Origin of the sequence: Phocaeicola oris, assembly GCF_021295095.1 — a bacterium.
Classification (GTDB): Bacteria; Bacteroidota; Bacteroidia; order Bacteroidales; family Bacteroidaceae; genus Phocaeicola; species Phocaeicola oris.
Window position 1 is genome coordinate 1 of record NZ_JAJLQX010000023.1, and the last position, 48,648, is coordinate 48,648.

Genomic DNA, 48,648 nt, shown 5'->3' on the forward strand with positions numbered 1-48,648 from the left:
CATACATATAGAACTGGCACTGGGTATGGAAGTCCATTTTAGATGCTCATTATGAGCATCTAAGGCTACATGTGAATTATTTTTCTTCATTTTTTCATTATTTTATTTGCATATTAACTTAGGATGCTGTATAGTTTATCAATTTCTGATTTAGGTGCATACACATAATTGCCTATCTGGCGAGTAGGGATAGAGTACTTGCGGATATGTGCCCACACCGTACTGTCATCTATATCGAATTTCTTGGAAATTTCTCCGATGGTATAGCAATGGTCGGGATTCATGTTATAGATTCCATCTCCTAAATCAACTTTTGGCGGAGTGAAGTTTCTGGAAGAGAAAAGTGCAATACAAGTGGATTTACTGATTCTTGTCAATCTTTGTCCAACATTGATTGCAGCAATACTGCCTTCACGAATAAGTCGATAGATGGTTCCTCTGCTGACATTGAACATGGCAACAGCTTCTGGGACTGTAATGTAATCACGTGCATCAGGTACACTTTCCGCAATCTTCTGCAAACGTTCCTGTTCCGCTTTCTCGACTTTTCTCCGTTTGTAAGCAATGTTAGTGCATCGACGACTGCAATATCTTGATTCCAAGGTCGCCGCCATAAATATCTTACCACAGATTTCACATTTACGCTTGATTTCAAATTTTGCCTTTGACATTTTCTTATCTCCTTTTAAGTAATCATAAGTACATTAAGTAACAATACATAACTATAAGTGAGGTGTTGTCGTCAATTAAGTACGTGTCGCAATTACGTTGCAAATATAAGCCAAAAATCGATAAGCAATAAGTACGAAAACAAACATTAACAAAACGAATAAGGGGTGAAAATCAGCGATTTACACCCCTTTTCTTATTAAATCTTATCAGATATTTATCCGTCCTTATTTCACTTCCTCAAAATCAGCATCTTGGATATTTTCACCATTAGTATTATTAGTTGAACCAGCCTGATTTGTATTAGTCTGTTGTTGACCGGCATCCTGCTGACCACTCTGTGCACTCTGAGGACCTGCCTGAGAATACATCTGAGCACTTGCAGCTTGCCATGCAGCATTCAATTCATTTATTGCAGTATCAATAGCGGCTAAATCTTGAGACTTGTGGGCATCTTTCAATTTCTGTAAAGCTGCTTCAATGGCCGGTTTTTTATCGACTGGAATCTTATCGCCAAGATCTTTCAATTGATTTTCTGTTGTGAATATCATTGAATCTGCCTGATTCAGCTTATCAACTTTCTCACGCTCTTTCTTATCAGCATCTGCGTTAGCCTGAGCTTCTGCTTTCATTCTCTCAATTTCATCCTTGCTCAAACCTGAAGACGCTTCGATACGAATAGCCTGTTCCTTACCTGTTGCTTTATCTTTAGCAGATACTTTCAAAATACCATTTGCATCAATATCAAAGGTAACCTCAATCTGTGGAACACCACGACGAGCCGGAGCAATACCTGTTAAGTTAAACTGACCGATACTCTTATTCTGAGTTGCCATCGGACGCTCACCCTGCAATACATGAATAGTAACTTCTGTCTGATTATCTGTAGCTGTAGAGAAGACTTCACTCTTCTTACAAGGAATAGTTGTGTTGGCATCAATCAACTTGGTCATTACACCACCCATGGTTTCGATACCCATTGACAACGGAGTGACATCCAATAATACAACACCTTTAATCTCATCTGTCAGAACGGCACCTTGAATAGATGCGCCAACGGCAACAACCTCATCTGGATTAACCCCTTTTGAAGGAGCTTTTCCAAAGAAATCTTGAACCAATTGCTGAACAGCAGGTATACGGGATGAGCCACCTACAAGAATAACCTCATCAATATCACCAACAGACAAGTGGGCATCGGAAATAGCTTTCTTACATGGTTCAAGACAAGCCTGAATCAAATCGTGACACAAACTCTCGAACTTAGCACGAGTCAATGTCTTAACCAAGTGTTTGGGAGTTCCGTTAACCGGCATAATATATGGCAAATTTATCTCGGTAGATGTAGAAGAAGACAATTCTATCTTGGCTTTCTCTGCAGCTTCCTTTAAACGTTGCATTGCCATCGGATCGGTAGTCAAGTCAGCACCTTCGTCATTTCTGAACTCCTGAACCAGCCAATCGATAATCTTCTGATCGAAATCATCACCACCCAAGTGAGTATCACCGTTGGTAGAAAGAACTTCGAAAACGCCACCGCCAAAATCAAGAATAGAAATATCGAAAGTACCGCCACCAAGGTCGAATACAGCAATCTTCATATCTTTATTCTTCTTGTCCAGACCATAAGCCAAAGCAGCAGCAGTAGGCTCGTTAACAATACGTTTAACATTCAAACCCGCAATCTGACCGGCTTCCTTTGTTGCCTGACGTTGCGAATCGGAGAAGTATGCCGGTACAGTGATAACAGCATCTGTAACCTCTTGACCCAAATAATCCTCGGCAGTCTTCTTCATCTTCTGAAGAACCATGGCAGATATCTCCTGTGGAGTATAAAGACGTCCATCGATGTTTACTCGCGGCATACCGTTTTGATTCTCTACTTTATATGGAACACGTGCGATTTCCTTCTGAACCTGATCCCAATTTTCACCCATAAAACGTTTAATTGAGAATACAGTTCTCTGAGGATTCGTGATTGCCTGACGCTTTGCAGGATCGCCTACCTTACGTTCGCCACCATCTACAAACGCAACAATAGAAGGAGTTGTACGCTTTCCTTCACTATTGGCAATTACCGTAGGCTCATTACCTTCAAATACAGCTACACATGAGTTTGTAGTTCCTAAGTCAATTCCTATAATCTTTCCCATAATCGTATATTTTTATTTAATTATCTAATTATTTATTTTATGCTCCAACGGCACGCCTGTAAAAGAACAAACGTTGTGCCACATTCCCCATTATGAGAAAAAAAACTCATTCTGACAGTTTGGCAGGAATCATGTCGCAAAACAATGTATCAATAACAGCCCAACTAATCAATAGCCTGTCAAGCCATTACAAAAGAACGTTATAAGTAACAGAAGTCCTATCATAACATTAATCTTCGACGAACTCTTCTCCTTTCGACAAGCAGAAAGACAAGAAAGAGCAGACGATATTACATTCAACTTAGTTTGAGCAATACATAAAAAAATAAAAAACGGAAATTATATTTGTCATTTTTATTAACCATAAATTTTAATTTTCGTACATTTGCGAATAACTTAGTGCTTTATGAAACGTTTATTTATCTACTTCAATACCACCTGTTTATAATTATAACAATTAATGATGGCACTGAACAACATTAGTAATTAAGTTATGAGACATGAAACGATTGAGGCATTACATCAGCATCACTGCTCATTGGTAGTGAATAGAGATGGGGAATTATACTTCTTTCATAAAAAAGGAGTGCGCGACTTAGAAGACTTACTTAATAACACTCCGCAATTATTAAACGGATCGGAGCTTGCGGATAAAGTGATAGGCAAGGCTGCTGCCGGAATGATTGTTGAAGGAAAGGTTAAGGAAGTATATGCCGACATACTTTCCCGAAAGGCTGTTCCTTTATTGGAGAAGGCAGATATACCTTATTCGTATGGGAAACTGGTCGACCGGATTATTATTCCGGAAGGTGATACCCGTTGCCCTTTGGAACAGATAGTAGGTAAAGCAGATACGGCTGAGGAAGTAGTCCGATTGCTTCGTAAACATTTTGCAGAAATGAATCAATTTAAACATTAACAAATATGACAACATCAACAGTAAATTTGTACACCCTGAATTATACAGAGTCAAAAACGTATGTATGGGCAGCCGCCTTTATTCTTGGCAACATCGCATTACCACAACTCTTTCACTTAATTCCACAAGGGGGAATGATTTTCCTGCCAATTTATTTCTTCACCCTCATCGGCGCATATAAATTTGGCTGGAAAGTGGGTTTATTAACAGCTGTTCTCTCACCGCTCATCAATTCTGCCCTTTTCGGAATGCCGGCTACTGCCATGATTCCTGCTATTTTAATCAAATCGGTTGTTCTGGCTTTGATTGCTGGATTGGTAGCTCAACGTTTTCAGAAGGCTACATTGCCTTTACTTATCGCCGTTATATTGGGATATCAATTCGTTGGAGGCTTGGGCGAATGGGCTATCACCGGTAGCTTAGAGGCTGCTCTTCAAGACATCCGTCTCGGACTTCCGGGAATCCTGTTGCAAATATTCGGTTGTTACTTGCTGATTAATTATGTCATTCGCAAATGACAATTGAGAAGCACTATAAGGGAAAAAGATCAATCTTAAATCTCATGCGTATGAATGATTAAACTCATACGCATGAACCGACAAACTCATGCGGATGACTTGAGCAACTCATACGCATGAACCGTTCAACTCATACGCATCATTTAGACAGATTAAATAGATCGCTTAAGCAATTCAAACGTTTGACCCTATCTATTCAAACATATTGATTTGAGTATTAAAGGTTACTGACGATAAAAAGCTGTAGGAGAGCTTCTCTTACAGCTTTTATTTATTCAGGATCCAATCTCGGAGAATAAGCGCATGATTACAAGTCTCACTCTTCGCGCCATATAATAAAGTCACATTACCCTGTTTCAAAAGTTGCCGGCAATGCGCAATAAATTGCAATGCATCCTGATTACCATCCAACTCAGCACGATATTTTTGAGCAAATTCCGCATAGTTTTCCTCCTTATGCCCGAACCATTTACGAAGGCTTGTTGTTGGTGTCACTTCCTTACGCCATTCATCAATTAAAGCTTTCTCTTTCGAAATTCCTCGAGGCCAAAGACGGTCTATCAGAATTCTATATCCGTCGCTTGCGTCAGCAGAAAGATAGACTCTTTTTATTCTTAATTCTCCCATAGTATTCTAACACCTTATCATAATAAACTATCCATTCTAATTTCTTTTCTCACCCAATCAACGTAATTCGACGACTAAATTAATAAGAAATAAATAAAAAAGAGCGAACCTCTTAAAATTTAACCAAATATTCTTCTCGTGAAATGGCACCTACAAATAAAGCAAAATAAAAATAGAATTGTTCTTGGCAGAGCATTCCACTAAGAACAATTCTAATATCACAATTTCAATTTTACATCCAAGCTGTTTTCTTTACTACTTCTTCCCTATTTCAGAATCCACATAACTCCCATATAATCATCAGAGCCATTATATTGCTCTTTTATCGCCTTTGTCACATTTTCCATATTATAGTTCAGCTCATCTATGGGATACATCCATCTCAACGGCATTTTGTCGGAAGGAATATTTCGATTCGATTGAGGATTTATAACAAATTCAGGCACTCCGGTTCGCCGATACTCATAAAAGCCATTATAAGGAGTCTGCAAGAAAGTCAACAAATACTTCTGCCATATAATTTGTCGGATTTGGTCATCCAAATTATCGGCAAAAGAAACCTTTTCACCTTTCAGATATTCTGCAACATATTCTTTTGTCATTTTTCTGTTATGATGATAAACTGCATCATCAGGCGTATTCTCGGAGACAAACTGCATGGACGAACGAATACCTTCTTCATAGTAATCTTTGGCACTCTTTGGAATAAAACCTCTTGCTGCCGCTTCCGCCAAGATATAATTCATCTCCTGATAACTCAAGAAGAAGACCGGTTCACCTTCCGGAATTTCCTTATAGCGATCGTTCAACGGCGATACATTTCCTTTACTAACATATTTCAATATATCTGATTCAGGTAACATCGGGTCAACACCTCCATACGCATCCCATGACGATACATCAACCTTGTTCGCAATAGCATTAGGTGTCGGCTTAGCATAATAGAATAAACGATAATCACCTAACTCTTTTAGCTTATCTACGACAATACTTGTTACACGATCATAATTTGTAAAGCTGTTAATCTCTTTATAATACGGATATTTCTGACCGCTCTTATTCGAATATACAACTTGGAAGTTATCATCGATCGACTCAAATATCGGACGTTCATTAATTATCGTATTAAAACGCTCTTTAACTTTCAAATCCAAATCGTCTGTTTTCCTATACAAATTAATCAATAATTTTAATTGTAATACATTGACAGCCTTACGCCATTTACTAACATCACCATTATAAATATAATCGCCTGCGAATGTCACTCCTTGAGCAAATAATCTATCCGCCTCATCCAACTCATTTAGTAATCCGAGAAAAATATCTTTCTGAGTATCATATTTAGGGAAATAATTTCCTTCTTCCCCTTCGATAGCTTCACTATAAGGCATGTCTCCCACTTTTATCGTAAGATTAAAGAAAACATACGCTCTGATAAAATGGGACAAAGCCGTATAAGAATTCTTCAATTGATCAGTAGTAGCCATATCTATCATCTTAACTGCATTCCTTAAATTGGCTAAGGTGCTATAGCTCGGTCTGCTTAATAAATTGAATGCCTTATCTATATCTTGAGCTTCTGTCCATGAGATATATTTAGATAGCAAATCTTCAAAAATAAAGCCTTTACCATTCTCATTATCCGTAGTTACAAGCTCGTTTATCAATTTCGTCGCCAACATAGCAGAGGTAACCTCCGGTGTGGTATTAGGATTTGTATTAACTTCCTCAAAATCGTCACACCCTATCAATAGGAAAGAGGAAAAACAAATCAGTAATAAACAATATATCTTTTTCATGTGTCATATCATATTAAAATTCAACCTTCAGATTAAGTCCTACATATCTTATTGATGGAGAAGACAAGTTTTCATCCTCTACCCCTTCAAAGCCATCAGGATCAGAGAACCTGAACTCTTTCGTAAGCACAAACAAATTCTGCCCAATCAAACCGGCATAACAACTCGACATTCCTAATTTCTTCACTAACTTTGTCGGAATATTATAACCTATAGACATTTCTCGAAGTTTTAAGAATGTTTTATCTTGTACCAATTTATCCGGATTGTTTCTACTTCCTCTTATAAAATCTTCGTACGAGACAACCATATCATTGGGCGCAAAAACACGTGTATCGGAAGTAATCCGACCATATTGGTCGTATTTCACATCTCCTGATACAACTTTTACGCCTTCTGCCACATAAGTCTTCTTTTTATTAACCACTTCGTCATAACGATATTGATTATCAGTATCCGGATGTGCTCCTGTCTCATACATATAAAATTCTGTATTAGCCCACGACTTTCCACCTATACGCCCATCAAAATTAAGCGTCAAAGTGAAATCTTTATATTTAAAAATATTCGCAACTCCATATTCTATATCAGGATCCGTATAACCGACTAAAGAATTGTATTGGCTTCTCAACATTAAACCGTTACTCCCGATAATATAATTACCCTTTGAATCTTTTTCATATCCTCTATAAGAATAATAATCCGTACGCTTACCTACTTTTGTCCATAAATCGTCAGCACTGTATTCCTCATCGATCTTCGCAAAATATTGTTTGCTGTTCGATACGTTTAACGAAACATTCCAACTAAAATTTTTCAGTTGTACTGCCAATGCGTCTATAGTAAACTCAATACCCCTCCTGACATATTCTTCTTTAATGTTCATCAATCGGGAATTAAAACCTGATGCCGACGATATGGTTTGTCTTCTGGTATTATTATACGTAAGCTTGTTGAAATAGCTAATATCTAATCTTATCCTGTTATTCTTCAAGAAATGTATATTTGTACCTATTTCCCATGTTCGATTCGTTATCGGCTTTACATTTCCTCGTAAAGTATTCGGATAAGTTGCCATATTCAACCCGTCCCAAACACTTTGCGTAATGGAGTACGACTGATTCAAATCATATATATCCAAGTCTTTTTTAGAAACAGTCCAAGAACCTCTTATTTTCCAGAAAGGCATCCATTCGGGCATACGAACTATTTCTGACCCGATGATGCTGACACCAACCGATGGATAAAAGTAAGATTTCTCATCCGGGGGCAATGTCGAAGACCAGTCGTTTCGTCCTGTAGCCTCCAAATAATATGTATCTCTATAACCTAATGTTAAAGTACCAAATAAGCTGTTCACTTTCTTTTTCTTAGCTTCACTGGAAACTGTCGGACTTTCTACAGAAGCCGCAATAGAATAAAATCCGGGAACCAATAAACCGTTCTTAGTCGCTGCCGTCAAAGAGCTTGATTTAGTGTAATATATAGACCCTCCAACCAATCCATCTATACTGAAATCTTTTATTTTCTTATTATACATAAGAAATAAATCATAATTAAGCGTAAGAGCAGTTCCTTTTGACTCCTGATAATAGCCTAAAGCTCCGTCTCGCCATCCTCCGCGATTTTTAGAGATTGTACCAACTGAAGCCCGTCTCTTAGTCTCGTTAGAATACGCGACTCCTCCCGCACGCAATTGTAATCTTAAGCCGGGAATAATCTGATACTTAAATGACAAAGAGCCATTAACAGAGAAATTATTGATTGCCCTTATCTTCTCATGTGCCTCGAAATAAGGATTATCGTACCAATCTGTATAATGCCAATTCTGTTTTTCATTTGGAATAAGCCAATAATCCTTATAGTCTTTTAGTCGGTACTCCGGACCTGTCCAAATCAATATATTATACATATATCCTGTTCCATAGCCATAACCGGCAGTATTAGGAGCAGACTCCTGCGTGTAATTAAGACTTCCTTCTATATTGGCTTTTTCTCCCAACTTTAATTCTCCTCCAATATTATACCAGAATTTATTTTTCTTTGTATTAGGATACTGGTTTTTATCATACAAATAGGATAAAGATGTCCGAATAGTTCCATTTTTCCCTGAAGTAGAAACGCTCACTGTTGTGTTGCTAATCATACTGAATTCAAGAAAATCTTTAAAATTATTCTTTCCCCGCGAAGTAAGTTCCATATCACGGTATTCTTTATTAATAGGATCCCATTGCCTGTATATGCGTCCTATATCCAACTTATCACCCCAAACATAATCGATGTTATCGAATACGCCCCCTGATCCGGCACTGTATGACGTTTGTACCTTAGGGATTTTAAGCTGTCCAGCATTAATCATGTTACTTGTATTTACCTCGATGGTAAAACCTTTATTTCCTCCTTTCTTTGTCGTAATCATTATTGCCCCGTCACCACCACGCGATCCATAAAGAGCAGAAGCAGTAGCACCTTTTAATACCGTAATCTCTTCTATCACATCTTGGTTAAAATCGCTAAAGGCCTGATTAGTCGGAATACCATCGACGACGACAAGCGGATTTGCACCACGTAATCGGATAGTTGGCGCATTATTAAACTCCGAAGAGTTATAAATACGCAAACCGGAAATACGTCCTGTTAAACTCGTTGCGATATTCGCGCCTTTTACCTTATCAAGATTCTCTCCTTTAAATTTCTGCGTGGAATATCCCAAAGCTTTCTCAGAACGAGAGATTCCCAATGCTGTTACAACCACTTCATCCAGTGCTTCCGTGTCATCATTAAGGATTACAGATATAAGCTCTCCCTCTTTTGCTTGCACTTCTTTCGTTACATACCCAATATACGAAATAACCAACGTAACTGTCGACTTCTTTATAGTAATAGAAAAGTCTCCATTCGTATCGGTTACCGTACCATTCGTAGTACCTTTCTCTAAAACATTGGCACCGATTATAGGCTCACCCAACGCATCCTTCACTGTACCGGTTACGTATCTTTGTTGCTGAGGAATATTAACCTCCGTCAACGGCAAAGAATTCAATGCATATAATGCTTGATTCTGCGGTAAACCACAAAAGAGCATTAATCCAATACATACTCTAAGTAAATTCTTTCTTCGATTTTTCATTTCATTTAATTAGATTATTTGGGTTAATAATAAAGGGACGCTAAAATTAAAACGCAAGAACATGTCCCTCTTATGTTCAAAAACTCTCTTTGCTGCTATTATAATAACATCACTTGTTATACAGGGTTCATAGTTAAATCTAAATAGAATGCAAATATTAACAGATAAACATTATGTCGCTGCCAACAAAATTAATATTTTCTCGCAAAAAGCATAACAATATCCAAAGAATTTTCTAAAATAACGTGAGTCCGACGAATTTAATCAGCATGCAACTACCGAGTTGTATGTAAGAAGATAAAAAGAGATATGTATGAGTCGGACAGTTTATACGTATCACTTTTTTGATACTTATTTATGTCACTTTAAATTCATTAAATACATATTATTTATTTGTATTGGAAAGTGGAAATATCTTGTTAGAAAGAAAACGATTAAAAATACAAATTTCATAAGGTTAGTATATGTAAAAGGCAACAGACGTAAACGCTGCCACACAGAATAGAATCGAGAGGTTAGAGCTTTAAAAAACAGATACCTCGGAGAAGACTTAACTTTCCGACGACAAAGAAGAAATCTTTCAAATATTATTACCGATATTACACCTGTTAGTCGTCTCAACGATGTAACGAAAAAGGAATATTTATTGCATATTTCTCACTTTTTTCATTGCAAATCAGAAAAAATAGTTTAATTTTGCAGCGACATAATATAAAAAATCTAAAAAGACAACACATTAAAATATAATATGGGAGATCCTTATAATGTTAAAATAAATGCTTTCGGTACATTTTATAACTTTTGTTTATGAAAATTCTAAGCCTTTGAGGAAACCATATAGCAAGTTGATTGAATTGGTAAAAGCCACAAAAAACATCATCGGAAAACCCGAAAAGGATTTGGCAAATAATGAAATTGAATTAGAAACAAAAAATGACCTATTAGTAAGTTTAAAAAAGAAAATTTTATTATATAATTAAAGAACAATGAATATGAAAAAAACGCGTAAACGTAATCATTTTGGAAGTGGATTCTTAGCTATTTTATTTTTATTTATATCCACTTCCCTCTTTGCTCAGAACAGTACCGTAAAAGGAACTGTCACAGACTCTAAAAACGAACCACTTATCGGAGTTACCGTTTTAATACAAGGTAGTACGAACGGAACAGTAACCGATATTGATGGAAATTACACCCTTGCCAATGTTCCCTCGGACGCGACTATTGAAATCAGTTATGTGGGAATGAAATCTCAAACAATACCTGTAAATGGTCAAAAAACCATTAACGTGATATTAAAAGATGATGCCGAAATGTTGGACGAAGTGGTGGTTGTAGGTTATTCTACTCTTAATCGATCACAAATGACTACCTCTGTATCCAAACTTGATACAAAAGTATTAGAAAGTGCATCCCGTTCCAATGCGGCAACCGCTTTACAGGGAACAATACCCGGATTGAAAGTTACCCAAACAACGGGTCAGCCGGGCAGTACGCCGCGGCTGCAACTTCGTGGTGGTACAAGTTGGGATGGAGCCGGATCCCCTCTTATTCTTATTGATGGCGTTCCGGGATCATTCTATGCGCTCAACTCGGACGATATCGAATCATGGAAGTTTTGAAAGATGCTGCATCAACTGCAATCTATGGAGCTCGTGCAGCTAACGGAGTAGTAATTATTACGACTAAAAAAGGTAAAGTAGGACATTCAAACATCAATTTCAAAGCAAAATATACGACTAATAAACGCAAAAAAGATCCTATGCAATATTTAGGCGCTGCCGATTATGTGAAATTTAATCGTATGGGTGTTGCCAACTCCCAAATGGTAGAAGACAACCCAAATTCATGGTTAGCTTTCCTCAATGGAGTGAATGCTGCCGCTACCGGTAACAACCCGTTGAATTCTATTTACACAACTATGTTCTTAACTAAAGAGAACGAATATTTACTAAAACATGAAGGATGGCAAACCATTAAAGATCCGGTTACAGGAAAAGACCTTATTTTCCAAGAAAACGATATGACAAATCTGTTCTATCAATCAAGCCATACACAAGACTACACGCTATCCTTTGATGGTGGGAACGACAAAGGTACTTATTATTTAAGTTTGGGATACATGGATGATAAAGGATTAGTATATGGTTCAGGATTTAAACGTGTTTCCGGAACAATGAACGCATCATACAGAATAACAGACGCTTTTAAAGTTTCTTCCAATATTATCTATGCTCATTCAAAACAAAGTGTACCATTCGATAATATTTACAATTTATTCCAACGGTCTGCAGGTATGGCTCCAACATCTCGTATCTACATCAATAACCCCGACGGATCATTATCAGACGAATTACACCCGGGTACCTATTTAGGTTTCGGTAATCCATTATATTATCGGGATAAATTTCCCGCAAGCAATTTGGAACAGCGATTAACAGCCTCTGTTCAATTCGATTATACTTTCCTCAAAGATTTTAAACTCTCTCTAAGAGGTAGCCATTTCACTATAAATAATTCAAATGAATCTTTTAATAAAGCATATCTAAGCTCGGGAAAACTGAATACAAGCAGAAAAGCAAGCGCACAGCATAAGCGTTTGATGAGAAACCAGATAACTGCGCTTTTAAACTATCAAAAGCAAATTGACAAACATAATGTCAGCGCATTATTAGGAGCTGAGTATTTTAAAGAACAAAACTTCAATATGAAAGCGAGTACGCGATACTCTCCTACCGACTTAATTCATACAATGAATGTAGGCTCTGAAGCAGAAGGTATTCCTTATTCTTATCATACGCAATACGCCATAGCTTCTCTGTTTGGTCAAGCTAACTATGATTATGATATGAAATACTTAGTAGGACTAACTTTCCGTTACGATGGAACTTCCCGCTTAGCAAACAAGAAATTTGGATTCTTCCCCGGTGTATCTTTCGGATGGAATGTTCATAACGAAAATTTCTTCAAAACATCCAAAGTCAGCCATGTTATAAGTAAATTAAAACCAAGAATCAGCTATGGTGTTAATGGTAACATTGAAGTATTAAGCAACTTTGGTGTATATGGTCTCTACAAAACATCTGCCATTTATGATTCACAAACAGGTTATCTAAATACTAATTTACCAACCATGGATTTAAGATGGGAACGTTCCACAACACTAAACTTTGGTTTGGACTTAGGATTATTCAATAACAGAGTAAACCTTATGGCAGACTACTACATTCGTGATGTAAAAGATAAATTATCGGGACTTACTCTTCCTCTATGGACAGGATTTTCTTCTATTCAGACCAATAACGGAACGTTACAAAACCGAGGTTTAGAAATAGAACTAAATGCCGACATCATCGATACAAAAGATTTCAAATGGAATTTAGGTACTACATTCTTTAGAGTTAGAAACTATGCTAAGTCGCTTCCGAAAAATGGCATAGACAAGAATCGTCAGGGAGGTACGGAAATTTATGATCCAAAAAGTGGAAAAACAATATACGTTGGAGGATTACAAGAAGGCGAACGCGTAGGTAATGATCTCATTACTGCTTATGTATCCGATGGAGTATACAAGACTCAAGCAGAAATTGACGCAGATGCTAACAGAGTAGTCGAATTTGCCTACAACAAGAATAAAAGATTCTTAGGAGATACTCGTTGGAAAGACATCAATGGCGATAACGTTATTGATTACAGAGACCGTGTTGTCATTGGAAGAACAACCCCCAGCTTTTCAGGAGGTATTATGTCAAGTTTATCGTACAAAAATTTTGATTTGTTCATAAAAGGAGATTATGCTATCGGACATTATATCATCAATGGTCGCCGTGTGAAAGGAATCGCTCAAACTCAAGGAAATCAAAACGGTCCTCTTGAAATCAGAGATTCTTGGACTAAAGAAAATCCGAATTCCGATATTCCTCGTTTTGATTTAGTAGATCGCCAAAAGAATCACTTAGCTGCCGGATGGGATCAAGGAGATGTTACAAACGGAAGTTCTCGCTATATTGAAAAAGGAAATTATTTCGCTTTACGAGAAATTACACTAAGCTACAATTTAAATGGTAAACAATTATTCAACAATCACGTTAAAAATATACGCTTATATTTTACAGCAGCTAACTTAGCTTATTTTACCAAATATACCGGAGCTCTTCCTGAAGCAGGTGGTAACGATACAGGAAGTTATCCTTTACCTACTTCTTATACAATGGGATTAAATATTACTTTTTAAACAAATAAAAGAATAAGAAATATGAAAAAATATATTCTAACAATAGTTTCGCTTGTCCTACTTTTAAGTGCCTGCGATTTTTCAGACATAAATCCGGAAAGTGATCTTACTTACAATGGATTTTGGGATACGGAAGAGGCTGCGAGAGCGGCACACATTGGTATATATGCCAAATATAGAACTTATGCCAGAACATTTTGGTCGATGGGAGAAGTCAGATCGGATATTTGGGGTGGATTAACAACAGAAACTCCTAATGACATAGAATTGATCAACAATGATATTTCAAAAACAAAAGTTTATTTCAATAACTGGGGCAATCTCTACGGATTATTGCACAATGTAAATGATTTCATTACAAATGCTTCTAAAATAACATTCAAAAATGAAAATGAAAAAAATCATTTACTTGCGCAAATATATGGAATACGCGCCCACATTTATTATACCATGCTCAGAGCTTGGGGAGACGTACCTATTACCACCGAGCCATTAATTGATACGAATGTGGAAAAACTAAAGAAGCCACGTTCACCTAAAGCTGAAGTAATGCAACAAGTTAAAGCCGATATAGCAAAATCATTAGAGTTGTTCGGCGAAGATAACTCTTTATGGCTTAATAAAAACATTTACTGGTCAAAAGCCGCGACTCTCGCTCTAAAAGGAGATGTATATCTTTGGTCAGGGAAAGTACTTGGAGGCGGACAAGCTGATTTTCAAGAAGCAAAAAACGCATTACAGAGCATAAGTGGTTTTGAATTGGTAGACTATGAAAATCTATGGGGCGAAAAAAATGAAAATAACAAAGAATTTATTTTTGCTTTTGACTATCAACAAGATCAAGCCGGAAATTTTTACAGTATGTTTACCGGACGTATTGTAGACTTTAACGGATTATTTGATGAAAACGGAATATCAGCCAAAGACAAATCTTTGTTAGGAGATGGTTCTTCTGTTATAACCGGTGGCGCAAGTCGTTTTGGGCCAACTGACAAAATATTATCCTTACTGGACGATAAAAATGATAACCGAAAAAATACTTTTATTCGATTATATAATGATAACAAAGGGCATACTCCTTTCACTCCCGAAGACCCTTCATACAGAACATCTGTTTTAAATAAATTCTTAGGAACTATTTATGACGATGGACAACGTAAAGACTTTAATAATATACCTTTATATCGCTACGCAGATGTTCTTTTAATGTTAGCTGAGGCAAAAAACAATTTAAATGAAGACCCAAGCGCAGAAATTAATGCCGTTAGAGAAAGAGCATACGGTGATAATTTCGTTCAATATAAATTCACCAAAGGGTCGCAAGCAGATAATCAAAAAGCTATACTCGATGAGAGATTAAAAGAATTTGTAGGGGAAGGAAAACGCTGGTGGGATTTAGTACGTGCAGGTGACGGCATTGTATTCAAAGAAGTAACTTCCCTAAAAGAGAGTGAAGCTTATAAAATATATTATTCTATATCGGAAGGTATGATTGCAAACGACAGTGAATTAACACAAACTGAAGGTTACAATTAAATTTTCTTACATTCTCTTTTTAATCCTAAAAGAAGAGGAGAACTGCCTCCTCTCTTTTAGGATTTATCCATAAAAAGGAATGTCACGTCTCTTTATACAAAAAATCCCCATCTCTTTTATTTAGGAATCGGTTATTTAAAACAGGTAGAATCACATCAATTAATTCTGTAATTCTATAATGATTAAAAAAAATAGCGTTAATTTTATTATTATATGTTGTCTGTACTAATTTAATTTTTGCGCAAATAAAAAATAGAATGAAAAGAACTATTATAATAAAAACTTTATGGGCTCTATTATTTATCTTGAGCTTTCAATCTTGTAATAAAACAATCTATAAAGAGATGAAAATAATACATACCAAATTACCAACAACCGGACTAACCGGAAATTTAGCTAAAGGCGTATCAGCAAGCTATGCCGCGCTATTAAACGGAAATCTTATTGTGGCGGGAGGAGCAAACTTTCCCGATAAATTAGGATTTGAAGGAGGGAAAAAGGCTTTCTATGATGAAATATTAATTTTCGACCAAGAAGCAAAAGAATGGAAAATTATAGGAAAACTGCCTCAAGCAAGTGCTTATGGAGTATCAGTCCCCCTTTCATCGGAAGCCGCCTTATGGATTGGAGGGAACACACCTTCCGAGTCTCTATCGGAAGTCTATAAAGTTTCGTTAATCGAAAATAAAACAATAAAATTAGATTCTTTCCCTCAATTGCCTGCAACAATGGATAATTTTGCCGGATGTTCTATAAACAACAAAGTTTTTGTCGCAGGAGCGAAAGCAAATGGAGAAGAAGGTAACTTTTTCTATGCAACAGACACCCAAAAAGATTCTACATGGACGCGTCTTCCCGATTATCCGGGAATTCCACGTACTCAACCCGTCATGACCGCTTTGAAAATAGAAGGAAGAGAATACATTTATCTGTTAGGTGGTTTTTTCGGTGGGAATGACATGCTTAAGCCCCAAATGGCAACAGAAGTTATCCGTTATTCGGTGGCAGATAATGAATGGGAAAAAGTAGCCGAACAAACAGACCCGGAAACAAAAGAACTATTTTCATTGGGAGGAGCAACGGCTATGCCTGTTGATAACCGCTATATCTTATATATCGGAGGGGTAAACCATCATGTTTTTTTGGATGCAATTACATCGCAATATGATATTGTCAACGATTCTACAACTACGGAAGAACAGAAAAAAGAATTAAACCATAACTTCTCTAAGAATTACATGACACAGCCCATCGAATATTATAAATTTAATTCAGAATATAGGGCTTTCGACACTCAAACAAATACGTGGCTGACAATTGACAACGTTTCAAACGGAGCACGTGCCGGAGCAACACTCGTATTTGAAGGAAAAACATTCTTCGCCATACAAGGGGAATTAAAACCCGGCGTACGCTCTTCGGAAACATGGAAAGGAGAAATAGAATAAATACGATAATCATCATAGAAAATGAAAAACAGTAAATATTATCCTTGGATTTTAGTCGCCTTATTGTGGGTAGTAGCCCTGTTGAACTATCTCGATCGCCAAATGCTTTCAACCATGCAAGTATCCATGCAAATGGATATTGTGGAATTATCAAAGGCGGAGAATTTCGGAAGAATCATGGGCGTATTTTTATTAATCTACGGATTAATGAGCCCTATTGCAGGCACATTAGCCGATAGAGTGAATCGGAAATGGCTTATTGTAGGAAGTTTGTTTGTGTGGTCTGCCGTAACCTACGGAATGGGATACGCCCAAACATTTAATCAAGTATATTGGTTACGTGCGTTAATGGGCGTAAGCGAGGCCTTGTATCTGCCTACCGGCTTGGCAATGATTGCCGATTTCCACACCTCCAAAACACGTTCATTAGCCATCGGCATTCACATGTCGGGGCTATACACCGGACAAGCTTTAGGCGGCTTTGGAGCAACCATTGCCGCAAATTATACGTGGCATACAGTATTTCATTCTTTTGGAATAATAGGAATTGTATATTCCATCATTCTTATTTTCCTCCTACACGATAAAGAAGGTCATGCCGGAACAAGGGCTGCCTCGCTGCAACCACAAACTGCTAAAAAAGAACCTTTTTGGCGTTCTTTTGGTGTAATTTTTACAACGCTCTCTTTTTGGATTATGCTAATCTATTTCATGGCTCCCAGCTTTCCGGGGTGGGCAACCAAAAATTGGCTACCGACTCTATTCTCCGAAAACTTAGGCATAGCTATGGCTAAATCCGGCCCGATGGCAACCATATCTATCGCCATTGCTTCATTTATCGGTATACTGATTGGAGGTCCTCTTTCCGATCGTTGGGTACAAAAAAATATAAGAGGAAGAATGTACACAAGCGCAATCGGATTAGGCTTAACTATTCCTGCGCTCTTTCTGATGGGAGTTGGACATTCTTCCGTCGGATTAATTTCAGCAGCAGCCTTATTTGGTATCGGATATGGTATGTTCGACACAAATAATATGCCTATATTGTGTCAAATTATTCCTCAAAAATATCGTGCCTCTGCCTATGGCATCATGAATATGGCAGGCGTTTTTGCCGGCTACGCGGTAACCCGAATCTTGGGCAGCTCTACGGATGCCGGTAATTTAGGATCAGACTTTAGCAAATTGGCAATCATTGTTTCGGTGGCACTCATCGTGATGCTTATTTTCTTGAAGCCTCAAAAAGAATTGACTTATACGGAAGAAAAATAACTATCATTAAAAAATTATCAATATGAATTTCGAAAAAATAAAAGGACTTTTAGTTGCTCCATTTACACCTTTCAATGAAAAAGGAGAAGTGAATTACGAGCCCATTGCGGCGTATGCCGATATGTTGCATAAAAACGGGTTGATTGGCGTTTTCATCAACGGATCATCGGGCGAAGGATATATGCTCACCGTAGAAGAAAGAATGAAACTTGCCGAAGAATGGAAAAGAGTAGCTCCTAAAGACTTTAAAATCATTGTTCACGTAGGAGCAACTTGCGTCAAAGACAGTTATCGTTTGGCACAACACGCACAAGAGATTGGTGCCTTTGGAATCGGCACAATGGCTTCTCCTTTTCCCAAGGCCGGACGTGTGGAAGAATTGGTGAAATATTGCGAAGAAATTGCGTGCGGAGCTCCCAATTTGCCCTTCTACTTCTATCATATACCCGCTCTAAACGGTGTTTTCTTACCAATGCTTCCCTTCTTACAGGCAGCTGAAGACCGTATTCCCAACTTGGCCGGAATTAAATATACTTTTGAAAGTCTTTATGAGTACAACCTATGCATGCTTTACAAAAATGGCAAGTTCGATATGTTACACGGACAAGATGAAACCATTTTATCCGGCTTGGTAATGGGTGGTGCCCAAGGTGGAATTAGCGGAACCGGAAATTACATCGGAAACGTTTTAGTGGGTGTAATCAACGAATATAACAACGGGAACATTGAAAAAGCACGCGAATTACAAAATTACGCGCAAGAAGTAATCAATATAATTGCCAAATTCAGAGGAAACATTGTTTGTGGTAAACGCATCATGAAACTAATAGGATTGGATTTAGGCATCAATCGCACCCCGTTCCAAAACATGACAGATGCCGAAGAAGCAATTGTGCGAAAAGAATTGGAAGCAATTCATTTTTTCGACAAATGCAATAAACAATAAGAACCATTCTATTTTATATCTTCTCTCTAAGCCTTTGCCAAAGTCAAAAAAAAATTTGGCAAAGGCTTTTTCATCCTACAAACTCATCCTTTTTCTCTCCTAATATATATCGTTCATTGCCATCATCAAAACTTCGCTAACATTATTCATTACCAATGGATTTATATCATTGCTCTTTTTTAACTAACCATATACAGCCATTACTCCGATATGTGAGAACGTAAAAAGAGATACGTATGAGTCTGACGATTCATCCGCATGAATTGCTCAAGTCATCCGTATGAGTTTGTCGATTCATCCGTATGAGTCGGACAGTTTATGCGTATCACTTTTCTGATACGTATTTATGTCATTTTAAATTCATTAAATACATATTATTTATTTGTATTGGAAAGTGGAAATATCTTGTTAGAAAGAAAACGATTAAAAATACAAATTTCATAAGGTTAGTATATGTAAAAGGCAACAGACGTAAACGCTGCCACACAGAATAGAATCGAGAGGTTAGAGCTTTAAAAAACAGATACCTCGGAGATGACTTAACTTTTCGACGACAAAGAAGAAATCTTTCAAATATTATTACCAACATTACACCTGTTAGTTGGCTCTACAATGTAACGAAAAAGGAATATTTATTGCATATTTCTCACTTTTTTCATTGCAAATCAGAAAAAATAGTTTAATTTTGCATTAGTATAATATAAAAAATCTGAAAAAACAATACATTAACATGTAACATGAAAGATTTACAATGTTAAAATAAATGCTTTCTGTACATTTTATAACTTTTGTTTATGAAGAATTATAAGCCTTAGAGGAAGTCATACAGCAAGTTAGTTGAATTGCTAAAAGCCACAAAAAAACACCATCGGAAAATCCGAAAAGGAGAAATATTGCTCAATCTAAAAGGCAGTAAATAGAAAGGCTGTTTTCATGTTCCTCACGGCATGGATCAAGTTTGGGAAAACGTTGAAAAAAAGCGAATAAATCTGTATAAGCCAAAAGAAAAGGCTACAGAAGCAATAAATCATGTCAAGATGTCAGTTTGAGCGATCGGGATGTGAAAAAAAATATTTTTATAACATCACAAAGCCTTGGGATGAGATAATAGAACAGAATAAAACATCTCAAGGGATTGGGAAGAGATAATAAATAGTTTTTTGTCCTCCCAAGGGATTGGGACAAGAAAAAAAGAAACAAAATGTCAGCCCAAGGAATTGGGAAAGGATAATAACTAAAAATCCAACGTCCGGAGGACTTAGGATAGCCGAGATTGAATGAATTATATATTTTTTATTTATAAAACAAATCAATATGAATAAACTTATCATTGCATTTACCCAACTGATAGTGAAAGTATTGGGTAATTTGGCCTTTCGAACAATTGCCATTTCCAAGAAAATTGGAAACGAAGAAGTCGCCACCAATGTATTACTGAAAAAAGTAGAAGAGGTTTATGCTCTATACGATAAACTTATTCTTAAACCTATTTATAGCGGACAAGGAAAAATTGTTGTCGAAAAAGACCTTGAACGCGACACATCCTACAACGGATTGCGCAGAGTCATACAAGGATTGGCTCGTTTTAACAGTGAAAAGGGAAACGCCGCTAAAAACACCATCGGGAAACCCGAAAAGGATTTGACAAATGATGAAATTGAATTAGAAACAAAAAAATAACCTATTGGCAAATTTAGAAAAGAATATCTATTTTAAAATTAATGAATCATGAATATGAAAAAAACGCGTAAACGTAATCCTTTTGGAAGTGGATTATTAGCTATTTTATTTTTATTTATATCTACTTCCCTCTTTGCTCAGAACAGTACCGTAAAAGGGACTGTCACGGACTCTAAAAACGAACCGCTTATCGGAGTTTCCGTTTTAGTACAAGGCAGTACAAACGGAACCATAACCGATGTTAATGGAAATTACATTCTTAACAATGTTCCTTCGAACGCGACTATTGAAATTAGTTATGTGGGAATGAAATCTCAAACAATACCTGTAAACGGTCAGGAAACCATTAATGTGGTATTAAAAGATGATACCGAATTGTTGGACGAAGTAGTAGTTACAGCATTAGGTATCAAACGTGCCGAAAAGAGTTTGTCATACGCGACACAGAAAATTTCGGGCGACGACCTACAAACCGTTCCTTCCTCAAACGTTTTAAGCAACCTTGCAGGAAAAACGGCCGGAATGATGGTTTCTAACTCCGGTGCCGGCGTAGGTAGTTCCGTAAAGGTTGTATTGCGTGGTAACCGCTCAATTTACGGAAACAATCAACCATTATATGTTGTAGATGGAACACCTATCAATAGCAAATCGTTTACCAATGGAGCAAACGCTGATGCCGGATACGGTGGAAATATTGACGCAGGAGACGGTATGGCCGGCATCAATCCGGATGATATTGAAAGCATCAACGTGTTGAAAGGCGCGTCTGCTTCCGCATTGTACGGTTCTCAAGCAGCCAATGGTGTTATCATGATCACCACGAAAAGAGGAATAGAAGGCAAAACTTCGCTCAGTTTCAATTCGTCATTCCAAGCCGACATTCCCTATATTACATATAAGTTCCAAGACGCATACGAAATGGGAAGTAACGGAACATCGCAACAATCCAATATGCAATGGGGAGCTAAAAATGCCGGAAAGGATTTGAGTAACTCCTTTATCAACGACTTCTTCAACACCGGAAATCTTTGGGTGAACTCATTCTCCATTAGTGGTGGAAATAAACTCGTTCAAAACTACTTCTCGTATCAAAACAGTAACGGAAAAGGCATTATGCCCAACAACAAATTCAACAAACACAATGTGGCATTGCGCACAACGACCTCGTTGTTCGATAATTTTTTGGAAATTGACGGAAGTGTGTCTTTAATGAAACAAGACATTGATCACGCTCCATCAGCGCCAAGCCGTTACTTTAACCCCATCGTGGGATTATATCTTTTCCCTGAAGGAACAACCGAATTCAACAAATACAAAAACGAATTCGAAGTGTTCGCTCCCGAAAAGAATATTATGAAACAAAACTGGAAGCACGAAGAAGACATCAATAAAAACCCTTATTGGTTACTGAACAGAGCCAGCTACGACTTCCATGCTAATAAAGTAATTACCAAAGCAAATATAAAATTCAACTTCACAGATTACTTAAACTTACAATTAAGAGGTAGTTACGACTATACCAAAATGAATTCCGAACGTAAAGTTAATTGGGGTGTTTCGGTTATCTCAGGAGACAGAGGCGGACGTTACGAAGTCTACAATGATGTTGCAAAAGAAGCATACGCAGACGCTTTGTTAAACTTCAACAAAACATTTGGCCATGTGAACATATTGGCAACAGCAGGAACTTCTATTTTCGACTACAAAATCGACAAATTGGGCAATCGCGTATCTCTTCGCATCCCAAATTTCTTTAATTTAAACAATTACCAAGGACGCCCAATACTTAAACAGGATATAGAGCACCGTCAATTGCGCTCTATCTTCGGTACAGCTTCATTGGGATGGCGCGACATGTTATACTTAGATGTTACCGCTCGTAACGATTGGGCTTCCACCCTTCCTTCAGGCAACAGAAGTTATTTCTATCCATCGATAGGTACTTCTTTTATCTTCACAGAGTTGATAAATCAACAAAACAGCCGTCCTTCTTGGTTGACATTTGGAAAAATCAGAGCATCTTGGACACAAGTAGGTAATGATATGCCGTGGGGTAAAACCATTGTATACGATACATTAAATGATTCAGGCGATATTGAAAAGAATACGACTGCTCCTTTCACCGACTTGAAACCGGAAAAATCTTCTGCTTTTGAAGTGGGTTTAAACGTTCGATTCCTAAACAACCGAATCGGATTAGATATAGCTTACTACAATACCAAAACCAAAAACCAATACTTCTTGGTTGACGCTCCTTCGGGAACCGGATATTCTAAATACTTCATCAATGCCGGAGAAATCGGGAACAAAGGTTTTGAAGCTACATTGGATGTGACACCTGTTCAAACAAAAGATTTTAATTGGACTTCTGCATTGAACTTCACTACCAACCAAAACAAAGTTCTTTCTTTACCGGAACAATATAAAGAAACCGGATTGAAACTAACCTCCGGCGGATTTACTTATCTGTTGAGAGAAGGTGACAAATGGGGTGAAATGTATATGAAACAATCAAAACGCGACGACCAAGGACGTATCATCGTCAAGGAGCAAGATGGTAAACAACAACTTCAAGAAGCTAATGAAGAATCTCATATCGGTAATGTAATGCCCGACTTCATGTTAGGATGGACTAATCAATTGAACTACAAAAATGTTTGGTTGAGTTTCCAAATTGATGGTCGTTTTGGTGGTAAAGTAATCTCTTCCACTCAAGCATTCCTTAACAAATATGGAAGAAGCCAAGAATCAGCCGATGCCCGCCTTGCCGGTGGCATAAAAACTTCCGCGGTTACTCCCGATGGAAAACCATACGATAAACCCATCGACGCTCAAACATGGTACACTTCAAAAGAAGGAGAATTGGCTATGTATAAAGCAACAAACGTTCGTTTACGCGAAATATCGTTGGGCTATAGCTTCCCCAAAAAAATGTTGGATAAAATAAAATATATCACCGGAGCTCGCATATCTTTGGTAGGTCGCAATCTATTCTATATCTATCGAGACGCGCCATTCGATCCTGAAATGGTATTATCAACAACAACAAACAGTACGTCAAACGTAGATAACTTCAGTATTCCAATGTCTCGAACAATTGGTTTCAACTTAAATATTAATTTCTAAACAAATCGCAATATGAAAAGAATAAAATACATATCGTATGCATTCATCAGCACATTACTACTTTCATTCATGAGTTGTAATTTAGATAAGTTTGATGAATATAACACCGATCCGTATTCCGTAACACCAGAACACCAAAAGGGGGATTGGTTATATTTGGGCGGATACATCACTCAAATGGAAAAATCTATCTACAGTAATGCCAACAATTGGGATTGGGACTTCCAAATTGCACAAAACTTGGGAGCGGATATCTTTTCCGGCTATATGGCACCTCCTACTCCGTTTAACAACGATAAGAACAATGCCAACTACAACCTGATGGGAGGTTGGAACCTGTGGACATTCAAGATGTGTAATGAACGCGTAATGGCTCCTTGGCTTGAACTTAAAAAGCTAACAAAGGATGTAAATGAATTCCCTGAAATTTACGCAGTAGCCAACATCTTAAAAGTTACCGCAATGATGAGAAGTACCGATACGTATGGCCCGATTCCTTATTCAAAATTTGGAGAAGGAGGCGTTTCATCTGCTTACGATTCTCAAGAACAAGTTTACATGCAGTTCTTTAAAGAACTTGACGAAGCGCAAGAAACTTTACATACATTTTTGGAAAGCGACAGAAAAGATGTAAAAGCTATTCAATTATACGATATCGTTTATCGCAGTGACTATGAGAAATGGATGCGTTATGCCAACTCACTTCGTTTACGATTAGCTGTCCGCATTTCAAAAGTAAAACCGGACATGGCCAAAATAGAAGCTGAAAAAGCAGTAAATGATTCTTTTGGGGTAATCGAAAGCAACAAGGATAACTTTGTTGTTTCAACTGAGACAATGAAGAATCCATTAAATATTTTAGCTTATGCTTACAACGATATTCGTATGAGTGCCGACATGGAGTCTATTTTGAAAGGATTAAAAGACCCCCGTATGGAAGTATTTTTCGCTCCGGCTACTGACAAAGATCCCAATATCAACAAAAAATACATCGGAATCCGCCAAGGAATCAATGTTATTGACAAAGGCATCAGAGAAGGATATTCCAACTTAGGAGAAGCTTGGAAAATGGGTAATGAATTTAAGAATGACATCTGTTTATTAAATGCCGCGGAAGTCGCATTCTTACGTGCAGAAGGAGCTTTAAGAGGTTGGAACATGAAAGGAAATGAAAAAGACTTCTATGAAACAGGCGTCAGACATTCATTTGACTATTGGAAAGTAGGCGCACCGGATACTTATCTGCAAGGCACAACCAAGCCTTTAGCTTATAGCGATCCAAAAGCACCTGAATACGATGCCGCTCCGGCTTCTACGGTTACGGTGAAGTGGGATGCATCTCTTTCGAAAGAAAATAAATTGGAAAAAATCATCACTCAGAAATGGATTGCAATGTTCCCCGACGGACAAGAAGCATGGTCTGAATTCCGTCGTACGGGGTATCCGAAACAATTCCCCATGGTGATCAATAACAGTGCCGGAAAAATTGATTCACAAATCAAAATCCGCCGCTTGCCATTCTCGCAAGATGAATATCGCGATAATAAAGCAGAAGTAAAAAAGGCCGTCAGTTTACTAAATGGGCCGGATGAAGGAGGCACCCAACTTTGGTGGGATACCAACGCAGGAAAATCAAACTTCTAAAAAGAGAATTAACAAACCGCGCATCAGGCGAATAGGATGGGCCGGCCGACCGTTGGTATTACAATATAAAGAACGGAAGGCATCAATCAAAACTCTACCAGAATAAGGAAGCTGTTTTGAGGTTTGTTTTAACATAAAATTCTGCCAGTTTTATACTCTTTACAGTATAAGAATTGTAGAAACATGCAAACAATTTAGATGATAATTACTTGTAAAAAAATAGAATAAATTGTTTTTAAGAGACGACTAAAAAGGCTGACACTTCTTACGAGGTATCAGTCTTTTTAGTTACCTTTGTCTTTGATACAAAACTTCAATAACATGAGCAAAAGTACACATTTCGAAGGACAGTAATAAAACGTTGTAGCAGTTCTTGATTTCCACGACGAAGATTTCGGAAAAGGCATCAGCCAGTTCCTCCACACCAATTTCTCCGTTGTTGATACAGTCGCAGGTGTCAAGGGCATAGAGTAGTTCCACTAAGTCGGTCACTTTGCCCAACTTTCCCTTTATGGGAGTAAGCCTGTAATACTTAGATTGTTTATTCATAACTGTGTAATTTTAATGAGTGAAACATTCTTTTCTTTTATCCCCCTCCCGCCGCTTTCGGGGGGCGGGAGGAGCGTTTTTATCCTGTCTTGCCATGCCCACGAGGCGCACTTCTACTTCGCCAGTAGATTTGTTGACATTGGTTTTCAGTGTTCCGACTGAGAACTGGAATTTTTTATCGCCGCTTCCTTCACCGGTGAAGAGGAACTTCTGGGTGACTCCCGCCCCATGTTCCCGGGCAGAGGATTCTCGGGATAAGGGTCACCCTCCGACATCACTCCCCAACGCTCCAGCTCTATGTCTATCATGTCGCGGATGGTGTCGATCAGCTCTATGCGCTCTTCCGCATACTGCATGTTGCGTCGTTGCCGCTCGGTGGTTTTCTTGTTGTCCTGCTGTTTCATACGTTTATAATTTGAACTGTCGCCGGATTATTCCAATCTGTCTGACAATGTTTCATACTTGTTGCTTGTCACATTGCAAAATTAAGGGTGAAGGGAGCGAACAGACCTTGCAAATCCTGCCAAAATTCTTGCACCATCGGACTTTTTATGCTTGTAACACTCTGTTTACAAACGATTTTCACTGAAATATTCACAAAATATTAACAACTGGCGAATCTTGAGGAAAAAAGAGGTCACAGGGTGTTCGCTCATAAGATTCTGACCACACGCAATACAACTTTGAAAAGCAGGAACAGGTTTTTCGCTACCTATTCTGTCTGAAGCAATCCCTGTTTCGATATTGATTTTAGTCAATTTCTTTCCTTTTTTGATTGTGTTTTCAGAATTAAATCGTATCTTTGCACACAAATCATTTCTAAACGGCAATCATAATATACAGATGACTTATTTCAAAAGACATATAGACGACAAATTGCTCGAGTGGAAAAACGAAGCTCGACGCAAGCCATTGCTGATACGGGGTGCTCGTCAGGTGGGCAAGTCCACTGCCGTAAGAGAACTCGGAAAGCAATTCCGCTACTTTGTGGAGGTGAACCTTGAAAAGCAACCCGACCTGCGGCAGCTGTTCACAGAGAACATCAACGTGAAGAGTACGTGCGAGAAACTCAGCGGTACGCTTGCCATACCCATCATACCGGGCGAGACGCTCCTCTTCATCGACGAAATTCAGGTAAGCAAGGAGGCTGTCATGGCGCTGCGCTACTTCAAGGAGGACTATCCCGAATTACACGTCATTGCCGCAGGCTCGCTGCTGGAGTTTGCCTTGGAAGAACTGCCGTCGTTTGGTGTGGGAAGGATACGTTCGCTGTATATGTACCCGTTCTCGTTCGACGAATTTCTCATGGCTCAGGGGCTCGGACTCACCGTTGATTTCAAACGGAAGGCAACGGCCGATGCTCCTCTTACGGAATCGGCACACAAAGCCTTGATAGAACAGCTGCGCTCGTTCTATCTTGTAGGTGGAATGCCGGCAGCCGTGACGGAATGGGTGGAAACACATAGTTATATAGAGGTGTCGCATATCCACAATGAAATTATCGACACATACAGCGACGACTTTTCCAAGTACAAGAAACGGTTTTCACCTGTTCTCCTCAGGCAGGTGCTACGTTCGACGGCATTGCAGGCAGGAAAGAAATTCGTTTATGCCACAGCCGCACGCGACACGAAATCCACACTGGTGAAGGAAGCCCTGCACCTGCTCACGCTTGCCGGGCTTGTAACCCCCGTGAAGCATACGGACGCACATGGCATCCCACTCGGAGCAGAGGAAAATGAAAGTTACGTGAAATATCTTTTCTTTGACTTGGGTGTCATGCAGACCATGCTCAATATTCCTGCGGGAGACATTCTCATGGCAACCGAGGTGGATTTTGTGAACAAGGGAGGTGCGTCCGAGATGTTTGCCGGATTGGAGATGATGAAATACGGCGACTGCTTTATGAAACCCGACCTGCATTACTGGCAGAATCATGTCAGGAACAGTCAGGCGGAAGTGGATTACCTCAAAGTAAGCAACGGCAAGATACTTCCCATAGAGGTTAAAGCCAGCACGCAAGGGAGCATGCAGAGCCTTTGGATTTTCATGCGTGAATGCAAGCTCTTCGATGGTATCCGCACATCACTTGAGAATTTCGGTCATCTTTCTTACTATGACAAGCAGGATGACAATGCCGAACGACACGTAAATATCGTACCATTGTATGCCTTGAGCAACTTATTTCGTCCATAAAAGTGTAGTAATTTGCCAAAAGTTCGTCAATAAAAATGTGGCAATTTCTTTGAAGTTCGGCAAGAAAAGTGTATTTTTGCAAAAGAATTAGCGGTGCTCACTTGCGACATCTTTACATTTATTATAAATGTCATGTCTATGGAACGAGAGATATTGAAAGAACTCATTGCGTGGAAGTCCAGACCCGACCGCAAGCCCCTGATACTCCTTGGGGCAAGACAGGTGGGAAAGACGCACATACTGAAAGAATTCGGACGAAGCCATTATAAATATCTGGCTTACGTGAACTGCGACAACAACGAAATGGTTGCCGACCTATTCACGTCCGACTACAATATGGAGCGCATCCTGCTCTCCATCGGTGCGCTGACCAACGTACCCATTGAGCCCGGCAATACGCTGATAGTGCTTGACGAGATTCAGGAACTGCACAGAGGTCTGGCCTCTCTGAAATACTTTTGTGAGGACGCACGCGAATACCACGTGGCTGTGGCAGGCTCGTTGCTCGGCATTGCACTGCATCAAGGAGAGTCATACCCAGTGGGAAAGGTAAACACGATGCACATGCACCCGATGAACTTTGAGGAGTTTGTGCTTGCCAAAGGAAAAAGGCAACTGCTCAATGTCTTGCGGACGTGCGACTGGACGGTGATGCAGGGACTCAGAAGCCAGTACATACAGCTGCTGAGAGAATACTATTTCGTAGGAGGAATGCCCGAAGCCGTGCAGCGATATATCGACACGAACGATGCCGTAAAGGTAAGGGAGGTGCAGCACGAGATACTGCTTGCCTACGACAAGGACGTGTCGAAGCACGCCCCCACTTCCGAGGCCATCCGTATAAGTCAGGTGTGGCACTCCATTCCCTCACAACTTGCCAAGGAGAACAGGAAGTTTATCTACGGCGTTGTGCGCAAGGGCGCACGAGCCAAGGATTTTGAGATTGCCATCCAATGGCTTATCGACGCAGGGCTGGTTTACAAGATTCCACGTGTTACCACCCCGTCCATGCCTCTGTCAGTCTATGAGGATTTTGCGGCATTCAAGCTCTACATGCTCGACTGCGGATTGCTCGGGGCAATGAGCAATACCCCGGCCGCCCTGCTGCTGATGCCCAACAACATGAAAGAGAGCAAGGGTGCGTTTACCGAGAGTTTCGTTTGCAGCCAAATGCAATTCCTGCAAGATGCCACCATAGGCTATTACAGCAAGGAGAACAGCAAGCAGGAAATAGATTTTCTACTCCAGCAGGATATTAACATCCTTCCCATTGAGGTGAAGGCAGAGGAAAACCTACGAGCGAAATCTATGCAGACTTTTCTTTCGGAACACGCCGGACTACATGGACTTCGTTTTTCCATGACAGACTATCGGGAACAGGAACACATCACCAACATTCCCCTGTATGCCACCTTGTCGTATCTCAGGGCATCAGCCACGAATGACAAATGAAACACTTTTCTTTATGAACAACCCTAAATCATCACCTATATGCAACTTCATAAAAACAGCCACAATGCCACTTTACAGTCTCACTACAAGTCTATCAGAAACTATGGGGAAAAATATCCCGAAGTCCGATTTTACTGGGCTTCGGGATGGAAAATTATGCTATCGGAAGTTTTACCAGACAGCAATAATCCTATTACTTTATCATGATCATTTCAATAACCACATTACACCATTTGGAGTATCTTCTCCCCCATATTGATTTTGAATAGCCGACTGAATATTATCCTTATTTTGAGAATATTCATCTTCCGGATACATCCATCTTAACGGAAGTTGGGTAGTTACCTCATTCATATTCGTTTCCGGATTAATAGGAAGTTTCGGGTATCCGGTACGTCTATAATCGAAGTAAGCATTATAACGAAGTTGAATATATGAGCCTATCAATTTCTGAATCATGATTTGTTCAAGTCCTTTAGTAGCATCAAACGCGGCAGGACCTGATAAATATTCATTAATATAACTATCATCAATAACCACTCCATGCCTATAGTCTTCAGGGGTATTATCAGCCGTAAACATCATAGCCGCTTTGACTCCATTCTCATAATGTTCTTTAGCTGTTAAAGGAGTCTTCCATCCTCTCAACGCAGCCTCAGCTAAGATAAATTGCAACTCCGAATACGCGACAAATTTAATGGGTTCTCCTTGTGCATAACGGAAATAGCGTTTGTTAATTGACGAGTGTAACCCTCCGGTATATTCTTGTTGAATATTTCCGAAAGTCATGGTACAATCTACCCCACTATAAGCATCGTAGCTGTTTTCTGCCGCAGTTAAAGCTGTTGCTGGTTCACAGTAATAAAATATTCTACGATCATTCAATTCCTTCATCATATTGATAAAGAACGAAGTCATGACAGGATACGACCAGTAATTCTGATTAAGATAATAGAAAGGATACCATTGAGCCGATTTTGATGAGCTATATGTTCTCATGAAGCTATCAGCTTCACTCGTCATCAAAGTTTTGTTTGCAAACTCCTCAAACATAGATTGGACATTAATATCCCCTACTTTTTCTTTCTTGCTCACCATATTAAGCACTCGAAGTGTAAAGGTATTAACCATTTTTTGCCACTTCATCGGATCGCCACTATATATTGGGTCGCCACTAAAAGTAGAAGCCTTACCAAACAGCTCTGAAGCATTCCTTAACTTTTTCAATACGGTATTGAAAACTTCTTCTTGAGTGTCATATTTTGGAGACAATATACCTTCGTCCTCTCCTTGAAGAGCTTCACTACATGGAATATCTCCAACTTCCATGGTTAAGCCATAGAATATATACGCTTGCATAAAATCGTTCAATGCAGTGTATGCGTTCTTTACTCCTTCGGATATGGACTCATCTTCATTAGCTAATTTGACCATTTTCTTCATACTAATCAAATATGAATAATAGCTATAAGGCATAAAGCTCATGTAATAACTATCCAAACGCTCAAATTTGTTATACATATACCATTCCATGTGTTCCGTCATCATAGTAGTCTTTACTATATATTCATCACCAAAAAGCCATTTGCTGCTTTCACTTTTTGTAATAGCAAGAATAGCATCGGTGGCTAAGAACGCAGGAGTAACCGTTGATGGAGCATCCGGATTAGTATTGATATCATCCATGTTTCCGCAAGAAACAAAGGTTAATATTACAAGCAATGATAATATTATTCTTTTCATATATTTCCCTCCTTAAAACGATAAATTAATATTAAAACCAATATTCCGTGGAGTTGGTGAGTTTAAGTTTTCTTTACCACGATCAGGATCAGAATATTTAAAAGCTTTAGTCCACATCAATAGATTCTGGGCAACAACTCCTACCTTTAAACTCTTTATATGTAATTTATTTATTAAGCTGGTTGGAACATTGTAATTAAAGGCAACTTCACGTAATTTGATAAATGAAGCATCCAATATATTTTGCTTAGCGTTATGATCCCATGAGTTTTCATTATAAATTGTAATATAGTTCTGATATGATACAGGAACATCATTGGCGGCAAATACTCTATCATCACTAATGACATTTCCATAAGGATCATAAGTAGCAGAACCACTTGCAACTTTAACGCCCGGTCCAACATAATTTTGCAACCCGTTAACAACTTCATCGTAACGCCACTTATTATCACTCTTAGGATGTGTGCCGGAGTTCCACATTGATTGTTCAGTCCAAGAGAACATCTTGCCTCCTAAACGTCCATCAATAGAAATATCTAAAGAGAAATCCTTATAAGTGAAAGTATTGCTGAATCCTATAATCAAATCGGGATCGCTATTGCCATCAATGGTATAGAACTTGTTTTTAACAGGTAAACCTGCTTGATGAATAATATTACCGCTACTATCTCTTGCCCAATCTATAATAAAATATTGGTCTGTTCGCTTACCGACACTGATTCTTGGGTCTTGAGAACTATATACAGGATCCATTTTGGCATAATACCAATGATAGAATGATAAGTTAATTATTGAGTTCCAAGAAAAATTCTTATTTACAATAGGTTTTCCTGTAATGGTAAATTCCATTCCTTTCTGACGAAGTTCTTCTCCTGTATTTGTAATAACTTTGCTGAAACCGGAAGTAGAAGATATAGGCGCATTAATCAACCTGTCCGATCGTAAACGTGTGAAATATGTATAGTCAAATCCCAACCTGTTACCAAAGAATCTTAAGTTCGTACCTATTTCGATAGAGGTTTCTTTTTCGGGTTTACAATTAGGATCTCGCATGCTGCTTGGATAATTCGCACTTGAAAGTCCATTCCATACATCAGTACTCACATTATAAATTTGATTAATATCGTATACATTCAAATCTTTCTTCGCGACAGTCCAAGATGCTCTGATTTTCCAGAAGTCTAAAACATCAGATATCGGGTTATAGAAAGAAGTCGGCACTACACTTAATGAAACAGAAGGATAGAAATAAGATCTTGAATTAGAAGGAAGAGTTGAAGACCAGTCATTACGTCCGGTAAAATCGAAATAGATACCTTCTTTCCAAGCTAAACTTAATTTTCCATAAACACTATACAGTGCTTTTTCCTTCACTGTCTTGCTAACACTCGGACGTTCTATGGAAGATTGCAAAGAATAAAAGCCGGGAACAGACAAACCTCCTCGTGTAGCGCCATACATTGTTTTGTCCCTATACCAATAAGTAGAGCCACCCACTAAAGCGTCTAAGGCAAAATTGTTAAAGTTATATTTACCGGAAAGAATAAGGTCGTTGTTAAAACTCTCGCCTGTATAGCTTCCGTATGAATACCATCCGCGACGTTCTCCACTGTCACCTATGGATTTACGCTGTTCTTCACTATCATTATAGTTATCATAACCGGAACGTAACATTAACTTCAGTTCTTTTGTAAAGTCATAAGTCACGGTTCCACTACCTGAGAATAAATTTTTATCATACTCATCTATACGTTCATGAACAAGGTAGTATGGGTTATCATACCAAGCAGAATACATCCAATTTTGCTTTTGGTCTTTAACAGCCCAATAGTTACGATAATCACGTATATCGTATTCAGTTCCTGTCCAAATCAACATATTGTAAAAGATATTTCCATTACCATAGTTTACCTTTGGCATATTGGGTGCTTTCTCTTTTTTATATGATAAGTTGGCATCAATGGTTAATTTATTAAATTTGATATTACCTGATCCGTTTACAATATATTTGTTAAGAGAAGTATTAGGATATTGTCCATCATAATGTACTTGTGTTGCGCTAACACGGAAGCCTCCGTTTTTACTGGCCTGAGCAACACTTACGTTCGTATTTGTAACCAAAGTAGAACGGATGAAATTTTTTATATTATTTTTTCCTCTTGATAATAACGGATAGCTTGTCACTGTCATTGTTTCCGGATTATATTGTTCTACTTCATGACCATCCATATAATCACCCCATACAAATCCACTGCCGTACTCCAGTTTTCCATAATTTCCTGCGCTATAACTATGTTGAGTTTTCGGCATCCTCAAATATCCTGCGCTGAACATGGTATTATTCGACACGTTAACAGTAAGAGTACCTTCCTTATCTGCTTTCTTAGTAGTTATCATTATTGCGCCGGCTCTTCCTCGCTCTCCATAAAGAGCAGAAGCGGTAGCGCCTTTCAGTACATCAATGCTTTCAATATCTTCCGCGCTAAAGTCATTAATGCTGACATTACCGTAAGCGACACCATCAACAACAAGTAAAGGACTTTCACCACGTAACTCCAGTGTAGGTTTTTCCGCTATTTCCGAACTATTGAAAATAGTAAGACCGGAAATCTTTCCTGTTAAACTTGTAGATACATCTACACCTTTTACAGATTGAAGTTGGTCACCACCTATTTTCTGAACGGAATATCCCAAAGACTTTTCTTCTCGTCTTAAACCTAAAGCGGTAACAACAACTTCGTTAAGTACTTTAGTATCTTCTTTTAACGTGATATCAAGAACTCTTTTGTTAGCGACTTTCAATTCGATGGAAGAATATCCAATATACGAAACAACAAGAGTAGCATTATTCCCTACATTCAACGCATAATTTCCATCCATATCAGTAATGGTTCCATTGGTCGTTCCCTTTTCCAGCACATTGGCACCGATAATGGGCTCCCCTTTGGAATCGACTACTTTTCCTGTAACACGATTACCTTGCTGTTGAGGTTGTTGACTTTTACTATTATCAACTTTAGAAAGGATAATATTTACTCCTTCAATGGAAAAAATAATGCCGGTTTGGTTGAATATCTCATTCAAAACATCTTCTACAGATTTATTTTTTGCATTAATAGAGACTCTTTGCTTGAGATTCACATTTAAGTTTGAAATGAATAGATAGTCCGTTTGGTTTTCTATTTCATTCAACACTTTTTCCAATTGCACGTTCTTCAAGTCCAAACTGACATGTTTATCTTGAGAATGAACATTACCGGCATAAGACAAAAAGACAATGCAGAATAAAAAGAAAGTCGTTAGCTTCATGATTCTTAATAATTGTTTTTCTCCTTGATTTTTAATCGCAAAAAAACAAGACAATAAAATTGTTTTCATATCTTTATTTACTCTTATTTTAAAGTTAATAAATGTATTTGGGAATCGGTCATAACAGTAATATTGGCCAATTCTTTTTAGGTTTTTAAAAGGTTACTTCATAGGCTGATAAATTTAAGAGGTTAGTCAATATATATGTTAGTCTCATTCTCAATTTTATAGATAAAAGGATAATCTTTTTGTAAAACATGAAGTGCATGTTCAATGCCATCGGAAATTCTGAATTTACCTTTATAACTTGATTCTTTCACTTTGTTATTATTGATTACGATATGCTTATCATAGTATTTCTCAAAAAGTTTCATGACATGCTCAAAAGAAATATTATTAATATATATAATGCCGTTTTTCCATTGAACACTGTTTTTGTCAGCCTCATTTAAAAGATATAGTTTGCCTTTATCGTATAATGCTGTCTGATTAGGTTGCAGTATCATAAATTCAGCTTTGTTCGCAACCCTTACCTTACCTTCATATAATATTGTTTTAAAAACATCAGACGAGGTATAAGCCTCCACATTGAATTTCGTTCCTAACGCTTCAATGTCATACTTTTTGGTTTGCACAATAAAAGTCTTTTTCGCGTCTTTAGCAACTTCAAAATATGCTTCTCCATCAAGTTCTACAATCCTCTTTTTGCCGGTGAAAGACTGCGGATACTTAAAAACAGAGTTTGCGTTTAACCAAACTTTCGTTCCATCAGATAATATTATTTTAGTGGAATAGTTACCTGCCGGAACTTCAATTGTCTGGTTGATCTTTCCCATTTCTGCCTTTTGTTTATCATTGTATAGGTGGAAACCTAACAACATTACCAATACAGTAGCAGCTACGGACATGGCATATCTTATCCACATTGAGACAAAGACTTTTGAAGTCGTTTTTTCATCATCAACCTCTTTCTTTTCTTCATTCATCAAGGAAACGGCATCAAAACGAGCTCGTTCTTTTATAAATTCCTTTTTATTGTTCTCGTCTTTTTCCAACCATTCGTGAATCAACAGCTTTTCTTCATTCGTAGTTTGATTCATAAAATAACGAAACAATATATCATAAATTATTTCCATTGATTTTCAATCTTTATTAAGAAAGCAAATGAAAGGAAAGAAATCCAAAAAGAAGAACCCTTCATTAACTTTGTTTAACTAATCAATAAAAGAATGAGAGGCATATAGTCTTTAAGCCTGAGACGGAGGAATTGCTCAGCTTTATGAATATGATAATCTATATTTTGAAGAGAAACATGATACTGCTCAGCTATTTCTTTTCTTGATTTGAGCTCTATTCTGTATAAATAAAATATGTGACGAGTTCTTGGAGGTAAATCTTCTAACGACTTATTCACAATATCCATTATTTCTGCGGTAAAAACCCTTTCATATTCCACATCCTCCAATGTTCTTAAGCGTATAGAAATCTCCCAATCATCCATCTGATTGATTTCTTTTAAATCAGAAGTCAATTTTAAACGCTTAAGGTAATTGATACATCCATTTTTGACAGATTTCAAAATATAATTAAGAGTTTCAATACTCGAATAATTTAGTTTGTCTCTGTGTTCCCAAGAATAAAGTAAGGTATCATGAACAATATCCTCAGCCACAGCATTGTCTTTAACAAAAAAGAAAGCGTAATTTAAAAATCGGGAATGGTATTTCCGATAGAATAACTCGAATGTATTTGCTTTTTCTTCTTGCATAACTTGATTATTGGCAATAGGCGCATCATAAATTAAGGATATCTTTTGCAAAATTAGACTTTCTATTGGAAGAATGGTTACGTTCATATTAAATTTTCCAACTATACTCATAGTTCATCATTTAAGGTAACTTAAAAGCATAGATAAAGACATGCAGAAGAACACACCAAGTGATACGGATGAACGCTTAAAATGATACGGACGAACCGACAAACTCATCCGCATGAATCAAGCAACTCATCCGTATCATTTTGCCAACTCATACGTATGAGTTGAATGAATTATCAAATGACTATTGCAATTTATATTTATGGCCAATTATTAAGGAGCAGAAAGAGATTCGTATTGGCGGGCATTACCGCTCTACACGTTACACACACTGCTTCTATCAGATAGTACTATCCATAACTATTCATCTGAAGATGATTGATATTTATTTTTCAATCCGCCGAATGCTCTTTAAATATTAAGTTCCAAATCAGATTATTTTAAGATAAAATGATATTTCGTATATTTGGCTCGCTTAAAAAACTTCTCACAAAAGCGTTTATACGCGTTATCATGTCATTCATAACACCAATTATACATAGAACATTTTTCAGGAATACAAATAAAATTAGGATCATTTTCTATCGGAACAAGTTTATGTGTCTCTCCATCAACCACAAACTCTACAGATTTAGGATATCTCATGGCCAACCATTTTAGACATATTATCCGGCAATAGTAAAATAAAAAAGTGACAAGCGAAAGATTTCATTTGTCACTTTGTGTCGGAATGAGGCGACTCGAACGCCCGACCCCTACGTCCCGAACGTAGTGCGCTACCAACTGCGCTACATTCCGAAACTAAAACGCGGATGCAAAGGTAATCCATTTTTTTGAAGAAGAAAAGATTTATGAGTTTTTTTTCAAATTAATTGTTGGAATTGAAAAAAGTTTCTATCTTTGCATCCGCGTTTTACAAGAAATGCCATGGTGCCTTAGCTCAGGTGGTAGAGCAATGGACTGAAAATCCATGTGTCCCCGGTTCAACTCCTGGAGGCACCACAAAAGATAAAAAACAGGCGGATGAAAGTCCGCCTGTTTTTTATCCCTATACTTGAGATACATACAAAATATCTTTAAATGATATTAGTTTATTGTGGGAATAATATTCCAAAGAGAAATAAAAGTATTCCCTTTCGGAACAGCCATACCGTTTAAAACTATTATAACAATTGCTATATTTCTAAAATAACTTGTTGAATAATTCTAAACCTTTTAACTTTGTAACAGAAATTTAAAGGTAATAATAGTATAGATTATGGCAAGGATTTATCACAATCTGACAGATTTAGTTGGACACACTCCATTGGTAGAACTCTCCAACATTGAGAAAGAGTTAAACCTTAAAGCAAAAGTGATAGTTAAAGTTGAATCTTTTAATCCGGGAGGCAGTGTTAAAGACCGCATTGCATTAGCAATGATTAACGACGCAGAAGAAAAAGGTCTGTTAAAACCGGGAGCCACTATCATAGAACCTACCAGCGGAAATACCGGTATAGGACTCGCATGGGTTGCATCAGTAAAAGGTTACAAACTCATTCTCACCATGCCGGAAACCATGAGTATAGAACGTCAGAATTTATTGAAAGCTCTTGGAGCAACATTAATCCTTACTCCCGGAAGCGAAGGAATGAAAGGTGCTATCCGTAAAGCAAACGAACTGAAAGAGGAAACTCCGGGAGCCTTTATCCCACAACAGTTCGAGAATCCGGCCAATCCTGCGGCTCATCTCAAAACGACAGCTGAAGAAATCTGGCAAGATACCGACGGAAAAATTGATTACTTTGTCGCGGGAGTAGGAACAGGCGGAACACTAAGTGGTACTGCCGAAGGATTAAAAAAGCATAATCCGAAAATTAAAGCCTTTGCTGTAGAACCGGACGGTTCGCCGGTCTTATCAGGTGGTCAGGCTGGACCGCACAAAATTCAAGGTATCGGAGCCGGTTTTGTCCCTAAAAACTTTCATTCGGATGTAGTTGATCAAATAGTCAAAGTAAAAGATGATGATGCCATCCGCACATCTCGTATGCTTGCTCAGAAAGAAGGTTTATTGGTTGGTATATCTTCGGGCGCCGCTGCTTTTGCTGCCATTGAATTAGCCAAGAAAACGGAGAACGAAGGAAAGACAATCATTGCTCTACTTCCTGATACAGGTGAACGCTATTTGTCGACAGTTCTCTATGCTTTCGAATAATATCCTTTATAATAAAGGCATAACATAAGAAACAAAAAAACAACCTTTACCGTTATAGCAACGACAAAGGTTGTTTTCGTTTTGATACCTTTTTATAATTAGATTACTCCAAACCCTTTTCAAGTTCCTCTAAAGTACGGCCTTCATATTTGCAAATAGCTTCTTTATTCTCATCGGGAATAGGAACCGGACGTAATTTCTTTACATCATAAGCAACCATCACCGAACGAGATTCGCAACGCACCTCATTGGTATCTTCATTGATAGCACGCTGAAGAAGGGTAAAACTTTTATGTCCCAAATGAACACAAGCAGTTTCTATGACAATTCTATCAGAGAAAAACATTGGTTTAAAAAAATTAGCATTGATATTCGCGACAACAATTGCCATCTTCTTCCAGTCGGCATGTCCCAATACATCGCTGATATAAGTAGTCTTGGCTAAATCATATAAAGAGAAGTAAACAGAATTATTTACATGTCCAAACTGATCGACATCGCTAAAACGCAACTGCACAGGCATGGTATGCCTGAATCTTATCTCTCCCATTTTCATTTAATTTATTGCAAAAATAAATAGATTTCCGCAGATGAAGAACAAAATAAAAGATTATTATTAATTTTGTAGCGTATAACATTAGATTATTAAACTCACATTATGACAAAGATATTTAAACCCGCTACCATCTGCGTGCAAGGCGGGTGGAAACCCCAAAAAGGTGAACCTCGCGTTCTTCCTATTTATCAAAGTACGACATTCAAATACGATAATAGTGAGCAAATGGCTCGATTGTTCGACTTGAAAGATGAGGGATATTTCTATTCCCGTCTACAAAATCCGACAAACGATTGTGTCGCTTCTAAGATTGCACAATTGGAAGGCGGTGTTGGAGCAATTCTCACTTCTTCCGGACAAGCTGCCAATTTCTATGCTATCTTCAATATTTGTGAAGCAGGTGATCACATTGTATGTTCTTCAACTATATACGGCGGTACATTCAATTTATTTGGCGTCACCATAAAAAAATTAGGTATTGATTGTACATTCATTGATGCCGACGCTCCCGAGGAAGAGATAGATAAAGCCTTTAAACCAAATACAAAAGCAATGTTCGGTGAGACTTTGGCCAATCCAAGTATGGATGTGCTGGATATAGAGAAGTTCGCGAAGATTGCGCATAAACATGGAGTCCCTCTGATTGTTGACAATACATTCGCGACTCCTATCAACTGTCGTCCATTCGATTGGGGGGCTGATATAGTAACACACTCAACAACCAAATATATGGAAGGACATGCCTCAACTGTTGGGGGAGCAGTGGTTGACAGCGGAAATTTTGATTGGGACGCACACGCTGACAAATTCCCTGGACTTACCCTGCCAGACCCTTCATATCACGGACTGGCATATACAAAAGCTTTCGGGAAGAATGCATACATCACCAAAATGACAGCCCAGTTGATGCGTGACCTCGGGTCTATTCAATCCCCTCAAAACGCATTCTATCTGAACTTGGGACTGGAAACACTCCATCTCCGTATGTTACGCCATTGTGAGAATGCACAAAAAGTAGCAGAATGGTTGGAAACAAACCCAATGGTTAAATGGGTTCACTATCCGGGACTGAAAAGTGACAAGTACTATAAGTTAGCACAGAAATACATGCCTCATGGAACCTGTGGAGTGATAGCTTTCGGCATTAAAGGAAGCCGCGAAGATGCTATTAAGTTTATGGACGCGTTAAAGATGATCTGTATCGTTACTCATGTAGCCGATGCCAGAACATGTGTACTCCATCCGGCAAGTCATACCCATCGCCAATTAAGCGATGAACAGTTGTTGGAGGCTGGTGTAGCACCCGATTTGATTCGTTTGTCTGTTGGTATTGAAGACGCGGAAGACATCATCAACGACTTAGATCAGGCAATGAAGAAGGTGAAATAAACAATATTCAAAATCAAAGGGTATCGGCTATGAAAAAGATTTTAGGATTATGTATGCTTACCGCGCTTCTTTACGGATGTAGCAGTGTGCCTATTACAGGCAGAAAGCGATTAATGTTAGTTTCTAATTCTGAAGTACTGTCATCATCACTGACTGAGTATTCAAATTATATGAAAACTGCTAAGGTTTCGACAAACACTGCCGGAAAAGCAATGGTTACACGGGTAGGGAAGAGAATTGCAACGGCAACAGAGCAGTATCTGAGAAATAACGGGATGTCAAAAGAAATTAAAGATTTCGCTTGGGAATTCAATTTGGTCAACAGTTCTGAAGTAAACGCATTCTGTATGCCGGGAGGTAAGATTGTAGTATACGAAGGTTTGCTCCCTTTGGTTAGTAATGATGATGATTTAGCCGTTGTATTAGGACATGAGGTTGCCCATGCCGTTGCAAAACATAGTAATGAGCGAATGAGTCAACAAATCGCCGCAGAATATGGCGCTACCATCTTAGACGCGACATTAAGCAATTCTTCTGCAATTGTCCAAGGATTGGGCAGTATGGTTTATGGATTAGGTGCACAGTATGGTGTGATGCTGCCATTTTCACGCAAACATGAGTCGGAAGCCGACTATATGGGACTCATCCTGATGACGATGGCGGGATACAATCCAAACAATGCCGTCACATTCTGGGAGAAAATGTCAGCTAATGGAAAAGGGAATGCGCCACAGTTCTTGAGTACCCACCCAAGCGATGCCTCTCGTATAAAATCTATTCAGAAACATCTCCCTGAAATGAGCAAATATCGCCCGACAGGAGCCGGTTGGAAAGTCTCAACAACTAAAGATACTACAACTAAAAAGACTACCCAATCAACCAAGTCAATAAACGTAAATTCCATCAAAACTACAACTACTCCAAAAAGAAATAACTAAGAAATGAAAGAACTTCTCCTCTCTCTGCTCTTTACATTGGCTGTGCAATGCTGCTCCGCTCAAAGTATTGACACTCTTTTTGATGAGTTCAAAGACGCGGAAGGCGCTCAATATGTAGAGATGCCTGCTTATGTTATTGCATTAGGAAAAGCTGTAGCCGGTCAGCAGAGTCAAGACATCAACGGTATTAAAATGATGGATGGGTTAAAGGCCATGCGACTCATTTCATTCCGTGACTGCCCTACTTCTGTAAGGAACCTGTTCGCACAACGTTCTAAAAACGTTTCCGGCTTTTCTGAGCTGAGCAGCATTAACAGAGACAGTACACAAACCCGTATACTTGGAAAAGGTGAGGGGGAAAACTTCAGCGATGTGGCTATCATTGTCACCGGAGACAAAGATACCAACCTTATTCACATGACAGGAAAGTTCTCTAAAGAAGAGCTGAACAAAAGTCTGGATATGAACAAATAATTTTAACTGTTACTTACTTCTCCATGCCAATCATCGGCATAGCCTGATTTTATCTCCTTCGTATTTCAATAGAAAAATCATGCGGCGCGGTAACTGCTCCATTGCTCTCTATCGCATAAATACGGAATTGAGCCATGCCATCACGCAATCGTTTATCCGCACGAATAGTCATCGTATAACGAATTTGATTTCCTTGTGGCATATAAGAAATCGGACGTGACGGAGAAAACTTCAAATGCTTATTCTTATTTAATTCTTTGATCACCGGAACAATATTATATGATGGAGAATTCCCTACGTTCACAATATCAAAAACTATCTTTGCCGACTCTCCTGCCTCAATAGCCTGATTACGACTGTCATCTATGAACCGGATATTACGAATCTCTAAATTCGATTCATTATTCACATAGCCATTCTCATCAGAATAAATATCATCATAGCCCTGTTCTGTTTTCTCCTGATAATCCCCTTCATTTTGCTTATCCTTTGGAGGAGTAGACACCGCATTCCCAATGGCAGCGCCTGCCACCGTACCAATTAACGAACCAAACTGCGACCCGCGCCAACCGTCGGCATTATCTCCTATGATAGAGCCCAATACTCCGCCAATAGACGCACCGGCAGAAACCGCGGCGGGACTACCTGTCATTGTTCCATAGCATGATGACATCAATACTGCCAAAACAAAGAAAGACAACACACCTTTTTTCATACTGCTTCTGTTTTATTCATTGCCAACAACAAAGGTACATGTTTCTATGTTAGTTTAACATTTTATTTGGTTAAATATTAATATAAGAGGAAATAATTACCGCAAATAGACAAATAATAAAGGTGAGTTTAATGAAGCATCAGTATCTCTCAACTTAACGATTTGATCAAAACATTTTATCATAAAAGAGACTTTAGAAAGTCATACGTATAAACTGAGAAAGTCATCCGCATGAACCAACAAACTCATCCGCATGAACCGACAAACTCATCCGCGTCACTTTTCACACTCATACGTATCAAAACAATAGCGGTTGTTATTGCTTCCCAAAACATCGTGTATCCATCCGCAAAGAGGCAGCGATATACAGCTCGTATTATTTAAATTAGCCGAACGCACGTTATATTACAAAAAAATAACTTTTTCTATCTATCAGATTTTGTACCTTTACCACCACATTTAAAAAAACATGATTTTAGAAGATAAATATAAAGAACGTATTCAAGTTGCCGAGACACATCTTAACAAGATAAAAAAACAAATTCTGCAAGTCAGTACACTACGAGTGTTCCTTTTTATCGCAGGTGTAATCGGGCTTATCGCGTTCCATAACAAAGGAGCGGCTATCATTGGCCTGACTATTGCCTTTACTTTCCTTCCGTTTCTTATCCTTGTAAAATATCATACGTGGCTGTTCAAACAAAAAGAATGGGACGAGATGCTCATTAAGATTAACAGAGATGAGGTGGCTGTACTGAACAATGATTATTCACCTTTTGATGAGGGAACTGAGTTTATTGACCCTGCTAACCGATACTCTTTTGATTTAGATGTCTTCGGACCTCATTCACTCTTCCAACTAATGAACCGCACTTGCACTTCATTCGGCAAACAAATATTAGGAAATTGGTTAAGTAATCATTCCGAGCATAAAGAAGAAATTGAAAGCCGTCAGAAAGCTGTAAAGGAATTGGCCGACCTACATGAATTCAGAGAGACATTCCGCGTTACCGGACTTTTAAACCATGGAAATAGTCAAGACAAAGAAGAACTTAGTAACTGGGCACAATCAAGACCTCACTTTTCAACCCAAATCTGGGTGAAGCCAATACTCTTTCTCATACCTATTATAAATATGGGACTGTTTCTATTAGGGATACTAAACATATTACCTTTCTCTTGGTTCGGACTCTGCTTCTGCCTATTCTTCATCGCGGGAGCCGGACTCACTAAAATAGTCAACAAGATACAATCGGTCAGTGACAAGAGACTAAAGATTCTATCAATTTACGCAAAGCTGATTCAACTTATTGATAAGCAGGAATTAAGTTCTCCCCTGCTCGTCCAACTAAAATCTGAATTTATAACCGATAAAGGAAAAGATGCCATTGACGCGCTGAAACAATTGGAAAAGACAATGGATCGGTTGGATATGCGAAATAACATGTTCCTTTTTATTTTTTTAGAAGGACTGCTTTTCTGGCAACTTCGCCAAGTGGTACAGATTGAAGCATGGCAACAACAATACGGCAAGTATCTTATGTGCTGGCTGAATGCTTTGGGCAACTTCGACGCGCTGTGTTCGTTAGGCAACTTCGCGTACATTCATCCTGATTATGTTTATCCGACGATTACAGACAAACCTTTTATCTTTGAAGCGAAAGAATTAGGTCACCCTTTAATGAAACGAAAGACATGCGTTACAAACGATTCGGATATTCCTTCACGTCCTTTCTTTATTATTATTACCGGAGCGAACATGGCAGGAAAAAGTACATATCTTCGTACAATCGGAATAAATTATGTGTTAGCTTGCGTCGGAGCTCCCGTTTACGCCAATAGTCTGACTATCTATCCCGCAAAGCTAATAACCAGTCTGCGTACTACCGACTCATTAGATAAACACGAATCCTATTTCTTCGCGGAGTTAAAACGATTGAAAGAAATTATCGACCGGCTCAATCGCGGAGAGATTCTCTTTATCATTCTTGATGAAATATTAAAGGGAACGAATTCGCTGGATAAACAGAAAGGTTCCTTTGCGCTTATTCAACAGTTCATGAACTTGAATGCCAACGGGATCATCGCAACCCACGACCTGTTATTAGGCGAACTGATAAAATCGTTTCCCGAAACTATTCGGAACTACTGCTTCGAAGCAGACATTACAAATAATGAGCTTACCTTTTCTTATCAGTTACGCACGGGAATAGCGCAGAACATGAATGCCTGCTTTTTAATGAAGAAAATGGGCATCAAAATGAAGGATTAACTATTTTTTATCTATCTTTGCTAACGTATAATCTCAAATATATTACATCAATGAAAAAACTATCATTACTATTCACGCTGTTTTTATTTTCTTTTGTTTATTTACAAGCTCAAGAGGCAAAGTATGTATTTTATTTCATCGGTGATGGAATGGGTGTAAATCAGGTTCTTGGAACCGAGTATTATCAGAAAGCCGCTACAGGAGAGTTGGGTATTACTCCTCTGTGTTTTGCTTCTTTCCCATACGCCACTACCGCCTCAACGTATTCTACAAGTAGTGACGTAACCGATTCTGCTGCTTCAGGCACCGCGTTGGCAACCGGAAATAAAACGTCGAACGGTACACTTGGTTTGTTAAAAGACCATGAGACAAAAGTTAACAGTATCGCTCTTTGGGCAAAAAACAGTGGCAAGCGTGTAGGTATCAGTACGTCTGTCAGCATCGACCATGCTACTCCCGGAGCATTTTACGCGCATGTTCCTAATCGTGGACAATATTATAAGATAGGTACTCAATTAGCTGAATCCGGTTTCGAATTTTTCGGAGGATCCGGTTTTATACAGCCAACAAATAAAGACAACGCGTCTGACCCTAATGTATTCGATCTCTGTTCAAAAAACGGTTATACCGTGGCTCGCGGGTATAAAGATTATCGCAAAAAAGCAAAGAAAGCCGATAAGATGATTCTCCTTCAAAAAGAAGACAAAACGACATCAAACCTTCCATACGCTATCGACCGTGAGAAAGATGACCTCACCTTGACAGACATCACTCGCGCCGGAATTAACTTCCTAATGAAAGAGCCGGATAAAGGTTTCTTCTTTATGGTTGAAGGAGGACAAATTGATTGGGCATGCCATAGTAATGACCCGGGGGCTTGGGTTAATGAGGTTATTGATATGGATGACGCGGTTAAAGTTGCTTACGAATTCTATCAACAGCATCCGGATGAAACATTAATTGTTATTACCGCAGACCATGAAACGGGTGGTTTAGTTCTTACTCGTGGTGGTTATGAATTAAATATTGGCGCTTTAAAATACCAGAAGTGCAGTGAAAACAAATTCACTGAGATATTAAGCCTGCTCCGGAAGAAATATAATAATAATATTCCTTGGGAAGTTATTAAATCTGCTATCACTTCCAACTGGGGATTTTATGAAGGATTGAAATTAACTGACGCTCAAGACAAACTAATTCAAGATGTATATAATAAAACATTGAAGGGGCAAACTCCTGACATGGTTAAGAGTGAGTATAAAAACGATGAACCAATGTCCGGCGTCCTGAAAGATATTATGAATCAGATTGCAATGGTTAGTTGGGCTACCGGTGATCATTCTGCCGGATATGTTCCGGTTTATGCTATTGGCGCGGGAGCGGAAAAGTTTGCCGCCCGTACCGACAACGCTCAAATTCCTGTTAAGATTGCAGAAGCCGGCGGTTATCAGCATTAATCTGAAAATATAAAGAAAAAGGCGGAGTATAAATATTCCGCCTTTTTCTATTTCCACGCTCTTGATGAGCCACAGCTTCTCTGAATAACTTTTTTCCTATTGGCATTGTCTAAGCTCTTCTTTGCACTTCTCTAAAAGACCGGCACAACTGTCTTCCAGCAAATCCAACACCAATTCAAATCCCTCCGCTCCCTCGTAATATGGATCGGGAACACGATGATACTCCTTAAAGTTCAAAAGGTATTCTGTCATGTAATGAATCTTATCCAACTCTTCTTTATTCCGAGCCTTATCAGCTATTGCCTCATAATTATCTTCATCCATGACGATAATATAATCGAACGCGGCAAAATCGTATGTAGTAAACTGACGACAGTGATGATTGAAACTATATCCCCGACGTTCGCCATGAGCACGCATACGGCTATCCGGCAATTGACCGACATGCCAACGTCCTATACCGGCCGAGTCGATATAAAAATGATTCCCCAAACGAGCCTTATTAACTAAAGTCTTCATTATTCCCTCAGCAGCCGGAGAACGACATATATTACCCAAGCAAATAAACAATATTGCCAATCGTTTTATTTCTTTTTTTGTCCCATTCATGACTGCAAAGGTATACAATTCTTTAAAATTCCAAATAAGGAGCTAATCTTTTCAAATCATCTTCGGTAAACTCCTCGTAAAGCGATAACTCTTGCAAATTATGTATTGAACCACGTTTCTTCCGATGTTCTATAATGACCTTTGCCTTATAAAAATTCATATAAGGATGAAGTCTCAATCGATCTAAACCTGCCTTATTTACATTTATCTTTTGAATATTCGTATTCTCCACCTTAAACCAATGAAGCATTTCGGGAGTAACATATTCCACTTCTTTCAATTGATTCACATGACAGAATCCTCCCAACCGGTTGCGGTAATTAACGATAAGAGCCGCAATACCACTCCCTATTCCCGGGACTTTCTTTAAAGTGGCGGTATCCGATAAATTCAAATCGACAATGGTTCCTTCCGAGAATTTCGAAGGAAAAGACTTTGTTTTCAAGAAAGGTTCTTCGGAACATGCTTTCGAAGACCGCGATGAATACAACGCAGTATCAAGCGGAACATGCTGCCACTCCTTTTGATTCCTCATATTAAGATTCCCATTCCGATTGTTAATCAATATATAAGGCTCCATTTCAGAAAACATTTCATCGGTCAATCCATATATTTTTGCCACATCTCCGGGCATCTTGAAGCGTCCTCCTGCCCTTCTATACTTCAATAAATTACGAATCACCCTTTGGGGAACCCCCATACCCAGAAGTCCGGCCGAATCAATCGTATTCGGATCAAAAGCTTTTAAATGAAGATTCACTCGTTTATCTCCATTATCCGAACGGACATGTTTCATCGCTCTTCCTGCGCTATCGGAATAAGCTAAAAAGTTTATTGAATCTGTTGCTGATAATACATTTTCAGAAGGCCTGAGTCCCAGATAAGGACATGCCAAATAAAGAGTAAACGTAACAATAATAAGCGTTATTAAAACCATCACCGCTCTTCGTTCCGCTTTAGAATAGTAAAAGAAGTCTTTCCACATGCCTTTAATCTTAATGATTAACTTCACGAAGTTAAGGAATAACAGCTATATATCAAAATATAATATAATGTGTGTTCGACATAAAAACCCAAAAAGAGGATGTACGTTCCATCAGAATTAGCAAGGATATAAAAAACGGGGGCTGAGCGCATCCCTGTGCCCAGCCCCCTAACTTTAGAGATTATAAAGAATCTATTATGCAGTTTGTTTCGGACTGCATTATTCTTTTAATGGATAGTCCGTCTGGTCGCCCTTGGGTGCAGAAGGTTTCTTGGCGTTCACCGTCTTTC

Annotated in this window: 33 protein-coding genes, 2 tRNA genes and 1 pseudogene; 20 read left to right on the forward strand and 16 right to left on the reverse strand. The window is 38.4% G+C overall.

Going from position 1 to position 48,648, the window contains the following annotated elements; genetic code table 11:
* Positions 1-113: 113 nt before the first annotated feature.
* The gene (locus LO761_RS10740) at positions 114-671 is read right to left on the reverse strand and encodes a helix-turn-helix domain-containing protein (protein ID WP_272818282.1); all 558 of its coding nucleotides are present in this window, start codon (positions 669-671) and stop codon (positions 114-116) included.
* A 225-nt stretch (positions 672-896) separates the two neighbouring features.
* Positions 897-2,822, reverse strand: coding sequence for a molecular chaperone DnaK (gene dnaK / locus LO761_RS10745; protein ID WP_272818283.1), 1,926 nt, complete (start codon positions 2,820-2,822; stop codon positions 897-899).
* A gap of 493 nt (positions 2,823-3,315) precedes the next feature.
* On the opposite strand from dnaK, the gene LO761_RS10750 reads away from it, so the two are divergent.
* The gene (locus LO761_RS10750; RefSeq protein ID WP_272818284.1) at positions 3,316-3,741 is read left to right on the forward strand and encodes a DUF1893 domain-containing protein; all 426 of its coding nucleotides are present in this window, start codon (positions 3,316-3,318) and stop codon (positions 3,739-3,741) included.
* A gap of 5 nt (positions 3,742-3,746) precedes the next feature.
* Entirely contained in the window at positions 3,747-4,259 is a 513-nt protein-coding gene (locus LO761_RS10755; protein WP_272818285.1) for an ECF transporter S component, read from the forward strand.
* A 267-nt stretch (positions 4,260-4,526) separates the two neighbouring features.
* Here the strand turns inward: LO761_RS10755 and LO761_RS10760 are convergent, their stop codons facing one another.
* The 3 genes from LO761_RS10760 to LO761_RS10770 all read right to left on the reverse strand — a co-directional run bounded on the left by LO761_RS10760 (position 4,527) and on the right by LO761_RS10770 (position 9,815).
* Positions 4,527-4,886 carry a DUF488 domain-containing protein gene (locus LO761_RS10760; protein WP_272818286.1) on the reverse strand — a complete coding sequence of 120 codons (360 nt, stop codon included), beginning with the start codon at positions 4,884-4,886 and terminating at the stop codon, positions 4,527-4,529.
* Between the two features lie 266 nt (positions 4,887-5,152).
* On the reverse strand, positions 5,153-6,685 hold the full coding sequence (locus LO761_RS10765) for a SusD/RagB family nutrient-binding outer membrane lipoprotein (RefSeq protein WP_272818287.1): 1,533 nt from the start codon (positions 6,683-6,685) through the stop codon (positions 5,153-5,155).
* Positions 6,686-6,698: 13 nt separating this feature from the next.
* The gene (locus tag LO761_RS10770; protein WP_272818288.1) at positions 6,699-9,815 is read right to left on the reverse strand and encodes a SusC/RagA family TonB-linked outer membrane protein; all 3,117 of its coding nucleotides are present in this window, start codon (positions 9,813-9,815) and stop codon (positions 6,699-6,701) included.
* A 992-nt stretch (positions 9,816-10,807) separates the two neighbouring features.
* Here LO761_RS10770 and LO761_RS10775 point away from each other — a divergent pair.
* The 9 genes from LO761_RS10775 to LO761_RS10815 all read left to right on the forward strand — a co-directional run bounded on the left by LO761_RS10775 (position 10,808) and on the right by LO761_RS10815 (position 25,701).
* Entirely contained in the window at positions 10,808-11,437 is a 630-nt protein-coding gene (locus tag LO761_RS10775; protein WP_272818289.1) for a carboxypeptidase-like regulatory domain-containing protein, read from the forward strand.
* Positions 11,425-14,049: a SusC/RagA family TonB-linked outer membrane protein gene (locus LO761_RS10780; protein ID WP_272818290.1), complete on the forward strand. Its 2,625-nt coding sequence runs from the start codon at positions 11,425-11,427 to the stop codon at positions 14,047-14,049. The genes LO761_RS10775 and LO761_RS10780 overlap by 13 nt, the downstream gene beginning before the upstream one ends.
* 21 nt (positions 14,050-14,070) lie before the next feature.
* On the forward strand, positions 14,071-15,585 hold the full coding sequence (locus LO761_RS10785; RefSeq protein WP_272818291.1) for a RagB/SusD family nutrient uptake outer membrane protein: 1,515 nt from the start codon (positions 14,071-14,073) through the stop codon (positions 15,583-15,585).
* Positions 15,586-15,929: 344 nt separating this feature from the next.
* A complete protein-coding gene (locus LO761_RS10790) occupies positions 15,930-17,033 on the forward strand; it encodes a cyclically-permuted mutarotase family protein (protein ID WP_272818292.1) in 1,104 nt (367 codons plus the stop codon).
* Between the two features lie 21 nt (positions 17,034-17,054).
* On the forward strand, positions 17,055-18,305 hold the full coding sequence (locus LO761_RS10795) for an MFS transporter (protein ID WP_272818293.1): 1,251 nt from the start codon (positions 17,055-17,057) through the stop codon (positions 18,303-18,305).
* A 22-nt stretch (positions 18,306-18,327) separates the two neighbouring features.
* Entirely contained in the window at positions 18,328-19,251 is a 924-nt protein-coding gene (locus tag LO761_RS10800; RefSeq protein WP_272818294.1) for a dihydrodipicolinate synthase family protein, read from the forward strand.
* Positions 19,252-20,565: 1,314 nt separating this feature from the next.
* Positions 20,566-20,931 carry a hypothetical protein gene (locus tag LO761_RS10805; protein ID WP_272818295.1) on the forward strand — a complete coding sequence of 122 codons (366 nt, stop codon included), beginning with the start codon at positions 20,566-20,568 and terminating at the stop codon, positions 20,929-20,931.
* A gap of 54 nt (positions 20,932-20,985) precedes the next feature.
* Complete coding sequence (locus LO761_RS10810; RefSeq protein WP_272818296.1) at positions 20,986-24,057, forward strand: SusC/RagA family TonB-linked outer membrane protein; 3,072 nt, start codon at positions 20,986-20,988, stop codon at positions 24,055-24,057.
* Positions 24,058-24,069: 12 nt separating this feature from the next.
* Entirely contained in the window at positions 24,070-25,701 is a 1,632-nt protein-coding gene (locus LO761_RS10815; protein WP_272818297.1) for a RagB/SusD family nutrient uptake outer membrane protein, read from the forward strand.
* 351 nt (positions 25,702-26,052) lie between these two features.
* Here the strand turns inward: LO761_RS10815 and LO761_RS10820 are convergent.
* Together LO761_RS10820 and LO761_RS10825 are read right to left on the reverse strand one after the other, a co-directional pair.
* Positions 26,053-26,250, reverse strand: a pseudogene (locus LO761_RS10820) (RteC domain-containing protein); the annotation flags it as partial.
* A gap of 146 nt (positions 26,251-26,396) precedes the next feature.
* Positions 26,397-26,654: a hypothetical protein gene (locus LO761_RS10825; RefSeq protein WP_272818298.1), complete on the reverse strand. Its 258-nt coding sequence runs from the start codon at positions 26,652-26,654 to the stop codon at positions 26,397-26,399.
* A gap of 439 nt (positions 26,655-27,093) precedes the next feature.
* Here LO761_RS10825 and LO761_RS10830 point away from each other — a divergent pair, with 439 nt between their 5' ends.
* The gene (locus tag LO761_RS10830; RefSeq protein ID WP_272818299.1) at positions 27,094-28,446 is read left to right on the forward strand and encodes an ATP-binding protein; all 1,353 of its coding nucleotides are present in this window, start codon (positions 27,094-27,096) and stop codon (positions 28,444-28,446) included.
* 138 nt (positions 28,447-28,584) lie between these two features.
* The gene (locus LO761_RS10835; RefSeq protein WP_272818300.1) at positions 28,585-29,898 is read left to right on the forward strand and encodes an ATP-binding protein; all 1,314 of its coding nucleotides are present in this window, start codon (positions 28,585-28,587) and stop codon (positions 29,896-29,898) included.
* A gap of 207 nt (positions 29,899-30,105) precedes the next feature.
* On the opposite strand, the gene LO761_RS10840 is transcribed toward LO761_RS10835, so the two are convergent.
* The 5 genes from LO761_RS10840 to LO761_RS10860 all read right to left on the reverse strand — a co-directional run bounded on the left by LO761_RS10840 (position 30,106) and on the right by LO761_RS10860 (position 37,567).
* Entirely contained in the window at positions 30,106-31,641 is a 1,536-nt protein-coding gene (locus LO761_RS10840) for a SusD/RagB family nutrient-binding outer membrane lipoprotein (RefSeq protein WP_272818301.1), read from the reverse strand.
* Positions 31,642-31,653: 12 nt separating this feature from the next.
* On the reverse strand, positions 31,654-35,022 hold the full coding sequence (locus LO761_RS10845) for a SusC/RagA family TonB-linked outer membrane protein (RefSeq protein ID WP_272818302.1): 3,369 nt from the start codon (positions 35,020-35,022) through the stop codon (positions 31,654-31,656).
* A 122-nt stretch (positions 35,023-35,144) separates the two neighbouring features.
* Positions 35,145-36,089 (reverse strand): FecR family protein, encoded by a 945-nt coding sequence (locus LO761_RS10850; protein WP_272818303.1) that lies wholly within the window; start codon positions 36,087-36,089, stop codon positions 35,145-35,147.
* A gap of 74 nt (positions 36,090-36,163) precedes the next feature.
* The gene (locus tag LO761_RS10855) at positions 36,164-36,832 is read right to left on the reverse strand and encodes an RNA polymerase sigma-70 factor (RefSeq protein ID WP_272818304.1); all 669 of its coding nucleotides are present in this window, start codon (positions 36,830-36,832) and stop codon (positions 36,164-36,166) included.
* A 662-nt stretch (positions 36,833-37,494) separates the two neighbouring features.
* Positions 37,495-37,567 (reverse strand) — tRNA-Pro (locus LO761_RS10860).
* Positions 37,568-37,698: 131 nt separating this feature from the next.
* On the opposite strand from LO761_RS10860, the gene LO761_RS10865 reads away from it, so the two are divergent.
* A tRNA-Phe gene (locus LO761_RS10865) sits at positions 37,699-37,771 on the forward strand.
* A gap of 256 nt (positions 37,772-38,027) precedes the next feature.
* The gene (gene cysK / locus LO761_RS10870) at positions 38,028-38,963 is read left to right on the forward strand and encodes a cysteine synthase A (protein ID WP_272818305.1); all 936 of its coding nucleotides are present in this window, start codon (positions 38,028-38,030) and stop codon (positions 38,961-38,963) included.
* Positions 38,964-39,066: 103 nt separating this feature from the next.
* On the opposite strand, the gene LO761_RS10875 is transcribed toward cysK, so the two are convergent.
* Positions 39,067-39,513, reverse strand: a complete 447-nt coding sequence (locus tag LO761_RS10875) for an acyl-CoA thioesterase (RefSeq protein WP_272818306.1) — start codon at positions 39,511-39,513, stop codon at positions 39,067-39,069.
* A gap of 108 nt (positions 39,514-39,621) precedes the next feature.
* Here LO761_RS10875 and LO761_RS10880 point away from each other — a divergent pair, with 108 nt between their 5' ends.
* From LO761_RS10880 to LO761_RS10890, 3 genes are read left to right on the forward strand one after another with little or no spacing between them, the layout of a single operon-like run.
* Positions 39,622-40,908 (forward strand): O-acetylhomoserine aminocarboxypropyltransferase/cysteine synthase family protein, encoded by a 1,287-nt coding sequence (locus tag LO761_RS10880; protein ID WP_272818307.1) that lies wholly within the window; start codon positions 39,622-39,624, stop codon positions 40,906-40,908.
* A 29-nt stretch (positions 40,909-40,937) separates the two neighbouring features.
* Entirely contained in the window at positions 40,938-41,846 is a 909-nt protein-coding gene (locus LO761_RS10885) for a M48 family metallopeptidase (RefSeq protein WP_272818308.1), read from the forward strand.
* A gap of 3 nt (positions 41,847-41,849) precedes the next feature.
* Positions 41,850-42,320, forward strand: a complete 471-nt coding sequence (locus LO761_RS10890) for a DUF4252 domain-containing protein (RefSeq protein WP_272818309.1) — start codon at positions 41,850-41,852, stop codon at positions 42,318-42,320.
* Between the two features lie 49 nt (positions 42,321-42,369).
* On the opposite strand, the gene LO761_RS10895 is transcribed toward LO761_RS10890, so the two are convergent.
* Complete coding sequence (locus LO761_RS10895) at positions 42,370-43,035, reverse strand: glycine zipper domain-containing protein (RefSeq protein ID WP_272818310.1); 666 nt, start codon at positions 43,033-43,035, stop codon at positions 42,370-42,372.
* 469 nt (positions 43,036-43,504) lie between these two features.
* Between LO761_RS10895 and LO761_RS10900 the strand changes: the two genes are divergently transcribed.
* Both LO761_RS10900 and LO761_RS10905 read left to right on the forward strand, forming a co-directional pair.
* Positions 43,505-45,307 (forward strand): MutS-related protein, encoded by a 1,803-nt coding sequence (locus LO761_RS10900; RefSeq protein ID WP_272818311.1) that lies wholly within the window; start codon positions 43,505-43,507, stop codon positions 45,305-45,307.
* Positions 45,308-45,357: 50 nt separating this feature from the next.
* Positions 45,358-46,764 carry an alkaline phosphatase gene (locus LO761_RS10905; RefSeq protein WP_272818312.1) on the forward strand — a complete coding sequence of 469 codons (1,407 nt, stop codon included), beginning with the start codon at positions 45,358-45,360 and terminating at the stop codon, positions 46,762-46,764.
* A gap of 96 nt (positions 46,765-46,860) precedes the next feature.
* Here LO761_RS10905 and LO761_RS10910 read toward each other — a convergent pair whose 3' ends face one another.
* Together LO761_RS10910 and LO761_RS10915 are read right to left on the reverse strand one after the other, a co-directional pair.
* The gene (locus LO761_RS10910; RefSeq protein ID WP_272818313.1) at positions 46,861-47,373 is read right to left on the reverse strand and encodes a low molecular weight protein-tyrosine-phosphatase; all 513 of its coding nucleotides are present in this window, start codon (positions 47,371-47,373) and stop codon (positions 46,861-46,863) included.
* A gap of 22 nt (positions 47,374-47,395) precedes the next feature.
* Positions 47,396-48,385 carry a helix-hairpin-helix domain-containing protein gene (locus LO761_RS10915; RefSeq protein ID WP_272818314.1) on the reverse strand — a complete coding sequence of 330 codons (990 nt, stop codon included), beginning with the start codon at positions 48,383-48,385 and terminating at the stop codon, positions 47,396-47,398.
* Between the last annotated feature and the right edge of the window lie 263 nt (positions 48,386-48,648).

What these genes read in the sequence shown, in the direction of transcription:
- LO761_RS10825 (WP_272818298.1), bottom strand. Translation starts at nt 26,654, where the DNA reads ATGAAACAGCAGGACAACAAGAAAACCACCGAGCGGCAACGACGCAAC.
- LO761_RS10890 (WP_272818309.1), top strand. Translation starts at nt 41,850, where the DNA reads ATGAAAGAACTTCTCCTCTCTCTGCTCTTTACATTGGCTGTGCAATGC.
- LO761_RS10760 (WP_272818286.1), bottom strand. Translation starts at nt 4,886, where the DNA reads ATGGGAGAATTAAGAATAAAAAGAGTCTATCTTTCTGCTGACGCAAGC.
- LO761_RS10795 (WP_272818293.1), top strand. Translation starts at nt 17,055, where the DNA reads ATGAAAAACAGTAAATATTATCCTTGGATTTTAGTCGCCTTATTGTGG.
- dnaK (WP_272818283.1), bottom strand. Translation starts at nt 2,822, where the DNA reads ATGGGAAAGATTATAGGAATTGACTTAGGAACTACAAACTCATGTGTA.
- LO761_RS10900 (WP_272818311.1), top strand. Translation starts at nt 43,505, where the DNA reads ATGATTTTAGAAGATAAATATAAAGAACGTATTCAAGTTGCCGAGACA.
- LO761_RS10845 (WP_272818302.1), bottom strand. Translation starts at nt 35,022, where the DNA reads ATGAAAACAATTTTATTGTCTTGTTTTTTTGCGATTAAAAATCAAGGA.
- LO761_RS10875 (WP_272818306.1), bottom strand. Translation starts at nt 39,513, where the DNA reads ATGGGAGAGATAAGATTCAGGCATACCATGCCTGTGCAGTTGCGTTTT.
- cysK (WP_272818305.1), top strand. Translation starts at nt 38,028, where the DNA reads ATGGCAAGGATTTATCACAATCTGACAGATTTAGTTGGACACACTCCA.
- LO761_RS10885 (WP_272818308.1), top strand. Translation starts at nt 40,938, where the DNA reads ATGAAAAAGATTTTAGGATTATGTATGCTTACCGCGCTTCTTTACGGA.
- LO761_RS10850 (WP_272818303.1), bottom strand. Translation starts at nt 36,089, where the DNA reads ATGGAAATAATTTATGATATATTGTTTCGTTATTTTATGAATCAAACT.
- LO761_RS10905 (WP_272818312.1), top strand. Translation starts at nt 45,358, where the DNA reads ATGAAAAAACTATCATTACTATTCACGCTGTTTTTATTTTCTTTTGTT.
- LO761_RS10785 (WP_272818291.1), top strand. Translation starts at nt 14,071, where the DNA reads ATGAAAAAATATATTCTAACAATAGTTTCGCTTGTCCTACTTTTAAGT.
- LO761_RS10880 (WP_272818307.1), top strand. Translation starts at nt 39,622, where the DNA reads ATGACAAAGATATTTAAACCCGCTACCATCTGCGTGCAAGGCGGGTGG.
- LO761_RS10805 (WP_272818295.1), top strand. Translation starts at nt 20,566, where the DNA reads ATGAATAAACTTATCATTGCATTTACCCAACTGATAGTGAAAGTATTG.
- LO761_RS10740 (WP_272818282.1), bottom strand. Translation starts at nt 671, where the DNA reads ATGTCAAAGGCAAAATTTGAAATCAAGCGTAAATGTGAAATCTGTGGT.
- LO761_RS10800 (WP_272818294.1), top strand. Translation starts at nt 18,328, where the DNA reads ATGAATTTCGAAAAAATAAAAGGACTTTTAGTTGCTCCATTTACACCT.
- LO761_RS10835 (WP_272818300.1), top strand. Translation starts at nt 28,585, where the DNA reads ATGGAACGAGAGATATTGAAAGAACTCATTGCGTGGAAGTCCAGACCC.
- LO761_RS10855 (WP_272818304.1), bottom strand. Translation starts at nt 36,832, where the DNA reads ATGAGTATAGTTGGAAAATTTAATATGAACGTAACCATTCTTCCAATA.
- LO761_RS10895 (WP_272818310.1), bottom strand. Translation starts at nt 43,035, where the DNA reads ATGAAAAAAGGTGTGTTGTCTTTCTTTGTTTTGGCAGTATTGATGTCA.
- LO761_RS10770 (WP_272818288.1), bottom strand. Translation starts at nt 9,815, where the DNA reads ATGAAAAATCGAAGAAAGAATTTACTTAGAGTATGTATTGGATTAATG.
- LO761_RS10765 (WP_272818287.1), bottom strand. Translation starts at nt 6,685, where the DNA reads ATGAAAAAGATATATTGTTTATTACTGATTTGTTTTTCCTCTTTCCTA.
- LO761_RS10840 (WP_272818301.1), bottom strand. Translation starts at nt 31,641, where the DNA reads ATGAAAAGAATAATATTATCATTGCTTGTAATATTAACCTTTGTTTCT.
- LO761_RS10830 (WP_272818299.1), top strand. Translation starts at nt 27,094, where the DNA reads ATGACTTATTTCAAAAGACATATAGACGACAAATTGCTCGAGTGGAAA.
- LO761_RS10790 (WP_272818292.1), top strand. Translation starts at nt 15,930, where the DNA reads ATGAAAATAATACATACCAAATTACCAACAACCGGACTAACCGGAAAT.
- LO761_RS10910 (WP_272818313.1), bottom strand. Translation starts at nt 47,373, where the DNA reads ATGAATGGGACAAAAAAAGAAATAAAACGATTGGCAATATTGTTTATT.
- LO761_RS10755 (WP_272818285.1), top strand. Translation starts at nt 3,747, where the DNA reads ATGACAACATCAACAGTAAATTTGTACACCCTGAATTATACAGAGTCA.
- LO761_RS10750 (WP_272818284.1), top strand. Translation starts at nt 3,316, where the DNA reads ATGAGACATGAAACGATTGAGGCATTACATCAGCATCACTGCTCATTG.
- LO761_RS10780 (WP_272818290.1), top strand. Translation starts at nt 11,425, where the DNA reads ATGGAAGTTTTGAAAGATGCTGCATCAACTGCAATCTATGGAGCTCGT.
- LO761_RS10810 (WP_272818296.1), top strand. Translation starts at nt 20,986, where the DNA reads ATGAAAAAAACGCGTAAACGTAATCCTTTTGGAAGTGGATTATTAGCT.
- LO761_RS10775 (WP_272818289.1), top strand. Translation starts at nt 10,808, where the DNA reads ATGAAAAAAACGCGTAAACGTAATCATTTTGGAAGTGGATTCTTAGCT.
- LO761_RS10815 (WP_272818297.1), top strand. Translation starts at nt 24,070, where the DNA reads ATGAAAAGAATAAAATACATATCGTATGCATTCATCAGCACATTACTA.